Annotated in this window: 53 protein-coding genes (1 of these 53 cut by a window edge); 37 read left to right on the top strand and 16 right to left on the bottom strand. The window is 72.4% G+C overall.

Going from position 1 to position 56467, the window contains the following annotated elements; genetic code table 11:
* On the bottom strand, positions 1–365 hold the 5' end (the start) of the coding sequence (locus DEJ25_RS13010) for a hypothetical protein (protein ID WP_111044931.1). The gene continues 4591 nt to the left of window position 1, outside the view; 365 of the gene's 4956 nt are visible here — the first part of the coding sequence; it begins with the start codon at positions 363–365; the stop codon falls past the left edge of the window.
* Positions 366–946: 581 nt separating this feature from the next.
* Between DEJ25_RS13010 and dnaK the strand changes: the two genes are divergently transcribed.
* The 5 genes from dnaK (at position 947) to DEJ25_RS12985 (ending at position 7044) form a co-directional block, all read left to right on the top strand.
* A complete protein-coding gene (dnaK, locus tag DEJ25_RS13005; protein WP_110903752.1) occupies positions 947–2812 on the top strand; it encodes a molecular chaperone DnaK in 1866 nt (621 codons plus the stop codon).
* A gap of 3 nt (positions 2813–2815) precedes the next feature.
* Entirely contained in the window at positions 2816–3508 is a 693-nt protein-coding gene (locus tag DEJ25_RS17065) for a nucleotide exchange factor GrpE (RefSeq protein WP_258366499.1), read from the top strand.
* A gap of 30 nt (positions 3509–3538) precedes the next feature.
* A complete protein-coding gene (locus DEJ25_RS12995) occupies positions 3539–4546 on the top strand; it encodes a DnaJ C-terminal domain-containing protein (protein WP_110903751.1) in 1008 nt (335 codons plus the stop codon).
* Positions 4547–4656: 110 nt separating this feature from the next.
* On the top strand, positions 4657–5067 hold the full coding sequence (locus DEJ25_RS12990) for a heat shock protein transcriptional repressor HspR (RefSeq protein WP_110903820.1): 411 nt from the start codon (positions 4657–4659) through the stop codon (positions 5065–5067).
* An 84-nt stretch (positions 5068–5151) separates the two neighbouring features.
* The gene (locus DEJ25_RS12985; protein WP_110903750.1) at positions 5152–7044 is read left to right on the top strand and encodes a hypothetical protein; all 1893 of its coding nucleotides are present in this window, start codon (positions 5152–5154) and stop codon (positions 7042–7044) included.
* Positions 7045–7273: 229 nt separating this feature from the next.
* Here DEJ25_RS12985 and DEJ25_RS12980 read toward each other — a convergent pair whose 3' ends face one another.
* Positions 7274–7990, bottom strand: a complete 717-nt coding sequence (locus DEJ25_RS12980; RefSeq protein ID WP_110903749.1) for a GntR family transcriptional regulator — start codon at positions 7988–7990, stop codon at positions 7274–7276.
* Between the two features lie 163 nt (positions 7991–8153).
* Between DEJ25_RS12980 and DEJ25_RS12975 the strand changes: the two genes are divergently transcribed.
* The gene (locus DEJ25_RS12975; RefSeq protein WP_110903748.1) at positions 8154–9305 is read left to right on the top strand and encodes a class I SAM-dependent methyltransferase; all 1152 of its coding nucleotides are present in this window, start codon (positions 8154–8156) and stop codon (positions 9303–9305) included.
* Between the two features lie 120 nt (positions 9306–9425).
* Here the strand turns inward: DEJ25_RS12975 and DEJ25_RS12970 are convergent, their stop codons facing one another.
* The 3 genes from DEJ25_RS12970 to DEJ25_RS12960 all read right to left on the bottom strand — a co-directional run bounded on the left by DEJ25_RS12970 (position 9426) and on the right by DEJ25_RS12960 (position 12864).
* Complete coding sequence (locus DEJ25_RS12970) at positions 9426–11387, bottom strand: Ig-like domain-containing protein (protein ID WP_111044930.1); 1962 nt, start codon at positions 11385–11387, stop codon at positions 9426–9428.
* A gap of 154 nt (positions 11388–11541) precedes the next feature.
* Positions 11542–12372 (bottom strand): aldo/keto reductase, encoded by an 831-nt coding sequence (locus DEJ25_RS12965; RefSeq protein WP_111044929.1) that lies wholly within the window; start codon positions 12370–12372, stop codon positions 11542–11544.
* Positions 12373–12441: 69 nt separating this feature from the next.
* Positions 12442–12864 (bottom strand): pilus assembly protein CpaE, encoded by a 423-nt coding sequence (locus tag DEJ25_RS12960; RefSeq protein ID WP_110903745.1) that lies wholly within the window; start codon positions 12862–12864, stop codon positions 12442–12444.
* Between the two features lie 296 nt (positions 12865–13160).
* Between DEJ25_RS12960 and DEJ25_RS12955 the strand changes: the two genes are divergently transcribed.
* From DEJ25_RS12955 to DEJ25_RS12885, 15 genes are all read left to right on the top strand, one after another.
* Positions 13161–15806 carry a glycoside hydrolase family 2 protein gene (locus tag DEJ25_RS12955; RefSeq protein WP_110903744.1) on the top strand — a complete coding sequence of 882 codons (2646 nt, stop codon included), beginning with the start codon at positions 13161–13163 and terminating at the stop codon, positions 15804–15806.
* Positions 15807–15905: 99 nt separating this feature from the next.
* Positions 15906–17360, top strand: a complete 1455-nt coding sequence (locus DEJ25_RS12950; protein ID WP_110903743.1) for a sugar transferase — start codon at positions 15906–15908, stop codon at positions 17358–17360.
* Positions 17361–17549: 189 nt separating this feature from the next.
* On the top strand, positions 17550–17876 hold the full coding sequence (gene tatA, locus DEJ25_RS12945) for a twin-arginine translocase TatA/TatE family subunit (protein ID WP_111044928.1): 327 nt from the start codon (positions 17550–17552) through the stop codon (positions 17874–17876).
* A gap of 138 nt (positions 17877–18014) precedes the next feature.
* Complete coding sequence (locus DEJ25_RS12940) at positions 18015–19439, top strand: MFS transporter (RefSeq protein WP_111044927.1); 1425 nt, start codon at positions 18015–18017, stop codon at positions 19437–19439.
* Between the two features lie 72 nt (positions 19440–19511).
* Positions 19512–21689, top strand: coding sequence for an ATP-dependent Clp protease ATP-binding subunit (locus DEJ25_RS12935; RefSeq protein WP_110903740.1), 2178 nt, complete (start codon positions 19512–19514; stop codon positions 21687–21689).
* A 72-nt stretch (positions 21690–21761) separates the two neighbouring features.
* Complete coding sequence (locus DEJ25_RS12930; protein ID WP_110903739.1) at positions 21762–22337, top strand: DUF2231 domain-containing protein; 576 nt, start codon at positions 21762–21764, stop codon at positions 22335–22337.
* 55 nt (positions 22338–22392) lie between these two features.
* The gene (locus tag DEJ25_RS12925) at positions 22393–23046 is read left to right on the top strand and encodes a response regulator transcription factor (RefSeq protein ID WP_111044926.1); all 654 of its coding nucleotides are present in this window, start codon (positions 22393–22395) and stop codon (positions 23044–23046) included.
* Positions 23043–24191, top strand: a complete 1149-nt coding sequence (locus tag DEJ25_RS12920; RefSeq protein WP_111044925.1) for a HAMP domain-containing sensor histidine kinase — start codon at positions 23043–23045, stop codon at positions 24189–24191. The genes DEJ25_RS12925 and DEJ25_RS12920 overlap by 4 nt, the downstream gene beginning before the upstream one ends.
* 29 nt (positions 24192–24220) lie before the next feature.
* Positions 24221–24733, top strand: coding sequence for a hypothetical protein (locus DEJ25_RS12915; protein ID WP_111044924.1), 513 nt, complete (start codon positions 24221–24223; stop codon positions 24731–24733).
* A complete protein-coding gene (locus DEJ25_RS12910; RefSeq protein WP_111044923.1) occupies positions 24730–25788 on the top strand; it encodes an efflux RND transporter periplasmic adaptor subunit in 1059 nt (352 codons plus the stop codon). Before DEJ25_RS12915 ends, DEJ25_RS12910 begins: the two co-directional genes overlap by 4 nt.
* Before the next feature lie 56 nt (positions 25789–25844).
* Positions 25845–26663, top strand: coding sequence for an ABC transporter ATP-binding protein (locus tag DEJ25_RS12905; protein ID WP_220033213.1), 819 nt, complete (start codon positions 25845–25847; stop codon positions 26661–26663).
* Positions 26660–27865, top strand: coding sequence for an ABC transporter permease (locus tag DEJ25_RS12900; protein ID WP_111044922.1), 1206 nt, complete (start codon positions 26660–26662; stop codon positions 27863–27865). The genes DEJ25_RS12905 and DEJ25_RS12900 overlap by 4 nt, the downstream gene beginning before the upstream one ends.
* Before the next feature lie 181 nt (positions 27866–28046).
* Positions 28047–28835 (top strand): DeoR/GlpR family DNA-binding transcription regulator, encoded by a 789-nt coding sequence (locus tag DEJ25_RS12895; protein WP_111044921.1) that lies wholly within the window; start codon positions 28047–28049, stop codon positions 28833–28835.
* Complete coding sequence (locus DEJ25_RS12890) at positions 28832–29857, top strand: 1-phosphofructokinase family hexose kinase (protein WP_111044920.1); 1026 nt, start codon at positions 28832–28834, stop codon at positions 29855–29857. The genes DEJ25_RS12895 and DEJ25_RS12890 overlap by 4 nt, the downstream gene beginning before the upstream one ends.
* A gap of 119 nt (positions 29858–29976) precedes the next feature.
* Positions 29977–32163 (top strand): fructose-specific PTS transporter subunit EIIC, encoded by a 2187-nt coding sequence (locus DEJ25_RS12885; protein ID WP_111044919.1) that lies wholly within the window; start codon positions 29977–29979, stop codon positions 32161–32163.
* Positions 32164–32380: 217 nt separating this feature from the next.
* On the opposite strand, the gene DEJ25_RS12880 is transcribed toward DEJ25_RS12885, so the two are convergent.
* Positions 32381–34066 carry a beta-N-acetylhexosaminidase gene (locus DEJ25_RS12880; protein WP_111044918.1) on the bottom strand — a complete coding sequence of 562 codons (1686 nt, stop codon included), beginning with the start codon at positions 34064–34066 and terminating at the stop codon, positions 32381–32383.
* Positions 34067–34128: 62 nt separating this feature from the next.
* On the opposite strand from DEJ25_RS12880, the gene DEJ25_RS12875 reads away from it, so the two are divergent.
* Together DEJ25_RS12875 and DEJ25_RS12870 are read left to right on the top strand one after the other, a co-directional pair.
* A complete protein-coding gene (locus DEJ25_RS12875) occupies positions 34129–35340 on the top strand; it encodes an ROK family protein (RefSeq protein ID WP_181427437.1) in 1212 nt (403 codons plus the stop codon).
* A 184-nt stretch (positions 35341–35524) separates the two neighbouring features.
* Positions 35525–36238 carry a DedA family protein gene (locus DEJ25_RS12870; RefSeq protein ID WP_111044916.1) on the top strand — a complete coding sequence of 238 codons (714 nt, stop codon included), beginning with the start codon at positions 35525–35527 and terminating at the stop codon, positions 36236–36238.
* Positions 36239–36266: 28 nt separating this feature from the next.
* Here the strand turns inward: DEJ25_RS12870 and DEJ25_RS12865 are convergent, their stop codons facing one another.
* Positions 36267–36464, bottom strand: a complete 198-nt coding sequence (locus tag DEJ25_RS12865; protein ID WP_111044915.1) for a DUF2945 domain-containing protein — start codon at positions 36462–36464, stop codon at positions 36267–36269.
* A gap of 219 nt (positions 36465–36683) precedes the next feature.
* On the opposite strand from DEJ25_RS12865, the gene DEJ25_RS12860 reads away from it, so the two are divergent.
* Positions 36684–37739 (top strand): serine/threonine-protein kinase, encoded by a 1056-nt coding sequence (locus tag DEJ25_RS12860; protein WP_110903727.1) that lies wholly within the window; start codon positions 36684–36686, stop codon positions 37737–37739.
* A 61-nt stretch (positions 37740–37800) separates the two neighbouring features.
* Entirely contained in the window at positions 37801–38424 is a 624-nt protein-coding gene (locus DEJ25_RS12855; RefSeq protein WP_110903726.1) for a phosphoribosylanthranilate isomerase, read from the top strand.
* A 42-nt stretch (positions 38425–38466) separates the two neighbouring features.
* On the opposite strand, the gene DEJ25_RS12850 is transcribed toward DEJ25_RS12855, so the two are convergent.
* Together DEJ25_RS12850 and DEJ25_RS12845 are read right to left on the bottom strand one after the other, a co-directional pair.
* Positions 38467–39228: an HAD-IIB family hydrolase gene (locus DEJ25_RS12850; RefSeq protein ID WP_110903818.1), complete on the bottom strand. Its 762-nt coding sequence runs from the start codon at positions 39226–39228 to the stop codon at positions 38467–38469.
* Positions 39229–39249: 21 nt separating this feature from the next.
* Positions 39250–39840 (bottom strand): nitroreductase family protein, encoded by a 591-nt coding sequence (locus DEJ25_RS12845; RefSeq protein WP_110903725.1) that lies wholly within the window; start codon positions 39838–39840, stop codon positions 39250–39252.
* A gap of 61 nt (positions 39841–39901) precedes the next feature.
* Here DEJ25_RS12845 and DEJ25_RS12840 point away from each other — a divergent pair, with 61 nt between their 5' ends.
* Complete coding sequence (locus DEJ25_RS12840) at positions 39902–40825, top strand: AEC family transporter (protein ID WP_111044914.1); 924 nt, start codon at positions 39902–39904, stop codon at positions 40823–40825.
* A gap of 163 nt (positions 40826–40988) precedes the next feature.
* Here the strand turns inward: DEJ25_RS12840 and DEJ25_RS12835 are convergent, their stop codons facing one another.
* Entirely contained in the window at positions 40989–41825 is an 837-nt protein-coding gene (locus DEJ25_RS12835) for an exodeoxyribonuclease III (protein ID WP_110903723.1), read from the bottom strand.
* Between the two features lie 123 nt (positions 41826–41948).
* Here DEJ25_RS12835 and DEJ25_RS12830 point away from each other — a divergent pair, with 123 nt between their 5' ends.
* From DEJ25_RS12830 to DEJ25_RS12805, 6 genes are read left to right on the top strand one after another with little or no spacing between them, the layout of a single operon-like run.
* Positions 41949–42398: an Asp23/Gls24 family envelope stress response protein gene (locus tag DEJ25_RS12830; RefSeq protein WP_111044913.1), complete on the top strand. Its 450-nt coding sequence runs from the start codon at positions 41949–41951 to the stop codon at positions 42396–42398.
* On the top strand, positions 42395–42586 hold the full coding sequence (locus tag DEJ25_RS12825; protein ID WP_110903721.1) for a DUF2273 domain-containing protein: 192 nt from the start codon (positions 42395–42397) through the stop codon (positions 42584–42586). Before DEJ25_RS12830 ends, DEJ25_RS12825 begins: the two co-directional genes overlap by 4 nt.
* Positions 42583–42924, top strand: coding sequence for a hypothetical protein (locus DEJ25_RS12820; protein WP_110903720.1), 342 nt, complete (start codon positions 42583–42585; stop codon positions 42922–42924). Before DEJ25_RS12825 ends, DEJ25_RS12820 begins: the two co-directional genes overlap by 4 nt.
* Positions 42921–43535 (top strand): hypothetical protein, encoded by a 615-nt coding sequence (locus tag DEJ25_RS12815; protein WP_111044912.1) that lies wholly within the window; start codon positions 42921–42923, stop codon positions 43533–43535. The genes DEJ25_RS12820 and DEJ25_RS12815 overlap by 4 nt, the downstream gene beginning before the upstream one ends.
* Positions 43532–44113, top strand: coding sequence for a hypothetical protein (locus DEJ25_RS12810; RefSeq protein WP_111044911.1), 582 nt, complete (start codon positions 43532–43534; stop codon positions 44111–44113). The genes DEJ25_RS12815 and DEJ25_RS12810 overlap by 4 nt, the downstream gene beginning before the upstream one ends.
* A 3-nt stretch (positions 44114–44116) precedes the next feature.
* Positions 44117–44932, top strand: a complete 816-nt coding sequence (locus DEJ25_RS12805) for an aminoglycoside 3'-phosphotransferase (protein WP_258366498.1) — start codon at positions 44117–44119, stop codon at positions 44930–44932.
* A 16-nt stretch (positions 44933–44948) separates the two neighbouring features.
* On the opposite strand, the gene DEJ25_RS12800 is transcribed toward DEJ25_RS12805, so the two are convergent.
* Together DEJ25_RS12800 and DEJ25_RS12795 are read right to left on the bottom strand one after the other, a co-directional pair.
* Entirely contained in the window at positions 44949–46310 is a 1362-nt protein-coding gene (locus DEJ25_RS12800) for a peptidoglycan DD-metalloendopeptidase family protein (protein ID WP_111044910.1), read from the bottom strand.
* 148 nt (positions 46311–46458) lie between these two features.
* Entirely contained in the window at positions 46459–48144 is a 1686-nt protein-coding gene (locus tag DEJ25_RS12795; protein WP_110903716.1) for a hypothetical protein, read from the bottom strand.
* An 89-nt stretch (positions 48145–48233) separates the two neighbouring features.
* Here DEJ25_RS12795 and pyrE point away from each other — a divergent pair, with 89 nt between their 5' ends.
* Together pyrE and DEJ25_RS12785 are read left to right on the top strand one after the other, a co-directional pair.
* Positions 48234–48785, top strand: a complete 552-nt coding sequence (gene pyrE / locus DEJ25_RS12790; RefSeq protein ID WP_110903816.1) for an orotate phosphoribosyltransferase — start codon at positions 48234–48236, stop codon at positions 48783–48785.
* Complete coding sequence (locus tag DEJ25_RS12785; protein ID WP_111044909.1) at positions 48782–50692, top strand: hypothetical protein; 1911 nt, start codon at positions 48782–48784, stop codon at positions 50690–50692. The genes pyrE and DEJ25_RS12785 overlap by 4 nt, the downstream gene beginning before the upstream one ends.
* Before the next feature lie 93 nt (positions 50693–50785).
* On the opposite strand, the gene DEJ25_RS12780 is transcribed toward DEJ25_RS12785, so the two are convergent.
* Positions 50786–51739 carry an aldo/keto reductase gene (locus tag DEJ25_RS12780; RefSeq protein WP_111044908.1) on the bottom strand — a complete coding sequence of 318 codons (954 nt, stop codon included), beginning with the start codon at positions 51737–51739 and terminating at the stop codon, positions 50786–50788.
* A 91-nt stretch (positions 51740–51830) separates the two neighbouring features.
* On the opposite strand from DEJ25_RS12780, the gene DEJ25_RS12775 reads away from it, so the two are divergent.
* Entirely contained in the window at positions 51831–52475 is a 645-nt protein-coding gene (locus DEJ25_RS12775) for a HEAT repeat domain-containing protein (protein WP_111044907.1), read from the top strand.
* 158 nt (positions 52476–52633) lie between these two features.
* On the opposite strand, the gene DEJ25_RS12770 is transcribed toward DEJ25_RS12775, so the two are convergent.
* Positions 52634–53329, bottom strand: a complete 696-nt coding sequence (locus DEJ25_RS12770) for a metal-dependent transcriptional regulator (protein ID WP_111044906.1) — start codon at positions 53327–53329, stop codon at positions 52634–52636.
* On the opposite strand from DEJ25_RS12770, the gene DEJ25_RS12765 reads away from it, so the two are divergent.
* Positions 53328–54215: a CPBP family intramembrane glutamic endopeptidase gene (locus DEJ25_RS12765; protein ID WP_181427436.1), complete on the top strand. Its 888-nt coding sequence runs from the start codon at positions 53328–53330 to the stop codon at positions 54213–54215. The two genes, DEJ25_RS12770 and DEJ25_RS12765, sit on opposite strands and share 2 nt — an antisense overlap.
* On the opposite strand, the gene DEJ25_RS12760 is transcribed toward DEJ25_RS12765, so the two are convergent.
* Positions 54212–55009 carry an HAD-IIA family hydrolase gene (locus DEJ25_RS12760; protein WP_110905264.1) on the bottom strand — a complete coding sequence of 266 codons (798 nt, stop codon included), beginning with the start codon at positions 55007–55009 and terminating at the stop codon, positions 54212–54214. The two genes, DEJ25_RS12765 and DEJ25_RS12760, sit on opposite strands and share 4 nt — an antisense overlap.
* 96 nt (positions 55010–55105) lie before the next feature.
* Between DEJ25_RS12760 and DEJ25_RS12755 the strand changes: the two genes are divergently transcribed.
* A complete protein-coding gene (locus tag DEJ25_RS12755; protein WP_375334562.1) occupies positions 55106–55780 on the top strand; it encodes a TrmH family RNA methyltransferase in 675 nt (224 codons plus the stop codon).
* Positions 55781–56030: 250 nt separating this feature from the next.
* Here DEJ25_RS12755 and DEJ25_RS12750 read toward each other — a convergent pair whose 3' ends face one another.
* On the bottom strand, positions 56031–56441 hold the full coding sequence (locus tag DEJ25_RS12750; protein ID WP_111044904.1) for a hypothetical protein: 411 nt from the start codon (positions 56439–56441) through the stop codon (positions 56031–56033).
* Positions 56442–56467: the final 26 nt, after the last annotated feature.

The following is a 56467-nucleotide window of genomic DNA, read 5'->3' as shown; positions in this document are numbered from 1 at the left end:
TCCGACCGAGGAGCTTTGCGCGAGTACTTGTACTCTGCGGCCGAGGTGAGCCACTTCCACTTGGCGCCGTTGTCCGCGCTGGTCCAGATGTCCCAGTTGCCCTCGGTCGTGCCGGAGATCGTGAACGAGTCCTCGGTCTTGTCGTAGGACGACGACGCGGTGAACGGTGTCGAGATCGGTACCGACGACGAGACGTCGAAAGACGTCCAGTTGGTGGAGTTCGCCGGGGCGGACTGGCCGGAGAAGCGGACGATGACCGAGCGCTTCGGGCCAGGAGTGTCGACCGTCAGGGAGGGCGAGTAGTACCACGTGTGCGAGCCGCCCCAGAATCCCCCCGTGCCGGTGCCGGAGTGCGAGCACAGCATCTTGCGATCCTGGTCGGACAGTGTGCAGTTCTCGAGCCCCGCACGCCCTGACAGCGGTCGATCGAATCCCACGATCGCGTCGTTCGCCGAGAAGTGCGTTCCGCTGGGTGCGGAGAACTCCCAACGAAGATCCTTCGTATGGCTGTCCGAGTGGATACGGAAGGCAGGATGCACTCGTTGGGTCTGACCGACTGTGAACGGAACGACTGACGAATCGAGACTGCTCCACGGGCCGCTCGACTCGGCCGACGCCGCGGGACCGATACTCAAGCTGGCGGCGAGGGTGGCTGCAGCGACGCCGGTCGCGGCCGCAGCTCGAGGGAATGCTTTCATAAGAGTGAGGTGTCTTTCGGATCGGGCTGCACCGGTGGAGCAGCGAATGTCAGATAGAGAATATCACGTTGATGAAGGCCGGTATGTGGGGCTGCCCAGCCGCCTTGCGTCGCTTGGACGCAACTTCCAACTCCGGAACTTGACCGGCCTCTGGATGGGAGTAGAGTTGAGTCCAAGGGACGCAAGTCTGTAGACGTCAGCACCACGCGTCGGACCTCCCGGCACCCAATGAAAGGAAGTACCTCCCCATGGGACGTGCAGTAGGAATCGACCTCGGAACCACCAACTCGGTCGTCAGCGTGCTCGAGGGCGGCGAGCCCACCGTCATCGCGAACGCCGAGGGCCTCCGCACCACGCCGTCGATCGTCGCCTTCACGAAGGACGGCGAGGTGCTGGTCGGCGAGACCGCCAAGCGCCAGGCCGTCACGAACGTCGACCGCACCATCGCGAGCGTGAAGCGCCACATCGGTACCGACTGGAAGGTCGACATCGACGGCAAGAGCTACACACCGCAGGAGATCTCGGCCCGTACCCTCGGCAAGCTCAAGCGCGACGCCGAGCAGTACCTCGGTGAAGACGTCACCGACGCGGTCATCACCGTCCCGGCGTACTTCAACGACGCCGAGCGCCAGGCCACGAAGGACGCCGGTGAGATCGCCGGCCTCAACGTCCTCCGCATCATCAACGAGCCGACTGCGGCCGCACTGGCGTACGGCCTCGACAAGGGCAAGGAAGACGAGCTCATCCTGGTCTTCGACCTCGGTGGCGGCACGTTCGACGTCTCCCTGCTCGAGGTGGGCAAGGACGACGACTTCTCCACGATCCAGGTCCGCTCGACCTCGGGCGACAACCGCCTGGGCGGCGACGACTGGGACCAGCGCATCGTCGACCACCTGGTCAAGAAGTTCAAGGACGAGCACGGCGTCGACCTGTCCACGGACAAGATCGCCAAGCAGCGCCTGAAGGAAGCCGCCGAGCAGGCGAAGAAGGAACTGTCGAGCCAGCTGAGCGCCAACATCCAGCTGCCGTACCTCACCCTCACGGCGAACGGCCCGCTGAACCTCGACGAGACCATCTCGCGCGCCCAGTTCGAGCAGATGACCTCCGACCTGCTCGACCGCACGAAGAAGCCCTTCAACGACGTCATCAAGGAGGCGGGCGTGTCGGTGAACGACATCGCGCACGTCGTCCTCGTCGGCGGCTCGACCCGTATGCCCGCCGTGGCCGAGGTCGTCAAGTCGCTGACCGGTGGCAAGTCGCCGAACCAGGGCGTCAACCCGGACGAGGTCGTCGCCGTCGGCGCCGCGCTGCAGGCCGGTGTCCTCAAGGGTGAGCGCAAGGACGTCCTGCTCATCGACGTCACCCCGCTCTCGCTCGGCATCGAGACCAAGGGCGGCCTGATGACGAAGCTCATCGACCGCAACACCGCGATCCCGACCAAGCGCAGCGAGACCTTCACGACCGCTGACTCGAACCAGCCGTCGGTCGCCATCCAGGTCTTCCAGGGCGAGCGCGACTTCACGCGCGACAACAAGGCGCTCGGCACCTTCGAGTTGACCGGCATCGCTCCGGCGCCCGCGGGCATCCCGCAGATCGAGGTGACGTTCGACATCGACGCCAACGGCATCGTGCACGTGTCCGCGAAGGACAAGGGCACCGGCAAGGAGCAGTCGATGGTCATCTCCGGCGGCTCGTCGCTGCCGAAGGAGGACATCGAGCGCATGGTCCGCGAGGCCGAGGAGCACGCCGCCGAGGACAAGGCCCGCCGCGAAGCCAGCGAGCGTCGCAACCAGGCCGAGCAGCTCGCGTACTCGATCGAGAAGCTCATCAAGGAGAACGACGAGAAGCTCCCCGCGGACGTCAAGTCCGAGGTGCAGGCCGACGTCGACGCGCTGAAGTCCGCCCTCGCGGGAGACGACGACGACGCGGTGAAGACCGCCTTCGACAAGCTGAACGAGTCGCAGGGCAAGATCGGCCAGGCCATCTACGCCCAGGACCAGTCGGCCGCCGCCGCCGGTCCGGAAGCGGGCGCGGAGGGCCAGACCGCCGGTGACGACGAGGACATCGTCGACGCCGAGGTCGTGGACGACGAGGACGACAAGGACAAGAAGTAACCGATGGCTGACTCCAACAACGCTGACGGCAACGTGCACGACGACAACGTCGACGACGCCCGGGAGCCGCAGGTCGAGGGCGACGCCACCAACGCGACGGCACCCGAGGACCTGATCGAGGCCGAGGGCCCCGACGTCGAGGTCCCGACGGATGCTCCCGCTGCGGCGGACGGGGGTCCGACGGACGGGAGCCCGGCGGACGACCTCAGCCCTGAGGACGAGGCCCTGCTCGCCGACGCCGCGTCCGGCATCGCCGAGGACCGTCTGTCCCCGTCCGACCGCGACCTGGTCGCCGAGATGCGCGCGGACATGCTCCGTGCGCAGGCCGAGCTGGTGAACTTCCGGAAGCGCGTCGAGCGCGACCGCGAGGCCAACCGCGAGGTCGCGATCGCCGAGGTGGTGCGTGCACTCCTCCCCGCGCTCGACGACCTGACTCGCGCCGAGGCGCACGGGGACCTGCCCGAGGGCCCCATGCAGGTCATCGGCCAGAAGATCCGCGCCGGGTTCGACAGGTTCAAGCTCGTGCAGATCGGTGAGAAGGGCGAGACCTTCGACCCGAACATCCACGAGGCGATCGTCCAGCTCCCGACCCCGGGTGCCACCGGTCAGACGGTCGCGGACGTCGTCGAACCGGGCTACAGGCTCGGCGAGCGTGTGCTCCGTGCGGCCAAGGTCGCCGTGGCGGTCCCGGCCTGAGGGCCGGCATCGGAAGAGGGGAGGTGAGCCGTGGCCAGTCAGGACTGGTTCGACAAGGACTTCTACGCGGTCCTCGGGGTGTCCAAGGACGCCTCTGAGGCCGACCTGAAGAAGACCTACCGGAAGCTCGCGCGGCAGTACCACCCGGACTCCAACCCGGGTGACGCTGCTGCCGAGTCGAAGTTCAAGGAGATCAGCGAGGCGTACTCCGTGCTCTCCGACAAGGAGCAGCGCAAGGAGTACGACCAGGTCCGCGCGATGGGTTCCGGGGCCCGCTTCACGGCGGGCGGACCGGGCGGCCAGGGCGGCTTCGAGGACGTCTTCGGTGGCATGTTCGGCGGCGGCGGCCAGGGCGGGGGCGGACAGCGCGTCCGCTTCGGTCAGGGCGGCGGCGGTGCCGGCGGCTTCGAGGACATCCTCGGCGGCATGTTCGGCGGTGGCGGCTTCGGCCAGAACACCGGCGGCTTCCGTGGCTTCGGCGGCCCGACGAAGGGGCGCGACGTCACCGCGACGACGACGCTCGACCTCGCCACCGCCGTCGCCGGTGACACCGTCAAGCTCGCGCAGGGCAACGGCCGGCCGGTGAACGTCCGCATCCCCGCGGGCGTCGCCGACGGCCAGAAGATCCGGCTGCGCGGTCGTGGTGAGCAGAGCCCCGACGGCGGTGAGGCCGGTGACCTCGTGGTCACCGTCACGGTGCGGAAGCACCCGGTGTTCGAGCGAGACGGCCTCAACCTGCGGGTCGACGTGCCGGTCACCTTCGTGGAGGCCGCGCTCGGCGCGACGATCGAGGTCCCGACCCTCGGTGGCGCGCCGGTCAAGCTCCGCGTCGCGCCCGGCACGCCGTCCGGACGGGTCCTCCGTGTCAAGGGCCGCGGCGTCACGACCAAGAACGGCACGGGCGACCTGCTCGCCACCGTCCAGGTCGCGGTGCCGTCCCACCTGTCGGACAAGGCGCGCGAGGCGCTCGACGCCCTCGCCGCAGCCCTGCCCGACGAAGACCCGCGCGAGGACCTGCTCGCCAAGGCGCGCGGCTAGCGTCACGCACCACATCACCACCAGACCCGGCCGGGAGGCTCGGTGCGGCTCCGTCAGGAACCGGCACCGAGCCTCCCGTCAGTCCCGCTAGGAGCGCTCAGATGGCCGACATGGACGAGACCTCGCCCGTCTTCGCGATCGCGGTCGCCGCCGAGTTGGCGGAGATGCACCCGCAGACACTGCGGCAGTACGACCGGCTCGGCCTGGTCGTCCCCGGACGGACCCGCGGCGGGTCCCGTCGGTACTCGATGCGGGACGTCGCGCAGCTGCGGGAGATCGCGCGGCTGGGATCCGAGGGGGTGTCGCTGGAGGGGATCCGGCGTGTCCTGGACCTGGAGAACGAGAACCGCGCGCTCCGGACTCGGGTCCGGGAGCTCGAGCGCGCCCTCGCCGACCAGTTGATCAGCCGTCCGGGCGCTCGGGTGTTCGCCGCGACGACGACCGGGGCGGCGGTGCCGCTCCGTGCCGGGATGCGGCCGCAGCGCAACACGGCGGTCGTGCTCTACCGGCCCCAGCGCTGAGTGATATACCGAATTTGTAGCGCATCCTGATCCTCTCTACGGTGTGCCCTGGCTCGGACCGAGTCATGACACGAGGAGGAGTCCATGCGCATCACGACCATCGCGATGGCCGCCACGGCGGTCGTCGTCTCCGCATTGGTGGCCGGAGGGCCGGCGTCGGCGACGACCACATCGGCGCCGCCGGGATCGACCAGGACGGTCGCGAACACGCCGACGGGCGTCAGCCTGACGCCGATCGACGACCGGACCTACCGGGTCACCGGGAAGCCACGCTGCGGGTTGTTCGAGACGACCTGTCAGATCCACGTCGGGAACGTCGGCGGTGACTACCACTGGGACGGTGGCACGTCGACCGCGACCTTCGCCGGGTGGCGGTACGGCGAGACCCGGACCCCCCGGTTCTGGACCTACGCCTGCCTGATCGGGTGCAAGAACTCGGCGACGGTGAGCAGCTCACCGGTCACGCGGCCGTACCCGCAGCGGGCGATCACCGCGCAGGTCGCGTCGAAGGACGACGTGGGACGGACCGCTCGGATCACCGGAACGGCGATGGGGAAGGCGAGCATCCGGTTGAACGGCCGTCAGGTCGCCACCGCGAGCGACGCCGGGACGGGGACGTGGGAGACGACCGTCACAGGGCTGCAGGTCGGGAAGAACACGCTGGTCTTCCAGCAGTACGTCGACGGGCAGTACCGGGACCAGACGTCGGTGACGGTGACGATCACCGACCCGGCGAAGCCGGGGCGGATCACCGGCAACGTCGGCACGGCGGACCTGCCGCGCGGTGCCACGACGACGGTGTACGCGGGCTACACCGCGCAGTCCGCCTTCACGACGCCCACCGGCACCCTGGTCTTCACGGCGCCCGAGGGCACCACGTTCGCGCCGGGCCAGGACCGGCAGACCGGTCAGTACCGGGACGGGACCACCTGGAAGGACTTCGGCGGCGACTCGCTCGTCAGCGGATCCCGCTCGGCCGACGGCAGGACGTACTCGTTCTCCCTCGGCAGCCGGAACTGGGCGATCGCCGCGGGTCAGCAGTTCCGCTTCGCGATGCGGATCGAGACGCCGATCGGCATCACGACGACGACGAGCTCGCTGCGGGGCACGCTCGCCGGTTCCGTCGCCGCGGGCACCTTCGACACGACCGCGACCGTGACGACCACGGTCACCGGCGCGGGCCTGCAGGCGACCGTGGAGGACGTCGACGTGGTGGACGGCACCGCGACCCTCGTCGGCACCGCACCGGCGGGCACGACGTCGGTGGAGGTCACCTGGAAGCGCGACGGCACCGAGGTCACCCGGTCGGTCACGCCCTCGTCGACCGGCTCCTGGAACTTCGGTCTCACCGGTCTGGCAAACGGGACGAACCCCGTCCACCTGGTCGCTCGGAAGGGCAGCGAAGAGGTCGCGAGCGCCGACGTCGACGTCCGGCTGGTCATCGCCGCGCTGACCGCTTCGGCCCAGTTCCCGGCGGACGTCTCGGAGCGTGCGACGGTGGCGGGACGAGGGCAGCCGGGCGCCCGGGTCGAGGTCCGGGACGGCGCCCGTGTCGTCGTCGGCACCACGGTCGGCGAGGACGGCAACTGGACGGTCTCGGTGCCGGCTCCGGGTCGCGGGGGCGTGTTCGCGCTCCAGGTCGTCCAGCGGGTCCGCAGCCAGGACACCGACACCGTGCCGGTGCGCCTGGACTACGGCGCGGCCGTGCGCATCACGTCTCCCGGCGACGGGTTCCTCGTGTCGCCCGTCTGGCCGGAGGTGCGGATCGCCGGGGTGGCCGCGCCGGGAGCTGCGATCGACCTCGGTGAACAGGGCGGGGTCGTCGACGGTCTCGGGCACACCGTGGCCGACGGCGACGGTCGTTGGGTCATCCGGACGCCGGCGCTCGAGGCCCGCGACCACGTGGTCGTGGCGACGGCGACGTCGAAGGGCGCGAACACGACGACCTCGAGCGTGCGGTTGGTCGCCGAGCGCTGACCGTCCTGACGCCCCGGCCGCGGTCGTCGCCCTCGAGCGACGACCGCGGCCGGGCGTTCTGCTGCTCAGGCGTCAGGCGTCGGGCGGAGGGTCGAGCAGGGCGCGGAGTGCGCTGGGGGACGACGAGCACGGCGGGACGCCGGTCGGCGCCTCGTCCGACGGGGCGCACCGCGTTCGCCGTGCCCCCGGACGACGCGCACGGACGGCATCGATCACCGCTCGCATGCACTCACCGCACACGGTCAGCGGTCCGTCCGGTCTGCTCCGGGCGCTGCCCGTCGTCGACCTGCGGGCTGCTGCGGTCCGGGTCCGGCAGCATGTGGACAGCCCAGGTGGCGCGCTCGGCGAGTCGACCGTCCCTGCTGTCCACCGCGATCCGGAGCGCGACGACGCCGTTCCGGATGTGTTCCCACGGCAGCGACTCGTGCAGACGGTCGCTGCGCAGCCGGAAGGTCAGGCCGTCGAGTGACGCGCGGAGCGCCGCCGACAGCATCGGGTTCCGACATTCGCTGATGAACGTCCGGTAGACCGGGGTCGCCGCGTCCGCCGTCGCCCGCCAGCCCGGTGTCTGCATGCAGTCGAGCAGGACCCCGAGTCGTCGGAACAGCGCGGCGCGGTTCTGGTCGCTGAGCGTCGGGACGGAGACGCGCACCAGTCCGCCGAACAGCAGCCCGAGGGCCTGCAGCGCCGGCAGGACGTCCTCGTCCCGCGGGACGGCGACCCGCGTGTACCGGTTCGCGCAGAACTCGACCAGCCCCAGGCGGTCGAGGTCGGCGAGGGCCTCGCGGACCGGCGTCCGGGAGCACCCGAGCCGCTCGGCCAGTTCGTCGTCGTCCAACCGGTCGCCCGGGCGCAGCCGCCCGCTCATGATCTCGCTGCGGAGCCGGTCACGGGCGACGTCGCGGAGCAGCTTCCTCGTCCCGGCCCTGGGTCGCGGTGCGAACATCTACCCCTCCCGCTGCGTCCTGGAGCCGGTGGACCCGACCTCCCCTGAGCGTAGGAGTCCTGCTCACACTTGTCGCGTGTGATATACCGGACGCCGTTGCGACCTGCGCCACGCGACGGCCCGGCCGGGGGAGGGCCGGGGTGGCGTCGGTACGCTCGGGGACATGTCCGCTTCCGACTTCGTCGACCATTTCCGGCGCCACCCCCGGGAACAGGGACCGGACCTCATCGCCATCGAGGGCACCGACCGGTTCCTGCTCGACGAGGCTCCGCACGTGCACGGCGACGCGCTCCGCCATCCTGGCGCCGTCACGGTCGTCGACGACCGGTACGGAGTCCTCACGCTCGGGGTGCTCGCGCTGCACGGCGCGAGCGACGTCCGGGTGGTGCAGGACTCGCTCGTCGGGGAACGCGCGCTGGAAGCGAGCGCCGGGACCTTCGGACGTCGCGGGTTCCACCACCCGGAGGGGTTCGAGGAGTCGTTCCGGGACGCCCGGCTCGTCCTGCTCCGGCTCACCAAGTCGCACGACCGGCTCGACGAGGTCGCCCGCGCGGTCGCCCGGTACGCGGCACCGGACGTGGTGCTGCTGTGCGGTGGCCGGACCAAGTACATGTCGCTGTCGCAGAACGACGTCCTCCGCCGGTCCTTCGGTGAGGTCGTGGCGAGTCGAGGGCGCGGGAAGTCACGCCTGCTCATCGCCTCCGACCCGTTGCGCGCGGCTGCTGCCCGTGCCGACGTCACCGATCCCTGGCCGCGCCGCGTGCACCAGGACGAGCTCGGGATCACGGTCGCCGCTCACGGTGGCGTGTTCGCCGGTGCGACGCTCGACCTGGGGACCCGGGTGCTCCTCGACGCGCTCGACGACGCCGTCCCGGAGGCCCGCCAGGTCGTCGACCTCGGCTGCGGCAACGGGGTGATCGCCACCGTGGTGGCTCGACGACGCCCGCGGGTGCACGTCGTCGCGACGGACGTGTCGGCCGCGGCCGTCGCCTCCACACGGATGACCGCGGACCTGAACGGCGTCGGGGACCGGGTGCGCACCGTCCGGAGCGACGCCGGCGACGAACTCGACGAGGACGGCGCCGACCTGGTGCTCTGCAACCCGCCCTTCCACGCGGACACGACGGTGTCGACCGACGCGGCGGAGGCGATGTTCCGGAACGCGGCGTCGGTGCTGCGCGCCGGTGGCGAACTCTGGACGGTGTGGAACTCGCACCTGCGGTACCGCCCGGTGCTCGAGCGGGTCGTCGGACCGACCCGGCAGGTCGTCCGCACCGCGAAGTTCACCGTGACTGCGTCGGTCGCGCAGCCCTGATCGGGCGGGCCCCGTGGAGCCAGCGCGCCAGACGTGGTGAGTCACCGGCACGGGAGGCCCGGATGACGGACGACGGCCCCGTCCTGCGTCGGCAGGACGGGGCCGTCGCAACGGTCAGCGTCAGATGGTGACGGTGACCTGGGTCGAGAGCCCGCCCGAGACGATCGTGAGGACGTGCTCGCCCGCGGTCAGGCCGGTCACCGTCAGGTGCCCGGCGCCGTCCGCGCCGATGGTGCCGTAGGCGAGGAGGTTGCCGTCGGCGTCCTCCGCCTGCAGCCCGCCGATGCCGGAGGCCGGGCCCCAGGCGTCGATCTCGGCGCTGCCGGTCAGCGCGCTGGAGCTGACGACCGCGGCCGTCACCTGGTCGGACGGGTGCGCTCCGTCGCCGATCACGACGTCCTGCTCCGCCGAACGGTCGCCGTTCGTCGAGGTGACGTGCGCCGTCGTGGTCGTCGCCGCAGGTGACGGCACGACGACGGACGCCAGGCCCTGGTCTCCGATCGTGACGCGCTCGGTCACGCCGTTCGCGACGACGGTGACCTCCGTGCCCTCGGCGCCGGAGAGGCCGAGTACCACGTCGGCGTCATCGAGGCGCGTCGTGCTGACCTGGACCTCGGCCGGGGCCGGGGTCTCGTCGCCGTCGCCGCCGCCGGGCTGTTCGCCCTCGCCGGAGCCCGGCTCCTCGCCGGAGCCCGGCTCCTCGCCGGCGTCCGTGTCGTAGTGCAGCGTGTACGGGGAGGACGCCCATTTGCCGCCCTGCTCCTGGTACTGCACCGAGAGCGTGTTCACGCCCTCACGGAGGTCCTCGTCGAAGGTGAGCCGGAAGTCACCCTCGGCGTCGGAGGACCCGAACGCGTAGGTCGTGCCGTTCTCGTCCTGCACCGAGATGCGGCGGTACGAGCCGACCGTGGCGCCCTCGATCGTCGGCCGCGGGTCGGTGACCGTCGAACCATCGGCCGGCGTCGTGATCCGGAAGGCATCGGTCCGTGCGACGCGGGTGACCTCCTGGGTGACACGCTTCGTCCAGCTGCCGTCGGGGTTCTCGAACGAGACGGCGATGTCGTTGCCGCCGAGCTGGAGCGTGCCCTCGAGGGTGACCTCCCAGCTGCCGTCGGCGTCGGCGGTCGCGACCCCGAGCGTCTCGCCGCTCGCGGTCTGGACGGCGACGCGACCGTCGGGGCGGCCGTGGCCGGTGAAGGTCGGCTGCGCCGTCCGGACCGTCGCACCGGCGGCGGGGCTCGTGACGTCGTAGACCGGCGCCTGGGCCTCGCCGGAGCCGTCGCCGGGTGCGGGGGTCTCTTCGCCGGAGCCGTCGCCGGGTGCGGGGGTCTCTTCGCCCGAGCCGGCTTCGGAGTCAGTGGACGCCAGGGCCCAGTTGCTCGTCGCGAACTCGTCGTGGTCGTGGGTGTCCGCCGGGATCGCGTCGTTCACCGTGCGGACGAAGGCCTGCTCGGCGGTGGCGCCGCCCGGGATCCGGATCCGGAAGCTGCCGTCGGTGTCCGTGTCCGTCTCGGTGAGCACGGAGGTGCGGTCGATCGAGGACTCGACCCGGGCCTCCCGGTTGGTGTGCCCGGCCACGACAAGGTCGTCGCCGTCCCGGGTCACCGACTGGATGGTCGGTGTCGCGGCGTACGCGTCGAGTTCCGCCTGGGTGGGCGTGCTGTAGGTGCCGTTCGCCTTCACGACGGCTGCCGTGATCGTCTGCGGACCGGAGACGAGCGGTTCGAGCTCGCAGCTGTAGAGGTTCGGTCGGTCCGCCGCCGCCGAGCCGATGCAGAGCACGTTCCCGGACGCATCGACGATCTTCAGCGTGCCGTTCGCGACGGTGCTCGTGACCTGGGCCTCCGGGGTGGCCTGGCTGGTGACGAACAGGCGGTTGCCGTTCCGCTCGTCCTGGGCGGCCACCCCCTGGATCTTCGCGATGCTGGTGCGGCTGTCCGTGATCGGGCGCTCGGCGGTCGCACCCGGGATCGCGGGGGCGTCCGACGATGCGGTCGCGGCGGAGGCGACGGCCGGGACGAAGCCGGCGGCGAGCACGAGGCCGAAGGCTGCTCCGGCGGTGGCTCGGTTGATCTTGCGCATGGTTCCCTTCCTGTCCACGCGGAGCGCATGGACAGGCTGTATGTTGCATGCAATATGCTGGTGATATCTCGAATGCAATGCGCATCCGCGCACGTCGCCGGAACGTACGAAAGCCCCGACCATCGGGCCGGGGCTCTCCTCGTTCCGCGATGGATCAGGCCGGGACGAAGTCGAACGTGTCGGGGTTGGGGCCCGTGCGGTGCCCCTTGTCGAGCGTCGAGATGTCGGTCATGTCCTCGTCCGAGAGCTCGAAGTCGAAGATCGCGAAGTTCTCCTCGACGCGCGAACGGGTGACCGACTTCGGGAACACGATGTCGCCGCGCTGGATGTGCCAGCGGAGGACCACCTGTGCCGGGGTCTTGCCCGTGGCACCGGCGATGCGGGTGATGGTCTCGTCGTCGAGCACGAGGCCCTGCGCGATCGGTGACCAGGCCTCGGTCGCGATGCCGAGCTCGGTGTCCACCGCGCGCAGCTCGTCCTGCGTCAGGTACGGGTGCACCTCGATCTGGTTCACGGCGGGCGTCACGGTCGTCTCGGCGATGAGTCGGCGCAGGTGGTGCGCCTGGAAGTTCGAGACGCCGATGGAGCGAGCGGTGCCGGCGGCGTAGAGCTCCTCGAGCGCCTTCCACGTCGGGACGAAGTCCGAGACGGTCGGCAGCGGCCAGTGGATGAGGAACAGGTCGGTGTAGCCACCGAGCAGCTCGGCCGACTTCCTGCCGTTCTCCAGGGCTGCTTCGGGGGCGTGGAAGCCGTTGTTGAGCTTCGAGGTGACGAAGATCTCCGAGCGGTCGATGCCGGATTCGGCGATGGCCTCGCCGACCTCCTTCTCGTTGCCGTACATCTCGGCGGTGTCGATGTGGCGGTAGCCGACCTCGAGCGCGGCGAGGGTCGCTGCCTTCGTCTCGGAGGGGTCGATCTGGAAGACGCCGAAGCCGAGCTGCGGGATCGTGCGTCCGTCGTTGAGCGTGATGTTCGGAACGGTCATGCCTCCAGACAACACCCGTGGCCCCACGAGTCGTCCCCGGGTTCCCAGGCGGGCTGGTCCGTCCCGGTGCTACTCGAGCGCGGCGGTGATGTAGGCGGCCAACGCCTGCGCGTAGGAGATCGCCGGGTCGGCGGCCGCGAAGGAGCGGTCCTCGCCGGTGATCACGGCCGTCACCGTCCACACTGTCCGGTCGTCCGGCCCGGACACACGGGTGAGCCTCACGAACGACGGACCGAGGAGTTCCCGGAGCTGGTCCTCCCGGGGCAGCCACAGCGACTCGGCGGCCGAGACCGAGTCGAGCGCCCACTCCGTCGTCCCGTTGAAGCCCAGGAACGTGCCGGTGGGGTGGTCGTGCCGCTCGACGGTCATCTCCGACACCGTGTAGACGTCGTCGTCGACCCCCGGCTTGTCGATCACGAAGCGGTCGCCGGTCTCCGGGTGCCACCGGAGACCGGCGTCACGCAGGGAGCGGGCGAGTTCGACACTGATCATGCGCTCCAGCCTGGCACTCGACCGTCGGAGTCGACCGGGAGGCGCGGGGCCGGGATCGCGCTCTCCTCGCGCACTCGGGACGACGTGGACCGGTTCCGGACCTGGATGACGGACAGCCGTACTAGCATCACCGAGCATCCCGCGTGCGGTCGCCCGTCGATCCACGTGCGTGACGCGACGACCGCCGGGGGACCGGTGCCGAGCCTCCCGGCCGTGGCCGACGGGGGTGGCGGACCGGGGGACGACGTCCCGGACCGCGGTCGACGCGGACCGACCCCCAGCAGAGAAGGACCCGCATGACCCTCGAACGCGAGGAACTCCGCGACGACTGGACCGTGTCCGCGGCTGAGGAAGGGGGACGCGGGAGCGTCCCCGACGCCGTCCGTGGCCGGGCGCTCACGGCGACCGTCCCGGGCCAGGTGCACACCGACCTCGAGCGCGAGGGGCTGCTGCCGGACCCGACCTCCGACCGCAACGAAGCGACGACGGCATGGGTCGGGCAGACCGACTGGCTGTACCGCCGGACCGTCGACGTGGACCCGCGCGGGTTCGAGCGGGTCGACCTGGTCTGCGACGGCCTGGACACCGTCGCCACCCTGACCCTCGACGGCGTGCAGGTCGGCACGACGCGCAACATGCACCGGCGCTACCGGTTCGATCTGCTCGACATGACCGACGGCACGAACGCCAGCACCGACCGCGAACTCGAGATCCTGTTCGAGTCGCCGTACCGCGAGGCCGAGCGGGTGGCAGCGCGTGCGGGCACGATGCCGGGGCCCTACGACGAGCCGTTCCCGTACGTGCGCAAGATGGCCTCGAACTTCGGCTGGGACTGGGGCCTGACCGCCGTCACGAGCGGGCCGTGGCGCCCGGTCGCCATCGAGCGCTGGTCCACCGCTCGGCTGCGTGACGTCCGGCCCCTCGTGGACGTCGAGGCCGGCGAGGGTGTCCTCGACGCGCACGTCGCGTTCGAGCGCTCCGGCATGAACGACCTGGACCAGGACGGTGAGGACGACGACCTCGTGCTCGTCGTCACGGTGTCGGGCCACGGGACGAAGCAGCGCTCGCGCGTCACCGTGACGCCGAAGGAGGACGAGGCCGTCGTGACGGTCCGGATCCCGGACGCCGAACTGTGGTGGCCCCGCGGGTACGGCCCGCAGCCGCTGTACGACGTCGAGGTGCACCTGCAGACCGTCGACGGCGACGTGCTCGACCGCTCGTCGTTCCGGACGGGCTTCCGCTCGGTGGTCGTCGACACGGCCGAGGACTCCGTCGGACGGCCGTTCGCGATCCGTGTGAACAGCACCGTCATCGACGTTCGCGGGGTGAACTGGATCCCGGACGACGTGATCGTCTCGCGGGTCACGAAGGAGCGGTACGCCGAGCGCCTCGACGCCGCCGTGGCCCTGAACGCGAACCTCGTCCGGGTCTGGGGCGGCGGCGTGTACGAGTCGCACGACTTCTACCAGCGCTGCGACGAGCTGGGTTTGCTCGTGTGGCAGGACTTCCTGTTCGCGTGCGCCTCGTACCCCGAGATCGAGCCGATCCGCAGTGAGGTCGTCGCCGAGGCGCGGGACAACGTCGCTCGTCTGTCGCGGCACCCGTCCCTGGTGGTCTGGAACGGGAACAACGAGAACATCTGGCTGCACGACGCCGACGGCTGGGGCGAGGAACTCGGCGACCGCGGTTGGGGACTCGACTACTACCTGGACCTGCTGCCGACGATCGTGGACGCGGTGGACCCCTCCCGCTTCTACACGGTGGCCTCGCCCTGGTCGGGCTCGGAGTCGCTCGAACCGAACGACGTGGACCACGAGACGCACCACTCGTGGGACGTCTGGAACCGGGTGTCCGACGAGCACTACCGGGACTCGGTCCCGCGCTTCGTTGCGGAGTTCGGCTGGCAGGCGCCCCCCGCCTGGCGGACCCTGCGCGAGGCCGTGACCGACCAACCGATGACCCCGACGTCGCCGGGTGTGGTGCACCACCAGAAGGCCGACGACGGCATGGGCAAGTTGGCCCGTGGCCTCGAGCCGCGCTTCGGCGAGGGCTGGGAGTCGGACTTCGACCGGTGGCACTGGCTGACGCAGCTGCAGCAGTCCCGCGCCGTCGCGACCGGCGTCGAGCACTGGCGGACGCACTGGCCGCGCAACACCGGCGTCATCGTGTGGCAGCTCAACGACCTGTGGTCGGTCTCGTCGTGGTCCGCCATCGACTCCGCGGGCCGCCGCAAGCCGCTTGCGCACGAACTGCGCCGCCTGTACGACGACGTGCTGGTGACGATCCGGCCGGTCTCGACCGTGGTCACCGCAGTGACGCCGCTCGCCCCGGGTGCGGAGCGGGTCGACCGGTCGGGAGGCGCGCACCCGCCGACCGCGCAGCTGCCGGTCCCCGACACGGCCGGCTCCCCGATCGAGGTCGCGGTCCGCTCGTCGCGGAACGGCATCGACTCCGTCGTCCGGGTGCGGCGGATCGACCTCGCCGGGCAGATCCTGGCCGAGGAGTACCTGCCGGTGGTCCTCGACGGCCCCGGGGTCGCCGTGGTGCGCCTGCCGGCCTCCGTCGGCGTGGTCGCGGATGCGCGTGGTGAGCTCGTCGTGGCGGACATGGACTGGCGTCGGGCCGTCTGGACGCCCGCCCCGGACCGGGACATGCGCTGGCAGCCCGCGCACTACCGTGTGACGGTCTCGGACGAGCCGGACCGCTCCGGCGTGCGGATGGTCGTGGAGGCGGACTCGCTCGTACGGGACCTGCTCGTGCAGCCGGACCGGGTGTCGCCGACGGGCACCGTCGACCGTGGGTTCATGACGCTCCTGCCCGGTGAGCGGGTGGAGTACCGCGTCGGCGGGGTGACGGGCGCGGACGCTGCGGCCCTGACCTCGGCGCCGGTGCTCTGGACGCTCGACCGGGTGCTGGCCGACGACGAACCCATCGCCATCTGATATGTCCGGGTGATATGCTGGACTCCTGTGTGGTGACCACGGTGACGACGGTTCCACGCAAGCCGGCCGCAGCACGGCCGTGCTCGAGCTGGAGGCCCGATGTCCAACACCCTCACCCGTCCGGTCGACGAGAGCGTCGTCGCGCACGCTCACCCGCGTCTCCGCGCGGTCCGGATCGGCATGGCCGTGACGGACCTGCTCGTCCTGATCGCTGCCTTCGTCACCGCCCAGGCCGTCCGCTCCCCGTCGGAGACGCCGACGTCGCACGGTGACGTCGGCTGGCTCGTGGGGGCGCTGACCGTCCTGCTGTGGGCGGTGCTGCTCACGACGATGCGGACCCGCGACCCCCGCATCATCGGTCTGGGCGGGGACGAGTACCGACGGCTGCTGACCGCGTGCCTCACCACGGGCGGTGCGCTTGCCGTGACCGCCTTCCTGCTGGACCTGGACATCGCCCGTGGCTACGTCGCCGTCGCGTTCCCGGTCGCCCTCGTCCTGCTCGTCCTCGGCCGCAGGGCGTGGCGCACGGTGCTCGTCCACCGCCGAGCCGCTGGCCACCACCTGGTCGACGTCCTGCTCGTGGGCGACCTGGACGACGTCGAGTACGTCGGGAGCCGCATCCTCGCGACCCCGGCGGCCGGCTACCGCGTGCGGGGCGTCCTCACCGACACGCTGCCGTCCGGGCGGTCGGCAGCGATCGGGCCGACCGAGACGAGCGTGCTCGGCGGTGTCGACGACGTCCTCCAGGTCGCTGGCCAGACGGCCGTCGGCGCTGTCGTCTTCACCGGGGCGATCGCTGGCGGCCACGAACGACTGCGCCGACTCGGCTGGGAACTCGAGCGAGCGGGGGTCGAACTCGTCGTGTCCTCGCCACTCGTCGACGTCGCTGCCGCACGGGTGCACCACCGCGCCGTCGACGGTCTGCCGCTCATGCACGTCGAGACGCCGGACTACACGCGGCGGATGAGCAAGCGCCTCTTCGACGTCGTCGGCGCCGCGTGCGGACTGTTGGTCCTCGCTCCGGTGGCAGCGGTCATCGCCGTCGCGATCCGCCTCGATGACGGTGGTCCGGTCCTGTTCCGTCAGCACCGAGTCGGCCGCGGCGGCGTGGAGTTCCCGATCGTCAAGTTCCGGACGATGTGCGTCGACGCGGAGGCCCGGAAGGCCGAGTTGCTCTCCGCGGACGAGGGTGCCGGCCCGCTCTTCAAGGTGCACGCCGACCCGCGGGTCACCAGGGTCGGGGCGTTCCTCCGTCGTACGTCCCTCGACGAGTTGCCGCAGCTCTGGAACGTCCTGACCGGCTCGATGAGCCTGGTCGGGCCTCGTCCGGCCCTGCCGTGCGAGGTCGCGGTGTACGCGGACTTCGCCGAGCGTCGCCTGCTGGTGACTCCGGGCATCACCGGGCTCTGGCAGGTGAGCGGCCGTTCGGACCTGGACTGGGCCGAGGGGGTCCGGCTCGACCTGCACTACGTCGAGAACTGGTCCTTCCTGCACGACCTCGTCATCCTGGCCCGGACCGTCCCGTCGGTGCTGCGATCGCGCGGCGCCTACTGATCCACGCTGCCGGATGCACGGCGACCCTGGACGATCGGTGTCCGTTGCCGCAGGCGTCTGGGCTTCCCGGGCAGCGGGAGTTAGCATGGACGGACAGCGGGACACCGCCGGGTCGGTCGACGATGACCGGGCAACGCGACCAGGAAGCCTGGTCGGACGGCGACCAGTTCCAGTACCGAAGGAGTCATCATGTTGCAAGGCCTCACCGGAGTCCACCTGGTGATCATCCTGGGCATCGTGCTGCTGCTGTTCGGTGCGACGAAGCTCCCGGCGCTCGCCAAGGGCCTCGGCCAGTCGATCAACGTCTTCAAGAAGGAGATGGACACCGACGACCGCAAGAAGACCGGAGCCGCCGGGCAGGACGCCGCCGCGTATGACGCGAACGCCCCGGTGCACACCACCGCCGCTCCCGTCCAGCAGCCGACGGCGCAGTACCCGAGCAGCAACGGCGTGCAGCAGCCGGTCGTGAACCCCGGCCCCTCGACGCCGCCGAACGGCGACTCCCGCTCCCTCTAGACCGCCGATCCATCGGCATCCCGGCCCCGGGACCGATGACAGCCAACGTGCGACGAGCACGGGGGCTGTCATCGTCATCGGGCGACGCCCGGTTGCGCGGGGGCGCGGACGGACCACCGATGGGCGCATGATGGCCCAATGACGTCCGCCGCCGCCGCAGACCGCCCGGCGACAACAGCGCCCCTGCACGACGACCGCCGCCTGGTGCTCCTGGTCGCGATCCTGGCCTCGTTCGTCGTCGGACTGGACTCGAGCGTCGTGAACGTCGCCCTCCCCGCCATCCGGACGGAGCTCGGCGGCGGGCTGGTCGTCCAGCAGTGGACGGTGGACGCGTACCTCGTGACCCTCGGGTCGCTGATCCTGGTCGCGGGTTCGCTCTCGGACCTGTTCGGCCGAGTGCGCATCATCACGTGGGGCCTCGTCGTCTTCGGCATCGCCTCGGTCGTCTGCGCGATCGCGCCGTCCGGCGAGGTGCTCATCGTCGCCCGGGCGCTCCAGGGCGTCGGTGGTGCGCTGGTGACCCCGAGCGCGTTGGCGTTGATCGTGGCGGCCTTCCGCGGTGGAGCGCAGGCGAAGGCGATCGGCGCGTGGACGGCCTGGTCGAGTGCGGCGATGATCCTGGGCCCGGTCGTCGGCGGCGTCGTGGTGGACGGCATCGGGTGGCGCTGGATCTTCGTGCTGACCGCCGTCCCCGTCGCGGTGACGATCCCGCTCGTCCGGCGCGTCACCACCGAGGTCCGCGTGGGAGCGCACGCCCGGGTCGACCTCGTCGGAGCGGTGCTCGCCGTCGTCGGTGTCGGCGGCGTCGTCCTGGGGCTCATCGAGCAGGAGCGACTGGGGTGGGGTTCGCCGGTGGTCGTCAGTGCGCTCGTGCTCGGCGGGGCCGCCCTGGTGGCGTTCGTGCCGTGGGAGCTCCGGGTGAGCCGTGCCTCGGGGGCGCCGCTCGTGCCGCTCGGGCTCTTCCGCGCGCGGAACTTCACCGTCGGCAACCGCGCGACGCTCTCCATCTACGGGGCGCTCGGGATGGTGTTCTTCGTCGTGACCCTGTTCCTGCAGGAGGTCTGGGGCTTCCCGGCGTGGGTCGCCGGGCTGGCGACCCTGCCCCCGACCCTGATGCTCCTGGCGCTGTCGACCACCGTCGGGTCGCTCTCCGGCCGGTTCGGGCCACGCTGGTTCATGGCGGCAGGGCCGGCGATCGCGGCGGTCGGGGCGCTGCTCATGCTCCTCGCCGATGACGACCCAGCCGGGTACTGGTGGTCGGTCCTGCCGGGGCTCGTCCTGGTCGGGGCGGGCATCGCGACGATGGTCACGCCGCTGACGAGTGCCGTCCTCGGGTCCGTCCCGCAGGACGAGGCCGGGGCGGGCTCGGCGGTCAACAACGCGATCGCGCGGATCGCGGGCCTGGTGACGGTCGCGCTCGCCGGAGTGTTCCTCGGCGGCGAGGTCAGTGTCGACGGACTGCACCGGGCGATGGTCGTGATGGCGCTGCTGCTCGCGGCGGGCGCCGTCGTCAGCGCAGTCGGCATCCGGAACGAGCCCGCGGAATCCACACCCGTGGAGTAAACTTGAGTCATCAGGACTCAACTGAGTCCGAGGACCTGACCACACGACCACCGCAACGGAAGGACGGAACGCATGGCGAACCTCCAGGGCGCGCCGGATTCGCAGGAGAAGCAGAAGACGGCGCTCGAACAGTACGGCGTCGACCTCACGGCGATCGCGCGGAGCGGCAAGCTCGACCCGGTGATCGGCCGCGACGCCGAGATCCGCCGGGTCTCGCAGGTGCTGACCCGTCGGACCAAGAACAACCCCGTGCTCATCGGAGAACCCGGCGTCGGCAAGACCGCCGTCGTCGAGGGGCTCGCGCAGCGGATCGTCGCCGGTGACGTCGCCGACTCGCTCAAGGACAAGCGGCTCGTCTCGCTCGACATCTCGGCGCTCATCGCCGGCGCGAAGTACCGCGGTGAGTTCGAGGAGCGGCTGAAGGCCGTCCTCAAGGAGATCAACGACGCCGACGGCCAGGTCATCACCTTCATCGACGAGCTGCACACCCTGATGGGCGCCGGCGGTGGCGAGGGCTCGGTCGCCGCGTCGAACATGCTCAAGCCGATGCTCGCCCGCGGCGAACTCCGACTCATCGGCGCGACGACGCTCGACGAGTACCGCGAGTACATCGAGAAGGACGCTGCCCTCGAACGGCGGTTCCAGCAGGTGTACGTGGGGGAGCCGAGCGTCGAGGACACCATCGCCATCCTCCGCGGGCTCAAGGAGCGCTACGAGGCGCACCACAAGGTGACGATCAACGACCAGGCGCTCGTCGCGGCCGCGGCGCTGTCCAACCGGTACATCGCGGGGCGACAGCTGCCGGACAAGGCGATCGACCTGATCGACGAGGCAGCGTCACGACTCCGGATGGAGATCGACTCGAGCCCCGTCGAGATCGACGAGCTCAAGCGGAGCGTCGACCGGCTGCGGGTGGAGGAGTTCGCCCTGAAGCAGGAGAAGGACGACGCCTCGAAGGCCCGGCTCGCCACCCTCCGCGACGAACTGGCCTCGCGAGGCGAGCGGCTCGCCGCGCTCGAGGCCCGGTGGCAGGCCGAGCGCGCGAACCTCAACCGCATCGGCGAACTCAAGCAAGAGCTCGACGACCTCAACATGCGGTCCCAGCGGGCGCAGCGGGAGGCTGACTACGAGCTGGTTTCGCGGCTCGAGTACGCCGAGAAGCCCCGGATCGAAGCCGAACTCGCGGCCGCCGAACAGGCCGAGCAGGGTGAGCGGATGGTGAACGACAGCGTCACCGACGAGGACATCGCCGCCGTGATCGCCCAGTGGACGGGCATCCCGATGGGACGTCTGCTGCAGGGCGAGACCGAGAAGCTCCTGCACCTGGAGACCGAGCTCGGCCGCCGGATCATCGGGCAGCGCACCGCGGTCGGCACCGTGTCGGAAGCGGTCCGCCGCACCCGTGCCGGCATCTCCGACCCGGACCGGCCGACCGGCTCGTTCCTGTTCCTCGGGCCCACCGGTGTCGGCAAGACCGAGCTGGCCAAGGCGCTCGCCGAGTTCCTGTTCGACGACGAGAAAGCACTCGTCCGCATCGACATGAGCGAGTACGGCGAGAAGCACTCGATCGCACGGCTGATCGGTGCCCCGCCCGGGTACGTCGGGTACGAGGCCGGCGGGCAGCTCACCGAAGCCGTCCGGCGCCGTCCGTACTCGGTGATCCTGCTCGACGAGGTCGAGAAGGCCCACCCCGAGGTCTTCGACGTGCTGCTGCAGGTGCTCGACGACGGACGGCTCACCGACGGTCAGGGCCGGACGGTCGACTTCCGGAACACGATCCTGATCCTCACCTCGAACCTCGGGTCGCAGTTCCTCACCGACAGCACGCTGACGCCCGAGCAGCGCGAGGACTCCGTCCGCGACCTGGTCCGGCAGGCATTCCGGCCGGAGTTCGTCAACCGCCTCGACGACATCGTGGTGTTCCAGGCGCTCACGCAGGACGACCTGGGGCAGATCGTCTCGATCTCGGTCGACCGGCTCGCCCGACGCCTGTCCGACCGACGGTTGGAGCTCGCGGTCACGCCGGCCGCGCGGACCTGGCTCGCCGAACGCGGGCACGACCCGGCGTACGGTGCCCGGCCGCTCCGCCGCCTCATGCAGCGGCAGATCGACGACCAGCTGGCGCGGGCGATCCTGGCCGGCGACGTCCGGGACGGCGACACCGTCCGCGTGGACGTCGCGGACGACGGCGAGGGCCTGCTGGTCGAGCCGTTCGCGGTCGGCGAGGTGGACGAGGTCGTCGCGGAGTAGCGATCGGCCGTCGACCCGGGCCCGCGCCGGTCCCTGAGACCGGTGCGGGCCCGCAGGCCTAGGTTCGGCAGCATGCCGGAGATCCGCGCCCTGCGCCGCCTGACCGAATCCATCGAACACGCCAGCGTCCTCGACAAAGCCGTCGACCTCGACCGGAAGGTGGTGCGCGCACTGGCGCGGCCCCGCGCCCTGCGGCAACTGCTGCACGGCGTCCCGTTCGGGCACCCGATCCACCCGCTCATGGTGCAGGTGCCGCTCGGCGCCTGGATCTCCGCAGCGGTCCTCGACCTGGTCGGCGGTCGTGGCAACGCCAAGGCCGCGAAGACCCTGGTCGGCGTCGGTGTCGTCTCCGCGGGCAGCGCGAGCGTCGCCGGCTACGTGGACTGGTCGGCGCTGGACCGCGAGCAGCTCCGCACGGGGTGGGTGCACCAGGCGGTCAACTGGGTCGGGCTGACGCTCTACGGGTTCTCCTGGCTGCAGCGGAAGCGCGGCAACACCGGGGCCGGGAAGCTCCTCGGGTTCGCGGGACTGACGGTCGTCAGCGTCGGTGGGTACCTGGGCGGACACCTGTCCTACCGGCAGCGCGCCGGGGTCAGTCGCGACGGCGAGGTCCCCTACGAGTCGGACGGTGCGCCTGAGTCTGCGTGACCGGTCCCGCTGATCCACCCAGCGAACATGTAGCATTCCACCGTACGGTACCGCGATGCGCGTACTGGTGGTGGACGACGAGATCCCGCTGGCCGACCTGATCGTCCGGGGCCTGCAGCGGCAGGACATGGCCGTCGACGTGGCGTACCGCGGCGACGACGCCGACGAGCTCCTGTCGGTGAACGACTACGACGTCGTCGTGCTCGACCGGGACGTCCCGGGGATGCACGGCGACGAGGTCGCTCGCCGGACCACCGCCCGTGCTTCCCTCACCCGGGTGCTCATGCTCACCGCGGCGTCCACGCTCACCGACCGGGTGAACGGTCTCGAACTCGGTGCGGACGACTACCTGACGAAATCGTTCGAGTACCCGGAGCTCGTCGCACGCGTCCGGGCACTCGGTCGGCGGAGCGGCGCGCCGGTGGCTCCCGTGCTCGAGCGGGACGGCATCGTGCTTGACTCGAACCGGCGGATGGTCACCCGCGACGGGCGTCCGCTCGTCCTGACGAGCAAGGAGCTCGGCGTGCTCGAGGTCCTGCTGCGAGCAGACGGGCGGATCGTCGCCGCCGAGGAGCTGCTCGAGAAGGTCTGGGACGCGAACGTCGACCCGTTCACCGCGGCCGTGCGGGTGACGATGTCGAAGCTCCGGAGGAAGCTCGGTGCACCGGACCCGATCCGCACCGTGCCCGGCTCCGGCTACGCGCTGTGAGGCGTGTCGGGAGCATCCGGACCCGCACCGCGCTCGCGTTCGCCGTCACGTCCATGGCGCTCGCTGCGGCCGCGATCACCGTCGTGAACCTCGGGTCGCAGGCATCGCTCGGACAGGTGGTGCTGGAGCGTCAGGCCGACCGGAGCGGGGGTGAGCAGGCCGGCACCGTGGCGGCGGTGACCGTGTCGGCGGTCGCCGACCTGCAGTGGCGCTGGACCGTGCTCGGCGTCGCCGGCGCCGGCGTCCTGGCCGGCGCCACGGGATGGGTCCTCGCGCGGCGGATGCTCGCACCCGTGGACCGGATCACCGCCACAGCCAGGCGGCTGTCCGCGTCGACGCTGCACGAGCGCCTCGGCCTCGACGGGCCGGACGACGAACTCCGACGTCTCTCGCGGACGATCGACGAACTCCTCGACCGGCTCGAGGCGTCGTTCGCGAGCCAACGGCGGTTCGTGGCGCAGGCCGCACACGAGCTCCGGACGCCGCTCGCCGTCCAGCGCGCCGCGATCCAGATCGGCCTGCCGGACGACGCCGGCCCGGACGAGGTCTCGGCGGCGCGGACCGAACTGCTCGAGCAGAACCGGCGGACCGAGCACCTCGTCGAGTCGCTCCTCGTGCTGGCCGAGGCGGAACGTGATCTGGGCGGGCAGACGGTGTCGGTCGACCTGGCCGCGACGACGGCGGAGGTCGTGGCGGAGCACCTCCGCGCCGCGACCGATGCCGGGGTGACGCTCACCTGGCGGACGGTGGGCGAGCCTCCCGGCCGGACCGTGCTCGCCGAACCGGTCCTGTTCCGTCAGCTGCTGCGGAACCTCGTCGACAACGCCCTCGAGTACAACGTCCCCGGCGGGTTCGTCCACGTCGACGTCACAGCCGGCACCCTGACGGTGGAGAACTCCGGGCCGCTGCTCACCGCCGGCGCCGTGGCGACGCTCACCGGACCGTTCCGACGAGCCCCCGGAACGGTCGCACACAGCGGGAGGCGGCACAGCGGCCTCGGCCTGTCGATCGTGGCGACCGTCGTGCAGGCGCACGGGTGGTCGCTCGCGGTCGATCCACGGGTTGCCGGCGGGCTGACGGTCCGGGTGCACGCGGGGTCGGCGGCCGACGGTGTTTCGTCGGTGTCTCCTCCCGGGGACCGCTGACGAAACAGCCCGTCCGCTGTCCTGGTGGCATGCGAACAACGAACCGACCTCCGACACGGATCCTCGTCACCGCCGTCCTCGCGCTGGGCCTGGCCTCCGGCCTGACCGGGTGTGCCGGCGGCGGAGCACCCGATCCCGACAGCACGACCGCAGCGGCGGGGCTCGGTGCACAGTGGGGCAGTTGCATGCGATCCGCGGGTTTCGACGTCCAGGACCCGAGCGATGACCAGGTCCGCTCCGGCTCCGTGGTCGCCCCGCAGAGCGTCGACCAGGAGGAGTTCGGCACCGCGGCTGACTCCTGCGCCACCGAACTCGGTGTGCAGCGCGCCGACTCTGCCGCGAAGGAACAGTGGCGACGGGAGTACGACCAGGTCGCCTCCTGCGTCCGGGACGCCTACCCGGACTTCCCGGAACAGCGGCCTGGCACCCTGTCGTTCGACGAGTCGACCTACCCGCCGGCGGCCGAGCCGGGGTTCCAGCAGCTGGTCGACGAGTGCCTGCAGCGGTACTCGCCCGACACGAAGACGCAGGACGCCGGATGAGCCGCCGGACGCGGGTGATCGGCATCGCCAGCGCCTGCCTGGTCGGCGCACTCGCCGTCGGCACCGCCACCTGGTCGCTCGCCACCGCAGCGGACGGTGCCGCGACGCGGGCGAGTGCTCCGCAGTCGGATGGGGACCGCCACGGCACGACGACGGTGCCGGTGGAGCAGGGCGACCTCGTCGAGACCCGGACCATCGCGGGCGCGCTCGGCTACGGCACGCCCACCTCGGTACCCGGGGCAGCGAGCGGCACGCTCACCTGGTTGCCGCAGCCCGGCCAGGTCGTCCACCGCGACGAACCGCTCTACGCCGTGGACGAGCGACCCGTCCGCGCCCTGTACGGCACGACACCGCTCTGGCGGTCACTTCGCGCCGGTGCCCGGGGCGCCGACGTCCGGCAACTCACCGAGAACCTGGCCGCCCTCGGGTACGACGTCCCCGCCGACGACGTGTTCGGCGCCCGGACCGGGGCCGCCGTCCGCCAGTGGCAGCGGGACCGCGGGCTGCCCGTCACCGGGGTCGTGGACGGCGATCAGATCGCCTTCGTCGACGGTGCGGTGCGTGTCGCCTCGGTCGTGGGGCAGCTCGGGCAGCCGGTCGGCGGCGACGTCCTGCAGGTGACGAGCACGCACCGTGTCGTCTCGGTGCGGGTCCCCGCGCGGGACGCCGGACAGCTCGGCGTGGGGAGACGCGTCCGGGTGCTCGTCAACGGCGCCGGCGGCGCGATGCCGGGGTCGGTCACCGACGCGACCCCGGCCGAGACCGAGGACGGCCGGGACGAGGCCGACGTCACCGTGGCGTTCGACGCCGGCGACCGACGGCTGCCCGCAGCGGCCTCGGCGCAGGTGGTCGCCGAGGGGCGGACCGAGCGGGACGTGCTCTCCGTGCCCGTCTCGGCACTGGTCGCCCGTGGGAGTTCGGGGTACGCGGTCGAGGTCGTCGATCGGGACGGGTCGGCCGAGCGGGTCCCGGTCGAGGTCGGTCTCGTGGCGGACGGGCGCGCGGCGGTCACGGGAGACCTGGACGAGGGTGCGCGCGTGGTGGTGCCCTCGTGAACGGCGCCGTGCCCGTCCTGCCCGTACCCGTACCCGTACCCGTACCCGCACCGCCGGTGCCGGCCCGGTCCGGGTCGGACGCCGTGCTGGTGCTCACGGACGTCACCCGCACCCACGGCGAGGTCCGGGCGCTCCGCGGCGTCTCGCTCCGGATCGACCGCGGCGAACTCGTCGCCGTGGTCGGACCCTCCGGTTCGGGGAAGTCCACGATGCTCAACGTCATGGGCACGCTCGACCGTCCGACCTCCGGCAGGGTGGAAGTCGCCGGCCGGGACGTCGGCGCGATGACGGACGACGCGCTCTCCGCCCTGCGCGCCGAGCACATCGGTTTCGTCTTCCAGCACTTCCACCTGCAGGCCGGAGCCAGCGCCGCCGAGAACGTCGCAGACGGGCTGCTCTACACGGGCACACACCGGCGGGAGCGGATGCGGCGGGCCGTGACGGCGCTGGAGCGCGTCGGCCTGGGACACCGGACCGACCACCTGCCGAACCAGCTCTCCGGTGGCGAGCGCCAGCGCGTCGCGATCGCGCGGGCGATCGTCGGGGAACCGACCGTGCTGCTGGCGGACGAGCCGACCGGTGCGCTCGACACGGCCTCCGGCACCGCGGTCCTCGGCGTGCTGCGGGAGCTCAACGCCGCCGGCACCACGGTGGTCGTCATCACCCACGACCGGGAACTCGCCGCGGCCCTCCCACGCCAGGTCCGGATGCGTGACGGTGCGGTGGAGGACGACTCCGGTGCGCACGACACCGGCCCACGTGACACCGGCCCACGTGACGCCGGCCCACGTGTCGCCGGCCCACGTGACGCCGGCCCACGCGACACACCGGCGGGTCCCGTCGAGCTCGCCCCCGCGATCGAGGCCGACCGATGACCGCCGGCCCCGCGACGGCCACGCGACGCACCCTGGGCTCCGGCGACCTGCTCCGACTCGGGGTGTTCGGGCTCCGGACCCGTCCGACCCGGGTGGTCCTGTCCGCCCTGGGCATCGCCATCGGCATCGCGGCGATGATCGCGGTCGTCGGCATCTCCTCGTCGAGCAAGGCCGCGCTCGACCGGGTCCTCGACGCGCTCGGCACGAACGTGCTCACCGTGACGAAGGCCGAGTCGTTCGGCGAGACGCCCCCGCTCCCGGTCACCGCGGTCGACTCGGTCCGTCGGCAGGAGGACGTGCTCGCCGCAGCGGGGGTCGGCCGGGCCGACGACGGCCGGGTGTACCGGAACCCGTTCATCCCGCCCGCCGAGACGAAGGGCATCGGCGTGCTGGGGACCTGGGGAGACGTGCCCGAGGTCCTCGGCGGGTCGCTGGCGTCCGGGCGCTGGCTCGACACGGCTCCGGACGCACCACCGCAGGTCGTGCTCGGAGCGGCCGCGGCACACGCGCTCGGGATCGACCAGGTGACGACGGACAGTCGCGTCTGGACCGGTGGCCGATGGCTGCAGGTCGTCGGGGTCCTCCGGCCGCTGGAACTCGCGCCCGACCTCGACAACCAGGCTTTCGTGCCGCGGGACCTCGCGGCCGCGCTGGGCTTCGACGGGCACCCCACCGCCGTGTACACCCGCGTCGACCCGGATCGGGTGGCCCCGGCGCGCGACCTGCTCGCCCGGGTGGTCAGTCCGGCAGCCCCCCAGGACGTCGGGGTCACACGGCCCTCGGACGCGCTCGCCGCGAAGAACGCCACCGACGACTCCTTCACGGGCCTGCTGGTCGGGATCGGTGGGGTCGCGCTCCTGGTCGGCGGGATCGGTGTCGCGAACACGATGGTGATCACCGTGCTGGAGCGTCGGGCCGAGGTCGGCGTCCGCCGCGCGCTCGGAGCGAGACGGCGGGACATCCGGAACCAGTTCCTCGTCGAGTCGCTGCTGCTGTCGTTCCTCGGCGGCGTCGCCGGGGTGGTGATCGGGCTCGGCGCCACCGTCGTCTTCGCTCTGGCGCAGGGCTGGCCGATCGCGGTGCCGCTCTGGGCGGTCGCCGGCGGACTCGGTGCGACGGTGCTGATCGGCGGGGTCTCCGGGCTCTACCCCGCCGCGCAGGCCGCGCGGATCCCACCGACGAGCGCGCTCGCAGCAGCCTGACCGGACCACCCCGACCCGATTGCCGGACGCGACGGTCTGGAGGCCCGGTGCCGGTTCGGCGGACCGGCACCGGGCCTCCTTCCCGTGTTGGGATCATGTTGGTTTCAGTTCACAACAGTTGCGTTCGAGTGGGTTTGCTGCGTACAGTGCTCGAAACCCACGGGAACGAAGGAGTTCGGGCATGTACGCAACCGAGCGGCACGACGCCATCGCCGCCGCACTGCAGACCGCCGGCCGCGTGTCCGTCACCGACCTCGCCGCGCACTTCGACGTCACCACCGAGACCGTCCGCCGTGACCTGGACGCCCTCGAGCAGGCCGGGGTCCTGCGCCGCGTGCACGGCGGCGCGGTCTCGGTCGAACGGTCCAGCCTCGTCGAGCTGAGCGTCGCCGAACGCGAGGGGCAGCACGGCCGGGAGAAGACCGCGATCGCCCGTGCCGCGATGCGCCTGGTGCCGCCCACCTTCACCGGGTCGATCGCGCTCGACGCCGGCACCACCAGCGGTGCCGTCGCCGCGGAACTCGCCCGGTGGGAGCCCGAGCGGGCCGGAGCGACGATCACCGTGATCACGAACTCGGTCCCGATCGCCAACACCCTGCAGCACAGCGACCACGTCGAGCTGCACCTGCTCGGCGGTCGGGTCCGTGGCGTCACGAGTGCCGCCGTCGGGACCGCCACCGTCGACCAGATCGGGGCACTCCGACCCGACGTCGCGTTCATCGGGACCAACGGGTTGTCCGCGGGCTTCGGCCTGAGTACACCCGACGAGTACGAGGCCGCGGTGAAGGCCGCGTACGTCCTCGCCGCCCGACGCAGCGTGGTGCTCGCCGACGCCGCCAAGCACGGGGTGGAAGCCCTGATGCGCTTCGCCCGCCTCGACGAGATCGACACCGTCGTCACCGACCAAGCCCCGCCCGCCGACCTCGCCGGAGCACTCGCCGACGCCGATGTCGAGGTCGTCGTCGCATGACCGGTCGCATCGTCACCGTGACGCCGAACCCCTCGCTCGACCGGACGATCGAACTGGCCGGGGAACTCCAGCGCGGTGCCGTGCAGCGGGCCACCCGTTCCACGGCGGAGCCCGGCGGCAAGGGCGTCAACGTCTCCCGGGTCGTCGTCGCCAGCGGCGGGGACACCGTCGCGGTCCTGCCGGGCGACGAGCTCGACCCGGTGCTCGTCGGCCTGGCCGCCCGGGGCATCCCGACCGCCGCGCTGCCGATCGGTGCCGCGCTCCGCTCGAACGTCACCGTGACCGAACCGACCGGGACCACCACGAAGCTCAACGAGCCGGGTCCCTCGCTCGCCGGGCGCCTGGACGACCTGGCGGAACTCGTCGCCACCACCGCGGGGCCGACGCCGACCGGTCCGGCCGCCCGGTGGGTCGTGTTCGCCGGGTCCCTGCCGCCCGGGCTGCCCGACGACGCCCTCGCGGTGCTCGTCCGCGCCGTCCGCGCCCGGCACGGCGACGACGTCCGGATCGCGGTCGACTCCTCCGGCGTGCCGTTCACCGCGCTGCTGCAGTCCGGGGAACGGGTCGACCTGGTCAAGCCGAACGCCGAGGAGCTCGCCGAGGTCGTCGGCGGCGACCCGGAGCAGTACGAGCAGGACCCGGAGCGCGCCGCAGCCGCAGCCGCACGCCTCCGGGAGCGCGGAGTCGACACGGTCCTGCTCACGCTCGGCAGCGCGGGCGCCGTCCTCGTCGACGGCACCGGTTCCTGGAGCGCCGCCGCCCCGCGCATCACGGCACGCTCCACGGTCGGTGCGGGGGACTCGGCGCTCGCCGGGTACCTGCTCGCCGAGGTCGCCGGTGCCCCGCCCGAGCGTCGACTCGCCCAGGCCGTCGCCACCGGTGCCGCCGCCGCCGGACTGCCCGGCAGCGACGTCCCGGCACTCGATGCCACCGACCCGGACGCGATCGTCGTCCACCGCCTCGGCACACCGCCGACACCGGCCGGGCACCGCCCGTCCGTCCCCGTCCCGCACGGCGCCTGACCACACGGTCCGTCGTCCCGTCGGTCCGGCCACGACCTCGGCCTCCGGTCCGATCCGGTCTGATCACTCGTCCCACCAGCACAGCCCGGCGCACCGCGCCACCTGCGAAGGAGCAACCCATGTCCGCTGCGCACACCACCGGCGCCGGCGACGGCGCCGACCTGATCGGTGTCGACCTCGTCGGCCTCGACGAGGACCTCGGCGCCACCTCGTCCGAAGTCATCCGCGTCCTCGCCGACCGCATCGCCGCGTCCGGTCGAGCCGCCTCCGGTGACACCCTCGCCGCCGACGCGATCACCCGCGAGGCGAGCGTCGGCACCGGCGTCCCAGGCGGCATCGCCATCCCGCACGCCCGGTCGACCTCGGTCAGCGCTCCCACGCTGGCGTTCACCCGCCTGGCGCGGACGGTGCCGTTCGGTGCACCGGACGGCGACGCCGACGTCGTCTTCATGATCGCGGTGCCGGACGGGGCCGACAAGGACCACCTCACCGTCCTCTCCACCCTCGCCCGGGCGCTGATCCGCGACGACTTCACGGCCGCCCTCCGCGCCGCGACGACACCGCAGGACATCGTCGACCTGGTCGACCGCGAGGTGAGCGGCGAGGTCGCCGCAGCCGGCGTCGGCACCGCGGGACGAGCCTCCGGTGCGTCCACCGGAACCGCGACGACCACCGCCGGCCAGGAGGCCCGTCCCACCACCGGTGCGGACACGCACGTCGTCGACAGCGACACCTCCGAGACCGGCGGGCGCCGCAAGGTCATCGTCGGGGTCACCGCGTGCCCGACCGGCATCGCGCACACCTACATGGCCGCCGACGCCCTGGTCGCCGCCGCCCAGCGTGCGGGCGCCGAGATGCACGTCGAGACGCAGGGGTCGTCCCAGGTGGAGCCGCTCGACCCGGCCCTCATCGCCCGCGCCGACGCCGTCGTCTTCGCGGTCGACGTGGACGTCCGCGACCGCAGCCGCTTCGCCGGCAAGCCGCTCGTGTCCGGCCCCGTCAAGCGCGGCGTGGACGAGCCGGACGCGATGATCGCCGAGGCCCTCCGCGCCGCCGACGACCCCAAGGCCGCACGGGTCTCCGGCTCCGCCGCCGAGGCCGGTACCAGCACCGCGAAGGACGAGCACTTCGGGCAGTCGCTGAAGCGCTGGCTGCTCACCGGCGTCTCGTACATGATCCCGTTCGTCGCGGGCGGCGGGCTCCTCATCGCGCTCGGCTTCCTGCTGTCCGGCTACGGCATCGCACTGACGCACGGCGACGACGGTGTCAACAACGCCGTGTGGACGCTGCAGCACTCCACGCTCCTCGACCTGCCGGCGCAGGGCCTCGGGTACTACCTCGGCGCTGCGGCGTTCCAGATCGGCTCGGTGTCGCTCGGGTTCCTCGTGGCCGCCCTCGCCGGGTACATCGCGTACGCGATCGCCGACCGGCCGGGCATCGCGCCGGGCTTCGTCGCCGGGTCCATCGCCGTCTTCATGAACGCCGGGTTCCTCGGCGGCCTGGTCGGTGGCCTCATCGCCGGTGCAGCCGCCTACTGGATCGGACGGATCCCGACGTGGCGCTGGCTGCGCGGGCTGATGCCGGTCGTGATCATCCCGCTGTTCGCGTCGATCATCGCCTCCGGCCTCATGCTCCTGGTGCTCGGCGGGCCGATCGCCTGGCTGATGACCCAGCTGACCGAGTTCCTCAACTCGCTCTCCGGAGCCTCGGCGGTGCTGCTCGGGATCATCCTCGGCCTGATGATGGCCTTCGACCTCGGTGGCCCGGTCAACAAGGTCGCCTACGCGTTCGCCGTCGCCGGGCTCGGTGCCGGGTCCGCCAGCAACGTCGTGCCGTTCGAGATCATGGCCGCTGTGATGGCCGCCGGCATGGTCCCGCCGCTCGCCCTGGCGCTCGCCTCGACCGTGCTGTACCGCAACGGCTTCACCAAGCCCGAGCGGGAGAACGGCAAGGCCGCGTGGCTGCTCGGCGCCTCGTTCATCTCCGAGGGTGCGATCCCGTTCGCCGCCGCCGACCCGCTGCGGGTCATCCCGGCGTCGATGGTCGGCGCTGCCGTCACGGGAGCGATCTCGATGGCCGCCGGCGTGACGTCTCGGGCGCCGCACGGTGGGATCTTCGTGTTCTTCGCGATCGGTGGCATCGGGATGTTCATCGTGGCGGTCCTGGCGGGGACGGTCGTCTCCGCGCTGGTCCTCGTGGCGCTGAAGAAGTGGGTGCGCCGGGCGCCGGCGGCGACGGATGCTGCCGCCGCCCAGGCGGCCTCGGCCGGCGAGACGGTCGGCCAGCGCGCGCCGGTCGCGGTGTAGCTGCACCACCTGACGGACGGGAGGCCCGGTGCCAGCTGGCACCGGGCCTCCCGTCCGTCACGTGCCGGTGGTGACACGGGTGGCGGGACACTCCCGGACGCTGACGCCGAGTGGTCACGAAGCGTCGTTCTGGAGGCTCGAGAACGACAGTTCATGACCACTCGGCGGAGGTGAGCGGGGTGTCGCCACCGGTGGGCGCGCCCCGCAGGCAGCCGGACTACACCGCGATGTTCGCCGTGACCGCGTCGATGTATGCGGCGCGCTCCTCGCGGGAGTGCGGGCGGCCCGGGACGCCCGGGCGCTCCTCCCACGGCAGCGGCCCGGACTCGTGGCGGTACTCCACCCCGAGGGCGTCGAGGCGGGTCAGGTGCTCGGTCAGGCGCTGCCGGAAGTCCGCGACGTCCCGCGGCCCGGCGACGTCCGCCGACCAGAGTGCCTCGGACAGCGCGACCACGCGGGGGAACAGCTGGTAGTCGAGCCGTCGGACGGTGTCCACGTGCTCGGTCCACATGTTCGCCTGGCCGCCGATCACGTGCGCCCGCTCGGCCTCGGTCAACGACGACGGCACCGGGTCGAACGCGTAGACGTCGTCGACGGTGAGCACGATCGACACCGGGATCGGCTCGTTCGGCAGGTCGCTCTGCCGGTAGTCCAGGTACACCTGGTCGTCCGGCGTCGAGATGACGTCGTGTCCCCGACGGGCCGCCGTGACCGCGCCGCGCATGCCCCGCCAGGACACCACGGTCGCGGACGGGGAGAGCGTGCCGCCCTCCAGGATCTCGTCCCACCCGAACGCCCGGCGGCCGTGCGACTCGATGTGCGCCGCGAGCTGCCCGATGATCCAGGCCTGCAGCTGCTCCTCGTCCTCGAGCCTGAGCTGCCGGATGCGCTCCTGGGTGCGCGGGTCGTCCTCCCACTGGTCCTTGGGGCACTCGTCGCCGCCGAGCCCGATGTACGCGGACGGGAACAGCGCGACGACCTCGTCGAACACGTCCTTGAAGAACTGCACCGTGCTGTCGTCGGCGTTGAGGACGTCGTGCGCCACGCCCCACTCCGTCCAGACCTCGACCCGACGTTCGGGGTGGACGCCGAGCTCCGGGTACGCGGCGAGGGCGGCGCGGACGTGCCCGGGCGTCTCGATCTCGGGCACGACGGTCACGAAGCGGTCCTCGGCGTAGGCGACGATCTCGCGGATGTCGTCCTGCGTGTAGAAGCCGCCGTGCGGACGGCCGTCGTACCCGGCGACCTGCAGCACCCCGTCGGCGTCGGGGACGTGCGCGCCGACCTGGGACTCCCGGCGCCAGGAGCCGACCTCGGTGAGCCGCGGGTACTTCTTGATCTCGATGCGCCAGCCCTGGTCCTCGGTGAGGTGGAAGTGCATGCGGTTGATCCGGTGGGCGGCGAGCTGATCGATGACGCGCAGCACCTCGGCCTTGGTGCGGAAGTGCCGGGCAACGTCGAGCATGACGCCGCGCCAGGCGAACGCGGGAGCGTCCTCGACGACGGTCGCCGGCAGCGTCCACGCCGCGGTGCGCACCTGCCCTCGGCGGTACACGTCGGCGGGCAGCAGTTGCAGCAGCGCCTGGACGCCGTAGAACACCCCGGCAGCGCCGCCGCCCTCGACGGTGACGGCGTCCGGCGTGACGGTCAGGCGGAACGACTCCTCGCGGTCCTCGCCCGGTCCGGCGGGCAGGTCCTCCGGCGTCGCGGCGATCCGCAGGGCGATCACCGGCGCGTCGGGGTCGTCGGCGCCGGACAGCGGCAGCCGCGTGGAGGCTCGGAGCACCTGCTGCAGGTACTGTGCGGTCGACTCGGTGGCGGGCTCGGCGCTGATGCGCGTGCGCTCGTCGATGGTGAAGGTGCCGGACGAGTCGTTCCGGTATCGCGGTCGGGGGATCAGCATGTCGGTTCCACCATTCCTCAACGGTCTTTCGTAATGTGGAGATTATGGCGACGCACTCGAGCATGTCAACGATCGGCAGCTCCCCGGCCCTGCTCCGCAGGATGAACTCCCGCGCGGTCCTGGCCGAGTTGTTCCGGGCCGGACCCGACGTCGGGGACCCGGGGCGGGCCTCCCGGACGGTCACCGAACTCGTCGCCGCCGTCGGTCTCACGCGGCCCACCGTCGAGGCGGCCCTGACCGACCTGGTCGCCGAGGGGTGGGTCGAGGAGCTCAAGGCCGTCGCCACCCCCAACCGCGCCGGACGACGAGCCCGACGCTTCCGCATCGATGCGCGATCCGGACTGGTGCTCGGCATCGACCTCGGCCTGCACGCCGTCGTCGGCGTCCTCGCCGACCTGCACGGCGACCCCGTCGCCCGCACCGAGCAGTTCGCCCCCACCCTGGCGCCGATCGAACAGGCCGTGGCCGCCGTCCGCGAGGTCGTCGACCGCCTGGTCGGCACCCTGCCGCCCGGACGGCTGCTCGCGGTCACCGTCTGCGTGCCCGCGATCATCGACCGCACCGGCAGGATCGTGCACACGGTCGCCGCGCCCGAGTGGCAGAGCGAGGGCATCACCGAGCGCATCGCCGCCCTGGTCCCCGACGCGGTAACCGTGTTCGAGAACGACGCCAAGGCAGCGGCCCGCGCCGAGGCCGCCTGGGGCCGGCTGCACGGCGTCCGCGACGGCCTGCTCCTGGTGATGGGACGACAGATCGGCGCGGCACTGGTCGTCGGGGGTTCGGTCGCGCAGGGAGCCCACGGCGCAGCGGGCGAGGTCGGCGGACTCGCCGCGACCGGGTGGCCGGGTGCGGCGCGCGCCCTGGAGGCACGGAGCGGTCCCGGCGCTGGCCCGACGTCCACGGGTGGTCCCGGTGGCAACGCCCTGCCGGGCGGGTCCGGCGCCGGACTGGGCGTGGAGGACGGGCGGGCCGCCGTCCGCGCGCTCGCCGCGGACGTGGCACCCGGGGTCGCGCAGCTCGTGGCGGCCGTGGACCCCGAGGTCGTGGTCGTCGGCGGCGAGGTGCTGCCCGACGGCGAGGAGTTCTGCACCGCCCTGGCCGCCGAGCTCGAGAAACTGCCGGGCCTCGGCGTCCCGGGTGCCCCGGCGGTCGCGGTGGTGCCGTCCGGTCTCGGGCGCGACGCGGTGTCGCGGGGAGCCGTGGCGCGGTCCCTGGCGACCGCGCGGGCAGAGCGGCTGGGTCTCGGAGTGGGGCTGCACGCCGGCGTCGCCTGACCGGGCAGCCCGGGCGGTTGGGGGTGGTCGGGGCGGTCACGGCGGAACGGGCGGTTGGGGGTGGTCGGGGCGGTCGCGGCCGACTGGGCGGTCGCCGCGGTCGCGGCGGTCGCGGGCGGCGCGTTCGGTCGCGCGGGCGGGCCGCACACCGGAGTCTGTCAGCCCGCTCAGGCAGGGTGACGGGATGACGACTGCCGTGCCCTCGACCGTCGCCCACGTCGGTGTCCCGACCGCGTCCTCCGGATCAGGCGGTGAACCGGACCCCGACATCGGCGGGCTGACCGGCCTGGTCCTGCAGGTCATCGACTCGATGGGGGAGTGGGGCGTCGCCCTCATGCTCTTCGTCGAGACGGTGTTCCCGCCGATCCCGTCCGAGGTGATCCTGCCCCTCGCCGGGTTCCTGGCTGGCGCGGGCCGGATGGACCTGACGCTCGTGCTGGTCCTGGCGACCGCCGGCTCGTACGTCGGGGCGCTCGTGCTCTACTGGCTCGGCGCGGTGATCGGCTTCGACCGGACCGTCCGCTGGTTCGGCAAGCTGCCGCTCGTCGACGAGGACGACTTCCGGAAGGCCGCGTCCTGGTTCCACCGGCACGGCAAGAGCGCGGTGTTCTTCGGGCGTCTGGTGCCGGTCGTCCGGAGCCTGATCTCACTGCCTGCGGGCGCCGACCGGATGCACCTGGGCACCTTCAGCTTGTTCACCGTGCTCGGCAGCGGGCTCTGGAACTCGATCCTGGTCCTCGGTGGCGCGGCCCTCGGCACCCAGTACGAGCGCGTCGAGGCGTACACCGAGTGGATCGACCGGGCCGTGTACCTGGCGGTCGTCGTGATCATCGTGGCGTTCGTCGTCCGCCGGGTCCGACGCGGCCGGTCCGCAGCGCGGTCGGCCGCGTCGGAGTAGCCGGCTGGCCGCCTCTGAGTGGTGGCCCTTACGCCTTCGTGAGCGCCGACTCCTTGTGGGCCGCCTTCTTGCCGGACTTCTCCGACTCGATGATCCAGTACGGGTCGTCGTCGGTCGGCGTGAAGGTCTGCCCGTCGAACTCGAAGTCCGCGGTCTTCTTCTCGACGAGCTTGCCCGTCGTCGTGCCCTGGGACGTGTTCCAGTGCACTTCGTCGCCCTTGCGCATGTCGGCCTCCCGCCTGGTCCGGACGGCTCTCCGGGACCCGGACGGTACCCGGGCCGCTCCACAGGACGCTGGCACCATCCCTGTTGCGCAGTTGCGCCCCGAGGACGGGTCACATTCGGGTGACCGGGCCTCGGATCGAAGGGGCCGCGCGTACCGTTGCCGAGGAGTCACACCGCGAGGACCGACGCGGATCCGGACTCCCGAAGGATCGACGAACGCATGAGCTTGGCCACCGACACCGCGCGAGCGGACACCGTCCTGGCAGGACGGTACCGCCTCGTGAAACTGATCGGCACGGGCGGCATGGGCTCGGTGTACGAGGCACGTGACGAGCACACCTACCGTGCCGTCGCCGTGAAGATGTTCGCGACGCCGGAGCGCATGACCACGGCCGACCGGGTCCGCCAGGAGCGCGAGATCCGCCTGCTCAGCATGCTCTCGCACCCGGGCCTCATCCCGCTCTACGACGCCGGCACCCACGACTTCGAGGACGGCCCGCACCGGTTCATCGTGATGGAGCTCATCGCGGACGCCACCCTGCTGCGCCGCCTGGCCGAGGGCCCGCTGCACAACTACGAGGTCGCGGACCTCGGGGCGCAGCTCGCCGATGCCCTGGCCTACGTGCACTCCCGCGGGATCGTGCACCGCGACGTCAAGCCCGCGAACATCCTGCTGAGCGACGAGGGTGCGTCCGGGTTCGTCCGGACCGTCAAGCTCACCGACTTCGGCGTCGCGCACTTCGTCGACGGCTCCCGGCTGACCAACGACGGTACGATCATCGGCACCGCCGCCTACCTGTCGCCGGAGCAGGTCGCCGGCGAGCCGATCAGCTACGCCACCGACGTCTACTCGCTCGGCCTGGTGTTGCTCGAGTCGCTGACGGGCGTGCAGGAGTACTCCGGCACCGTCATCGAGGCAGCCCTCGCTCGGCTCCGCCGCGACCCGCAGGTCCCCGACACCGTCGCCTCCGAGTGGCGGGAACTGCTGACCCTGATGACCGCGCGGGACCCGGCACGCCGACCCACGGCTGTCGCGGTCGCCCGTGCCCTGCGCGGCGGGTCGACGCAGGTCACCGGTCCGGTGCCGCTGGGACCCGATCGGGAGGTCCGCCGCAAGGAGCACCGCATGCACCGGGCCGCCCACCGGCACGCCCGGCGCGGCACGTTCGACGTGGTCCGGCGCTGGCGTCGGCGGAACGTCCTGGCCGCATCGGCCACGGCCGTCGCGGTCGCGGTCGCGTGCGTCGGCAGCTACGTCGTCGGCGCGCTGCACTGAGCGGGAGCACGAGCCGCCCCCCACTGGCTGCTCGCCGCGGCCGATCAGGCAGGATGGGTGCATGAGCGACCAGCGATGGATCAAGATCTGCGGCCTCTCCACCCCGGAGACGGTCGACGCCGCCGTCGAGGCCGGGGCGGACGCCGTCGGGTTCGTCTTCGCCGCCGGCAGCCCCCGCACCGTCACCGCCGACACCGCGAAGGAGCTCGCCGAGCGCCTGCCGGACGGCATCGACGCCGTCGGGGTGTTCCGTGACCAGCCGATCGACGAGGTGGTCGGCATCGCCTCGGCCGTCGGGCTCACCACCCTGCAGCTGCACGGCCGCGAGTCCGCGTCGGACTTCGCCCGCGCCCGCGACGCCGGCTTCTTCACGATCCGCGCCCTGGCCGCCGCCGACTACCTGGCCGAGACCGCGGAACAGCGCACCGCGTTCGACCACGACCTGCTGCTGCTCGACGCGGCCGTCCCCGGCAGCGGGCACCTGGTCGACCCGGCGACGCTGACCGGCACCGTCGACGAGGCGTGGATCCTGGCCGGCGGCCTCACACCGGAGAACGTCGCGGGCCTCGTGCAGCGCCTCGACCCCGACGGCGTCGACGTGTCGAGCGGTGTCGAGTCCGAACGCGGCGTCAAGGACGTGCGCGCGATCCGGGCGTTCGTCGAGGCCGTCCGCAGCATCCGCTGACGATCCGACGACCTCGGACGGGCCTCCCGGCCGGGAGGCGCGTCAGGCGGTCCGGAGCGTCGGGATGAGCTCGCGGAGGAACGCGTCGGTGTCCTCCCATCCCTCGACCGCGTGCGTGGGCACGCCGAGAGCCTTGACCGGGTAGTCGTTGCCCTCCGGGTCGAGCCGGTCGCCGACGAAGAGCATGTCGTCGAGCGCGATGCCGGTCAGCTCGGCCAGGCGCTGCATGCCGTAGGCTTTGTCGATGCCCTTGCGGGTGATGTCGATGCTGGTGGAGCCGCCGGAGCGGACCTCGAGGTCGGGGAGCTCGGCCTGCACGCGGCGGCGGAGGTCGTCCTTCTTCGTTCCGGTCGGGTCCCAGCGCTTCTTGACGTCCACCGGAGCCGCCTGGCCGAGTGCGGAGAACGTGACCTGGGACCCGCGGTCCTCGAGGATCGCGCCCCACGTCTCGGACTCCCAGTAGCCGGCGTCCTTCGCCTGCGCCTCGACGGCGGCGAGGGCGCGGGCCTTCTCGTCGTCGGTGAGGTCCTCGGCGTACTGCAGCACCCAGTCCCGTTCCCACGCGTAGTACCGGGTGCCGCACGTCGGCAGGAGGTGCAGGTCGTCGAGACGCAGACCGGAACGCTTCCGCAGCGGTGTGACGAGCTGCTGCTCGAACTGCTGGAAGTTCCCGCCGCTGATGACGGCGACGGGGACGACCTCGAGCAGTGCGGCGAAGGTCTCGAGCATCTGCGGATCGAGCGGGGACTTCGACGGGGCGAGCGTGTCGTCGAGGTCGAAGGCGACGAGGCGAGGTGCGGGCATGCCCTCGATCATGCCAGGCGACTACTCCTTGACCAGCACGACCTCGTCGAGGGGGATGCGGGTGCGCGGGGCGACCTCGCGCGCGGCGGCCTTCTCGTCGAGCTGCGCGGCGTCGGCGACGTGGCCGATCGCGGTGACCGTCACCGGGACGAGGCGCTCCGGCAGGTCGAAGGCGGCGCGGACGGCGTCGACCTCGAAGCCGCCCATCTGGTGCAGGTGCAGACCCTCGGCGTGTGCCTGGACGGCGAGTGCGGCGATGGACTGGCCGAGGTCGTACTCCGCCCAGCGTCGCTCGTCGCCGTCGGCCGTCACGGGCTCGGCGATGGCGACCAGGAGTGCGCCGGCGCGGTGGGCCCAGACGCCGTTGAAGCCCATCAGCGTCGCGTGGATCGCATCGAAGGTGCGGGTGCCGCGACGACCGACGATGAACCGGCGGGGCTGCGTGTTCCCCGCGGACGGCGCCCACCGAGCGGCCTCGAGGAGCGCGTCGAGCTGCGCGTCCGAGATCGTCGCGGTCTCGTCGTAGGAACGCGGGCTCCACCGTTCCTCGAGCAGGGGCACGAGGGGCTGGCTGGAGTCCGTGGAGCGGGAGAGCGTCGTCTGCGTGGTCATGGTTGCCGGAACAACCGTGGGCGCACCGGTATTTCCCGACGGGCCTGCGAAGATGGGCAGGATGAGTGGCGTCCTGATCGGCTTCGCGATCATCGCCGCCGTCATCGTGACCGGTTACGGCGTCGGTCGCGCCGGACTGCTCGGACCGCATGCGCAGTTCGTGCTGAGCCGGCTGGCGTTCTTCGTCCTCATGCCGTGCCTGCTGTTCCACACGATCGCCACGGCCGACGTCCGGACGCTGTTCTCGCCGATGCTCGCCGTGTCGGCGATCACCGCGCTGTCCGTCGCCGCCGGCACCGCCCTGGTCTTCGCACTCGTGCTCCGGCGGCCGCTCACCACCACGACCGTCGGGGCACTCGCCGCCTCGTACTCGAACGCCAACAACATCGGGTTGCCGGTCGCCGTCTACGTCCTCGGTCAGGCGACCGCCGTGGTGCCGGTGATCATGCTCCAGCTCGTCGTGATGGCCCCGATCGCGCTGACCGTGCTCGACGCGGCCACGGCCTCCGGTGGCGGGTGGCGACGTCGGGTGCTCGGGCCGGTGTCGAACCCGCTCATCATCGCGTCGCTGCTCGGCCTGCTCTGCTCCGTCACCGGCATCACGCTGCCGGACCCGGTGCTCGAGCCGTTCGCCCTGGTCGGCGGCGCAGCGGTCCCGGTCGTGCTGCTCTCGTTCGGGATGAACCTGCACGGCGCGGCACCGCTCCGGGACGCGGCCACCCGGGCCGACGTGCTGCTGGCGAGCGGCGTGAAGCTCCTGGTGATGCCGGCGGTCGCGTTCCTGCTCGCCCGGTACGGCTTCGGGCTCGACGACCAGCGCGTGTTCGTGCTCACCGTCCTCGGCGGGTTGCCGGCGGCGCAGAACGTCTTCAACTACGCCCAGCGGTACGGAGCCGCGGTGCCGGTCGCACGGGACGTGGTGCTGCTCACGACCGTCGGGTCGGTGCCGGTCCTGGTCGGGATCGCGGCGCTGCTGCACCCGTAGGGGCGGCGGGGCCGTCGGACCGTGCCGCGCCGGTGTGCCTCCGCCGAGGGGTCATGAAGTGTCGGTCGGGGGCGGCCTGAGCAACAGGGTGTGACCGTTCGGCGGAGGTGAGCGGGGTGCCGCGGGGGCAGCCGGCAGGGGCCGGGACGCGCCTCCCGGCCGGTCAGAAGATCATCGGGCGGTCGTCGTCCAGGACGGTGTCGAGGTCCAGGTCGACCGACACCGGAACGTGGTCACTCGGAGCGTCGCCCTTGCGCTCGTCGCGGTGGATGGTGGCGCCCACCGTCACGTCAGCGAACGCCTGCGAGCCCATCACGAAGTCGATGCGCATGCCCTCGTTGCGGGGGAAGCGGAGCTGCTTGTAGTCCCAGTACGTGTACCCGGTGGGCACGAGCGGCCGGACGACGTCCTGCAGGCCGCGCTCCTCGAACGTGCGGAACGCCGCACGCTCCGGCTCGCTGACGTGCGTGGAGCCCTCGAAGACACGCATGTCCCAGACGTCCTCGTCGAGCGGTGCCACGTTCCAGTCACCCATCAGCGCGAGGGGCAGGTCGGGCTCGGCCTGCAGCCACTCGGCGGTGCGGTCGGCCAGCTGCGCCAGCCAGTCGAGCTTGTACGTGTAGTGCGGGTCGCCGAGCTCACGGCCGTTCGGGACGTACAGGCTCCACAGTCGGACGCCCTCGACCGTGACGCCGATGGCACGGGCCTCCACGGGCAGGTCCGGGCCCTCCTGCCCCTTGAGGAAGCCCGGCTGCCCGGGGAAGTCGCGGGTGACGTCCTCCATCGGCAGACGGCTGGCGAACGCGACGCCGTTCCACTGGTTCAGGCCGTGCGCCTCGACCGTGTAGCCGGCGGCCTCGAACGCCTCGACCGGGAACTGCTCCGGCTTGCACTTGATCTCCTGCATGCCGAGGACGTCGACGTCCTCCCGCACCAGCCAGTCGACGACCCGGCCGACTCGGGTGCGGACGGAGTTGACGTTCCAGGTCGCGACGCGCATGGGATCGAACCTACCGGGAGCGACCGACCGGCCGCCCGGGGCGTCCCGGCCCCGTCGGCGGACACGCCCCGGTGGCAGGGTGTTGCCTGGACCCACATCCGACCAGCACCGCAGGAGGCACTCATGGCAACGACGACGGACTCCGACCGCGTGGACGGCACGACCACCGGCAGCACCACCACCCAGGTCACCGCGAAGGGCCGCACGATCATCGACGACGCGGTCGTCGCGAAGGTCGCCGGCATCGCCGCCCGTGACGTCGCCGGCGTGGTCGCCCTGGGGGGCAACACCGCGCGGGCGTTCGGCGCGATCCGTGACGCCATCGGCTCGAGCGACCTCGGCCAGGGCGTCCGCGTCGAGGTCGGCGAGACCCAGGCCGCCGTCGACCTGACCCTCGTCGTCGCCTACCCGATGCCGATGCAGCAGGTCGCCTCCGCGGTCCGCCAGGCCGTGACCGACGCCGTCACCGACCTGGTCGGACTGCAGGTCACCGAGGTCAACATCGCGATCGTCGACGTCGACATCCCCGCGCTCGACGCCCCCACCACTGCGCCCGAGACGCGCGTCCGGTGAACACCACTGTCGTCGGCATGGCCGTCGGGGCGGTCCTGGCGATCGTCGCCCTCACGCTCGGGTTCTGGGCGTTCGTCGTGGTGGCCGTCGCCATCGCGCTCGGCGGCCTGATCGGCCGCATCGTCAGCGGCGACGTCGACGTCCGCCGCCTGCTCGACGTGCTCCGCGGTCGCCGGAGTTCCTCGTGAGCGCAGCCGCGCTGCCCGGCACCGACCGGATCGCGTCCCCGGCACTCGTGCACACCGCCCAGGCCGTCGCCGCCGAGGCGCTCCGTGCACCCCTCCGGGAGGTCCGTGCCCGGGTGGTCGACGACGGTCGCGGCGCGCTGGCGGTCGAGGTCACCAGCCCGCTCGTGCTGCCGGCGCTCGGCTCGCACACCGTCCCCGACGAGCCGGTCCTCGTCACGGCGCACCGCGCCCGCGCCACCATCGCCGAGCGTCTGCGGACAATCACGGGGCGGAAGGTCGAGCGCGTCTCGGTGACCTTCTCGTCCGCCGTCCTGGACGTGCCTCGGAGGGTCCGGTGAGCCCGGAGCCGGTCAAGGACACCCCGCCCGCGGACGACGACCGCTTCGTGCGTCGCATGATCCGGCGCGAGACGTCGGCGTCGAGGACACCCTCCGTCGTCGCCGCGTTGGTCCTGCTCCTGGTGCTCGCCGCGGCCGTGGGGACCGCCGCGGTCGTCGTCCTGCTCGACGAGCGCATCGCCGGCATCGACCCGCGCACCGTCGTGGACACCGCCGTCCGGGCCCCGGCCGGCCTGGTCGACGCCGTGGTCATCGCCGTCGGTGCCGTCATCGCCCTGGTCGGCCTCTGGTTCCTGCTGCACGGGCTCCTGCCGTCCCGACGACCCCGGCACGCCGTCCGCTCGGCCCGACTCGGCGTGGTCGTCGACGACGAGGTCCTGGCCTCCGCCGCAGCCCGCGCAGCCCGCGCTGCGACCCGTCTCGCGCCGGACGCCGCCGTCGGCTCCGTCGGTCGCCGGACGCTCGACGTCGTGCTGCTGCCGGCCTCCGGGGTGGACGTCGCCGCGCTCGCCGCCTCCGAGGCCGTGGAACGCGAACTCGCCGCCGTCGACGCCGTCCCCCCGCTCACCGCACACGTCCGCGTGCGCTCCACCGGTCGGATCGACGGATGAACGGCACGAACCGCGCACTGAACCGGGTCGTCCTGGTCCTGGTCGGCCTGGCGTTCCTGGCGCTCGGGGTCGCCGTCGTCCTGGTGCAGACGCTGCCCGCGGCGGCGGACCTCTGGCACACGGCCGCGGACCGGACGCTCGGCGGCGTCCGGTCCGGCGCTGCCGACTCGTCCGCGTGGTGGTGGGCGCTCGGCGGGGCCGTCGTCCTCGGCGTCCTGGCGCTGCTCGTGCTCAGCGCGATCGGGGGTGGTCGCACCGGCACGGTCCTGCAGGACGACGGGCCCGACGGCTCACTGCCCGGTCAGGTCAGGATCGAGGCTGCGGCGGTCGAACACGCGCTCTCCGCCGCCATCAGCCCGCTGCCGCAGGTCGCGTCCCTGGCGGTCGACGTCCGACGCGTCGGCCGCCGCACCGCGATCCGGATCGTCGTCCGCACCCGGCGCGGAGCACCACCACGGGAGGTCGTCGACGGCGTCGAGGACGTCGTCCGTGACCTGGACGCACTGCTCGGACAGCGGTTGCCGGTGCTGCTCCGGATCGTCCGCGGCGGGTCCTCGCGCCCGGACCGGGTGCGCTGACACGTGGAGCGCCCGGACGACCTGGCCGGCCGCGGTGGGCAGCCGGACGAACCGGTCACGGTCCCGGACGCCGTCGCCGAGGTCGCCGACGGCCGGACCCTCGTGCCGGTGTGGGTGAACTCCGCGGGCGGCAAGACCTTCCGGATCGGCCCGTCCCCCGACCGTGCCGACGCGTACGTGAAGTGGGTGCCACCGCACCACGCGCCCTGGATCGCCGCCGAGGTCGCTCGACTCCGGTGGGCCGGCCGGTGGCTCACCGTGCCCGAGGTCGTCCACCACGGAGCGGACGAGTCCGGCGCCTGGATGACCACCCGGCCGGTCGTCGGGTGGAGCGCCGTCGACCAGCGGTGGCACGACGACCCGCGCACGGCGGTGATCGCGGTGGGGGAGGGACTCCGGGCGATGCACGAGACGCTGCCCGTCGCGTCGTGCCCGTTCGTCTGGTCGACCTGGGAACGACTCGACCGTGCCCGGGCAGCCGGACGGGACGTCGACGCCATGGGGCCGCAGCCCGAGACCGACCAGCTGGTCGTCTGCCACGGTGACGCCTGCACCCCGAACACCCTGGTCGGCGACGACGGGCGATGGATCGGGCACGTGGACCTCGGCGCCCTCGGGGTCGCGGACCGGTGGGCCGACCTGGCGGTGGCGTCGATGAGCCTCGGGTGGAACCACGGCCCCGGATGGGACGACCTGTTCCACGAGGCGTACGGGCTGCCGCAGGACCGGGACCGGACGGCCTGGTACCGCACGATGTGGGAGCTGGACGTCGACGACGTCGATGACCCGCGCGGTGCGGGAGGGGCCTCTCGGCCCTGATCGCAGGTGAGGCGGACTAGAAGCCGACCCCGCGAGCCGCCATGAACCCGACCGGGTTCACGGTGCCGCCGCCGACGTGCGTCTCGAAGTGCAGGTGGCAGCCGGTCGAGTTGCCGGTCGACCCGACGAGCGCGATCAGGGCACCAGCACCCACCCGCTGCCCGGGGGAGACCCGGAACCCGCCGTCGACGATGTGGCCGTAGGCCGTCTTGACGCCGCCGCCGTGGTCGATGCGGACGTAGTTGCCGTAGCCGCCGTACCGGCCGACGTACTCGACGGTGCCGGCGGAGGCGGCGACGATCGCGGTGGAGCAGCCGCTGCCCAGGTCGAGGCCGTCGTGCATGGCGACCGCGCCGGTGTACGGGTTCACGCGGACGCCGTAGCCGCTGGTGATCCAGCCACCGGCCGGGCGGACCCAGCCGGAGCCGGAGCCCGGCGCCGCCGCGCCGCCACCAGCGGACGGAGCGCCGCCACCACTGCTGCCACCGCCGCCCTGGTTCGCCGCGGCCGCGGCAGCCGCCGCCTGCTGGGCACGCAGCTGGCGGGCCAGCTCGGCCTCGAGCGCCTTGCGCTTGCGCTCTTCCTCGGCCTTGCGGATCCGTTCGCCCTTCTCGTACTGGGCCTCGGTCGTGGCGCGGCCGGACGTCAGTGAGGTGAGCTGCGCCTCGAGCCGGGACTTGTTGTCCTCTTGCTCGTCGTAGGCGGCCTGGGCACGGTCGGAGGCGGCCTGCGCTTCGCCCATCCGGTCCTGCGCGGCCTGGGCGAGGTCCTTCAGCGCGACGGCTGCCCGGTCGGCCTGGTCGGTGAGGGAGCGGGCGACCGATGCGTCGGTGGTGGCTGCGGTCTCGACGCGTTCGGCCTGCTCGGACAGCTTGCTCAACGCTCCGAGGTCGTAGAGCAGGTCACGGGCACCTTCGCCCCCGGTGATCACGCTGGTCGTGACGTCGCCACCGCCCGAGCGGGCCATCTGCGCGGCGAACCGGCCGGCCTGCGCCGCGCTCGCCTCGGCGATCTCGGCGTGCTCCTCGGCGTCGTCGCGGAGCGCCTGCTCCTTCTCGGCGGCGCGGAGGGCCTTGCGCTGTGCGGCCTCGAATGCGGCACCGAGTCGATCGGCCTCGGCCTTCGCGGCGTCCGCCTCTTCCGACAGGCTGGCGATGATGCCGCGGATCTCGATGATCTGTGACTGCTTGGCGGACTCCTTGCCCCGGGCCGCGACGACGTCGTCCCACGACGGGTACGAGGCCGCCTGCGCGACCGGTGCGTCGAGGACCAGCGAGCCGACCAGGCCGGCGATCGCGAGGGCGGTGGCGAGCAGGCGTCGGCGGCCCGCGGCGGAGGCGGAGCGGGGACGGGAGGCGGGGACCACGGTGCGAGACATCGGAACGGAGCCTATACATCCACACAGGTCGAACCCTGCGGCGACGCTCCGCTGTGGACGACACGGGTGAGAGATCCGTGCTGTGGAGGGTGCGTACCCCGGTGCCGGACCGAGGCGCGAGGGCTCCCGCCGCGCAGGACCCGCCCGTTCAGAACCCGCGGTCGCGCAGGATCTGCTCGGCCGACCCGACGACCCGCTGCCGCAGCACGTCGGCGCCCCCGGTGCCCGCGTAGTCGTACACGTCGTACCCGGTGCAGTGCGTGATCGTGGCCGGGCGTCCGAGCGAGTCCTCGACGGGGGTCGTCCAGACGTCCCCGGAGCCGATCACGACGTAGTCCGGGCGGGCGTCCCGGTAGGCGCCGAGGTCGACGAGCCAGGGGTAGGTGTCGAACGAGTCGCGGACCTGCAGCAGTCGGACGTCTTGCTGCGCGTAGGCCGCGAGCGGACGCACCGTCCAGAACTGACCGACGCCGACCGGGTCGCGACCCGCGTTCCGCTGCGCGTCGACCCAACGGTCCAGGCAGGTCACCGGCGTGTACCGCGCCGCTACCACGGCCCCGACCGTGCCGGGTGTCACAGCGACCCCGAGGACGAGCACCGCGGCGGCCGCGACCGCCAGCGCGGTCCGGAGACCGCGCACCGGTCGGTGCAGCCGGGTCCGACGGACGGTGGTCCGGGTGAGTTCGCACACCGCGACGACGGCCAGGAGCGGCATCGCGACGACCGGCTCGAGGTAGCGCGGTGTCTCCGAGCCGGCGACGACCACCCCGACCGACACGGCCACGATCGTCACCAGGGGCAGCGCGGTCGCCACGAGCACCGCCCGGGCGGTCCGTGCGCGCCACGCCCAGACCGTCCCGCCCGCGCTCAGCAGCACCCCGAGCAGCATGAGCAGCAGTCCGGTGTCCCCGGCCGCCGACGCCGCCCGGTCGTCGGTGAGCGACGCGAAGAACGCGGCGGTCGCCCCGGCCCGCTCCGGGTGCACGTAGGTCGAGGGGTCGAGGGAGACGAACGGCCGCAGCGGGATCCGCAGGAGGTACCCGACGACGGCACCGAGCGTCAGCGTCACCGAGACCCAGGTCGCCGGTCGCCAGGGCACGCGGCGGGCGAGCGCGAGCAGTGCCAGCGTCACGACGACCGGTCCGGCCGACCACGGCACGTACAGCGGGTTGGAGGCCGTGCTCAGCACCGCCACCAGCCCGAGCGTCACGAGGACGGGGACCGAAGCCCGCCCGGTCCGCACCGTCCGGAGGACCAGGACGGCGGTCCCGAGCATCGCGAGCACCGCGCCGTAGTAGTAGGTCGTCGTGAGGAGCAGCGAGGCCAGTTCGAGCGAGGTCGCGGTCGCCGAGGACTCCGTCAACACGAGCATGGTCAGCAGGACGACGGCGACCACGGACACGGCGACCCGAGCCGGGCGACCGGCCGACGGCATGAGTTCGTTCGCCGCTGCCCGGACCAGGGCGTACACGGCCAGCAGGACGAGGACACCGTTCAGCGCCAAGGCCTGCTGCGGTGTCGCGGTCACGGCCGCGGTCGCCAGGTAGACCGGCAGTTCGGGGAAGAAGAACAGCGCCGGGGACATCGCCCACTCGAACGGCTGTCCGAGCGCGATCGACCGCGCCACCAGCGGCAGGAGCACCGAGTCCCCGTCGTACCAGAGGAGCGCCACCCGGGCCGTGGCGAGCACGTGACGCAGGGCGAGGACCGCGAGCACCAGCGCGAGGACCGCACCGAGGGCCTCCTGCGCGACCGCCCGGACGACGGTGGATCGGGGGCGGCGGCCGCCGGCCTCGATCGGTCGGACGCCGTCCCGCGGACGGGCGAGGGGCATGACCGGAGCGTACCGGCGTCGGCATCGGAGCAGCCGGACAGTGCGCTCGGGTGAGCGCGGAACGGCCGTCGCCGCTACCCTTGACCACCGTGACCCACGCGCGCGAGCAGTTGATCGAGCACATCAAGGCCGATGCGGTCTTCCACGGCGACTTCACGCTGACCAGCGGGAAGCAGGCCTCCTACTACATCGACCTCCGCAAGGTGAGCCTCGACCACCGCGTCGCGCCCCTGATCGGCCAGGTCATGACCGACCTCATCGCGAGCGTCCCGGACGTCGACGCCGTCGGCGGTCTGACGATGGGCGCCGACCCGATCGCGAGCGCCGTGCTGCACCAGTCCGCGGCACGTGGCGGCTCGTACGATGCCTTCGTCGTCCGCAAGGAGCCCAAGGACCACGGCCGCGGCCGTCAGGTCGAGGGCCCCGACGTCCGCGGCAAGCGCGTCATCGTGCTCGAGGACACCTCGACCACCGGTGGGTCCCCGCTCAAGGCCGCCGAGGCGCTCGAGCGCGAGGGCGCCGTCATCGCCGCCGTCGCCGTCGTCGTCGACCGGGACACCGGCGCCAAGGAGAAGATCGAGGCGGCCGGCTACCCGTACCTGGCGGCGATCGGGCTGGCCGACCTGGGGCTGTCCGCGTGACCGAGGAGCGTCCGGAGGGGCGCGACGAGTCCGACCGGTCGGTCGCGCCCGAAGACGGGGGCGGCGGACAGGAGGCTCGGCGCGGTCCCGACCCGGACGCTCCGTTCCACGGTCTCCGCAGTGCGGCGGACATCTTCGGCGCGCCGATCACCGAGGAGGAGTGGCCGTCGCGCCGTGAGCGTCGGGAGGCCGAACGTGCCGCTCGACAAGCGGGGCAGCCGGAGCCGGAGCCGTTCACGGCCCCCGCGTCGGTGCCGGCCTCCGCGCCGCGGGCCGACCACGAGCACGACGACATCGCTCACGGGCAGGCCGACGACGTCCACGGGCAGGCCGATGCCGCGGCGGAGCCGGACCCCGCGGCGACCCAGGCCATCTCGATGCCCGAGGAGCTGGCGCTACCGGGCGGTGTCGCAGGCCGGGTGCCGCCGCCCGCCGCCGTCCCGCCCGTGTCGAACGCGCCGGACCCCCGCGCGATCTCGCTGCCCACCGCCCGGACCGATCGGGACCTCCGCGCTGCCGAGGCCCGGGCGATCGAGGACGAACGCCGCCGCACCGACCCGGACGGCGTCGGTCGTGACGACGTCGACTGGCTCGGCCGTGCCCGTCCCACCGCGGGTGCTCCCGCCGGGACCCCGGTTCCGCCCGCGTTCCGCGGTGGTCCGGACGCGCAGCCGCTCGGGGTGCAGGACTCGCTGCCGCCCACGTCCGAGCCGCCCACCTTCACCGAACTCCTGCGTCTGGGCGACGACGTCGATGCCGCTCCGCAGGCCGACCGTCCGTTCGACTGGTCCCTGCTGGACGACCAGACCGGCGAGGTCCCGACGACGCTGACCCGTGATGCGTTCGACACGAACCTCGTCGCGGCGGGCTCCTGGGCGACGGGCACCCCGGTCGGTGCCGAGCCGGTCGCGGAGCCGGCCGCCGAGCCGGCCGCGGTCACCCCGACGGACCCGGCCCGCCAGCGCGGTCACGGCACCGTCCCCGAGCACGACCGTACCGACGAGCGGACCACCCCCTCCGGCTCGAGCTGGTCCCTGAGCGACGACGCGGCCCGTACCGGCGAGGTCTTCCCCGGTGACGTCGAGGTCGTCGTGCACGACACGGCCCCCGCCGACGACGACGACCTCGACGACGACGACGACCGCGGCGCGTCCGCCACCGCCGCCTTCTCGCCGCGCTCGGCCGCCGCCGTCCCACCGCCCTCGGTGCTGCCGACGCCCGCGGTCCCGTGGCGGGGAGCCGAGGACGACGACACCGACCGACGCTCGGCCGTCCCGCCGCTCGTCGAACCCGAACGCCAGGCCGAGACCCGGTCGCAGCCGCCCGGCCCAGTGTCGTCCGCCCCTCGTCAGGACCCGACCCCCGCGTGGCCGATCCCGGACTGGCAGACGCCGACGCACGCTCCGACGGACCCGTCGTTGCGGCTCGACGACGGCGTCGACCGCGCGCGCGGACCGGCTCCCGAGGACATCGACCAGTCCGAGTGGCAGGGCCGTGAGACGAGCGACACCGGCGTCATCAAGGACCTCTTCGGCACGGAGGCGATCCAGCAGCTCCGTGACGCCGACGCCTCCCGCCCGGAGGACACCAGCACCCGGATGCTGCCCGCCGTCGCCGCGGCCCAGCAGCCCGGCGCCGCCGCGGGTGGCCCGGGAGCGACCGGCGCCGACCGCGACAACTTCATCAACGAGGGCTTCGCCCGCCTGCAGCACGAGGGGCGCCGCGGCAAGCAGCTCCTGGTCTACGGCTCGATCGCGATCATCGTGGTGCTCCTGCTCCTCGTGTTGCTCTTCACCTCGTGGATCCGCGGCAACACGATCGACGAGCACCCGGCCTCGCCGTCGAGCAGCCCGGCCGCGGCGCTCTCGGTGCAGCCACCGGGCGCACCACTCGGCACCGGACACTGACCGCACGCACCACGTGACGGACGGGAGGCTCCCCACCTGCTGGTGGGGAGCCTCCCGTCCGTCGGTCGGTCGCGATGCGTGACCGTGGTCCGGTCAGGACGCCGCGGGGACGGCCGCCGAGACGTCGGTGAGCGTCTGCAGCTCCTCGGTGCTGAGGTCGAGTTCTGCCGAGGCGAGGAGCGCCGGCAGCTGCTCGGTGTTGCGCGCCGAGGCGATCGGGGCGACGACGTCCGGCTGCGCCTGCAGCCAGGCGAGCGCGACCGAGGCGATCTCGGCGGAGTGCGCCGACGCGATCTCGGACAGGGCGTCCACGACGGCGAGACCCTGGTCGGAGAAGTAGCCCGAGACCTGGCCCTCGCGGTCCTTGCCGGCGAAGTCCTGCTTCGTCCGGTACTTGCCGGTCAGGAAGCCGGCGGCGAGGGCGAAGTAGGGCACGACGCCCAGGTGCTCCCGGGCGGCGAGCGGTGCGATGTCGGACTCGTAGGGCTGGCGGGTGACGAGGTTGTAGTGCGGCTGGATCGCGATCGGAACAGCCAGGTCGTGCTCCTTCGCGATGCGGATCCACTCCGAGGCACGCTCGTTCGAGTAGTTCGAGATCGCGGTGTAGCGGACCAGGCCCTCGCGGACGAGCTGGTCGAACGCCCGGACGGTCTCCTCGAGCGGCGTGTCCTGGTCGTCGAAGTGCGCGTAGTAGAGGTCGATGCGGTCGGTGCCGAGGCGCTGCAGGCTCGCCCGTGCGGCCTTCGCGACGTTGTCCGCCGACAGGCCGGGGAACGCCGGGTGCTGCGACACCTTGGTGGCGATCGTCACGTCGTCGCGCTTGCCGGACGCGGCGAACCACGAGCCGATCACGGTCTCGGACTCGCCGCCGGAGTTGCCCTCGCCCCACGCCGAGTAGACGTCAGCGGTGTCGATGAAGTCGCCGCCGGCACCCGTGTAGGCGTCGAGGACCCGGTGTGAGGCCTCCTGGTCCGCGGTCCAGCCGAAGACGTTGCCGCCGAGGGCGAGGGGGAAGACGGTGAGGTCACTGGAGCCGATACGGGGCATGGTAGGAGTCCTTCCAGGTCGGTACGAACCCGTCCACGCTATGCCCCTCGCCGGGCTGCCACTCAGGTGCGCGGGGTGAGGTGGAGGAGCCATGCCGACGCTCGCCTCGTACCTCTCCGACCCCCGTCCCGCCGTCCGACTCCGGGCGGTGATGGCCGCCGGGACCACGCCGTCCCTGGACGAGCTCGACGTCCTCGTGGCGCAGTGCGCGGTGGAGCCGGACCTGCAGGTGCGGGAGATGCTCACGTGGGCGTTGGTGCGCCTCCCGGCTGACCTGGTGGTCCCGCGGCTGCTCGACGAACTCGACCGTCCGGAGGCGCAGGCGCGGAGCCAGGCGCTGCACACCCTCTCCAAGATCCGCGACGGGTCGGTGTACCCGGAGGTGGCGCAGCTGCTCGGCGACGTCGACCCGGGTGTCGCCCGGACCGCGTGGCGTGCCGCGGTGTTGCTGGCCCCCGGGGACGCCCGGCCCGCACTCGCCCGCACGCTCGCGGTGCAACTCGGGCACGGGGACGCGGAGACCCGGTTGGCGCTGAGCCGTGCGCTCGCCGGGCTCGGGGCGGACGTCGCTTCTCCTGTCCTGGCCGCGGCGGCGGAGCACCGGAACCCGGACGTGCGGGAGCACGCGGCGGAGACGGCGCGGCTGCTCGAGGACCCGGACGCGGGGTCGGCGTTGGCGCTCGCGCGTGCCCGGCGCGAGGTCGCCCTCGGGCGGACGCGGTCCGCCAAGGGCTGACCGGGCGGGACGGGCGCGGGTCGGGCGCGACGGGCCGGAGCACGTGCCTCCCGAGATTCCGCAACACGCCGCAGGGAGCCCGCCGTGGATGCAGAATTCGCGCATCTCGGGTTCCGAGATGCGCGAATCGCGGCATCTCGAGGGCCGCCGCCCGCGCGTCAGTGGGGAGCGTCGGGCGTCAACCAGATGGCGGTCGCGGCGGCGGCCGGGAGGTCCACCATCGCCTCCGCCCCGCCGGCGTCACGCCGCGAGACCGCCACCACCCCCGCGTAGTCCCGCACCTGCTCGACCCGCAGGTGTGTCCCCAGCCCGACACCGAGCTCGTCGAAGTACCGCAGCAGCGCCGGGTCGTCGTCCGAGACCCGCTCGACGGTTCCGCAGACGCCCGGGTCGACCGTGCCGAGGAGCGCCCCGGGGGAGTCCGGCACGACGCCGTCCGCGCTGGGGATCGGGTCGCCGTGCGGGTCGTGCGTGGGGTGCCCGAGGTCGGCATCGACGCGGTCGAGGAACGTCTCCGACACGGCGTGCTCGAGTGCCTCGGCCTCGGTGTGCACCTCGTCCCACGAGTAGCCGAGTCGTTCGACCAGGAACGTCTCGATGAGCCGGTGCCGACGGACCATGGCGACGGCAGCCTGCTGCCCCAGTGGGGTGAGGACCACGCCGCGGTACAGCGTGTGCTCGATGAGCCCATCGCGGTCGAGCTTCCGGAGGTTGCCCGACACGGTCGAGGCGGACACGTGCAGGGCGGCCGCGATGTCCCGCGTGGCGAGACCCCCTTCGCCGCCGCGTTCGCCGGCCTTCCAGACCAGCTTGACGTAGTCCTCCGCCATGGTGCTGAGGGAGGGCAGGCGCATGCGCCAATGGTACGGCCGACCCTGGTACAACCGTGAGGTGACCCCCGTGCAACCTCCCGCCGTCCGTCGCCGTCGACGGTGGTGGCCGGTCCCGCCGTCGCTGCTCGTCGGCATCGCCCCGCTGGTCCTCTTCGCCACCTACAGCATCGTCCGCTCGCGCCCGAGTGACGACTACGACTCGCTCGGCCTGACGACCGACAGCGTCCTGCACGACCTGGTGGTCCCGGAGTCGATCGTCGCCGCGGTCCTCGTGGTGGTCGTCACCGCGCTCGGCTGGTGGCGGATCGCGACGGTCGACCCGACGCGTGGTCGACCGCGCTGGACGATGCTCGCACCGATCCTCGTCCTCGCGGTGTGCATCGGACGGCTGCCGCTGGTGGACTGGGCGGGGAAGTCCGTGGACTACTTCCTGCTCCTCACCGTCGGCGTGCTGCTCGTCGGGGTGTTCGAGGAGCTGCTGACCCGCGGCGTCCTGATCGTCGGACTGCGGCGCCGACTGCCCGAGGTCGGAGTGTGGCTCGCGTCGTGCGCCCTGTTCGGGCTGCTGCACTTCGTCAACGTCCTGGCCGGGGCCCCGGTCAGCCAGACGGTGGTGCAGGTGGTGTTCGCCGCTTCGTTCGGGTCGACGCTGTACCTGGCGCGACGCCTGACCGGCAACCTGCTCGCCCCGGTGCTGCTGCACGCGTTCTGGGACTTCGGGGCGATCGCGGTCAGTGCCTCGCGGGGCGCTGGGCTCGACTTCTTCCTCGTCGGGCTGCTCGGTCTGGCGGCGTTCGCGGTGCTGCTGCTCGGCGTCGTCGCCGGAGCACTCGTCGCCTGGCGGGACGACCGCGCCTGGCGGTTGCGCCGACGGTGGCGGACCGTGCCGGCGATGGACCGGCTCTAGATCTCGACCTCGTACGGCTCCGTGTGCAGGAGCTCGTGCACGCCCGCGATGACCTCGCTCGGCCGGAACGGGTACTTGTCGATCTCGGCCTGGTCGCTGATCCCGGTCATGACCAGGACGGTGTGCAGCCCCGCCTCGATGCCCGCCTGCACGTCGGTGTCCATCCGGTCGCCGATCATGCCGGTGTTCTCGGAGTGGGCACCGATCCGGTTCATCGCCGAACGGAACATCATCGGGTTCGGCTTGCCGACCACGTAGGGCTGCTTGCCGGTGGCCTTCTCGATCATGGCGGCGATCGCCCCCGTCGCGGGCAGGACGCCCTCGGCGCTCGGGCCGGTCGCGTCCGGGTTCGTCACGATGAAGCGCGCGCCGTCGCGGATCAGGCGGACGGCCTTCGTGATCGCCTCGAACGAGTAGTTCCGGGTCTCGCCGACGACGACGTAGTCGGGGGCGGTCTCGGTCATGATGAAGCCCGCCTCGTGCAGGGCGGTCGTCATACCGGCCTCGCCGATCACGAACGCGGAGCCGTTCGGCATCTGCGATGCGCAGAAGTCGGCGGTCGCCAGGGCCGAGGTCCAGATGCGCTCCTCGGGCACGTGCAGTCCCGACTGGCGCAGTCGGGCGCTGAGGTCACGCGGGGTGAAGATCGAGTTGTTCGTCAGGACGAGGAACTCGGTGCCCTGGTCCTGCCACTGCCGGATCAGCTCCGGGGCGCCGGGGAGCGCCTGGTTCTCGTGGACGAGCACGCCGTCCATGTCCGTCAGCCAGCACTCGACCTCGTCGCGGGATGCCATGGGGTCAGCGTAGTGCGGTGAGCCGGCTCGATCGGGCGTGTGCGGCCGTGCGGGGTCCGGACGGGAGGCGCGGCGGACGCACCGTACGCTGGTCACGTGACCCAGGGCCTCCCGTCCGGCGACCTGCCGGAGCCGACGCCGGCGCTCCCACCCAGCCACGAGGCGACGACGCATGGCGTCGGACCACACCCGCGGCCGTGGCCCGAGGGCCCGCAGTACGACCCGGAACTGCTCGAGCACGGCGACACGCGCAACGTGGTCGATCGCTTCCGGTACTGGAGCATGGCGGCGATCGTCGCCGACCTGGACACCCGCCGACACAGCTTCGACGTGGCCATCGAGAACTGGCAGCACGACCTGAACATCGGGTCCATCGTCCGGACCGCCAACGCGTTCCTGGCCGGGACCGTGCACATCATCGGGCGTCGCCGCTGGAACCGCCGCGGGGCGATGGTGACCGACCGGTACCAGCACGTGCGGCACCACGAGGACGTCGCCGCGTTCCTCGCGGTCATGCGCGCCGAGGGGCGTCCGGTCGTCGCGGTCGACAACACGCCCGGGGCCTCGCGCATCGAGACGGCGGAGATCCCGGCGCGGTGCGTGTTCCTGTTCGGGCAGGAGGGGCCGGGTCTGACCGACGAGGCCGTCTCGGGCGCGGACGGGCACCTGGAGATCACGCAGTTCGGGTCGACGCGGAGCATCAACGCCTCGGCGGCGGCGGCCATCGTCATGCACAGCTGGGTCATCCGGCACGCGGTCCTGCCGGGCTGAGGGGTGGCGGGTGTCTCGCCGATCGCGAGGTCGCACGACTCGCCGCCGACGTCCGCCGAGGTCGCACGATGTGCGCATCTCGGGCCGCGAGAGCGGGGGATTGCGCGACCTGGGCGGGAGGCGCGCGGCATGTCGTGCGACCACGGCGCGGGCCGACCGGGCCGGGCGGCGCGAGCCTGACACGGTGCGCAGACCGACCGCGGGCGGGGTGACGGCACCGAGCGGGAGCCCGGCCCCGTCACCCCGGGGATCAGGCCCGGCGGCGGCGGACTGCGGTGAAGGCGGCGAGGGCGCCACCGAGGAGCATCGCGACCAGCGCGCCGACGCCCACTCCGAGGCCGACGGGCGAGCCGGTGAACGCGAGCTCGCCGGTGCCGTTCGAGCCCGGACCGGTGCCCGGTGTTCCGGCGGCCGTGGTGCTCGCACTGGTCGGGGTCGTGCCGGGGGTCGCGGTGCCGTTCGGCGTCACGTCAGCGGTCGGGGTCGCGGGTGCACTCGGCGCGGGGGTGCTCGTCACCACGGCCGGGGTGGCCGGGGCGTTCGGCGTCGGGGTGTCCGTCGGCGTCGGCGTCGCTGGGGTGGTCGGGACCGCGGTCCCGACAACGCCCGCGGTCCCGACCACCCCAGCGACGCCGATGGTGCGGGTGAGGATGCGTGCCATGTTCTGTTCTCCAGGGATTCGGGTAC

Source organism: Curtobacterium sp. MCPF17_011 (assembly GCF_003234145.1).
Lineage (GTDB): Bacteria > Actinomycetota > Actinomycetes > Actinomycetales > Microbacteriaceae > Curtobacterium.
Note: the sequence above shows the minus strand (reverse complement) of the source record. Positions and strands in the feature narration are given on the sequence as shown.

Coding starts and splice junctions, on each gene's coding strand:
- dnaK (WP_110903752.1), top strand. CDS start 947: ATGGGACGTGCAGTAGGAATCGACCTCGGAACCACCAACTCGGTCGTC.
- DEJ25_RS17065 (WP_258366499.1), top strand. CDS start 2,816: ATGGCTGACTCCAACAACGCTGACGGCAACGTGCACGACGACAACGTC.
- DEJ25_RS12990 (WP_110903820.1), top strand. CDS start 4,657: ATGGACGAGACCTCGCCCGTCTTCGCGATCGCGGTCGCCGCCGAGTTG.
- DEJ25_RS12985 (WP_110903750.1), top strand. CDS start 5,152: ATGCGCATCACGACCATCGCGATGGCCGCCACGGCGGTCGTCGTCTCC.
- DEJ25_RS12980 (WP_110903749.1), bottom strand. CDS start 7,990: ATGTTCGCACCGCGACCCAGGGCCGGGACGAGGAAGCTGCTCCGCGAC.
- DEJ25_RS12975 (WP_110903748.1), top strand. CDS start 8,154: ATGTCCGCTTCCGACTTCGTCGACCATTTCCGGCGCCACCCCCGGGAA.
- DEJ25_RS12970 (WP_111044930.1), bottom strand. CDS start 11,387: ATGCGCAAGATCAACCGAGCCACCGCCGGAGCAGCCTTCGGCCTCGTG.
- DEJ25_RS12965 (WP_111044929.1), bottom strand. CDS start 12,372: ATGACCGTTCCGAACATCACGCTCAACGACGGACGCACGATCCCGCAG.
- DEJ25_RS12960 (WP_110903745.1), bottom strand. CDS start 12,864: ATGATCAGTGTCGAACTCGCCCGCTCCCTGCGTGACGCCGGTCTCCGG.
- DEJ25_RS12955 (WP_110903744.1), top strand. CDS start 13,161: ATGACCCTCGAACGCGAGGAACTCCGCGACGACTGGACCGTGTCCGCG.
- DEJ25_RS12950 (WP_110903743.1), top strand. CDS start 15,906: ATGTCCAACACCCTCACCCGTCCGGTCGACGAGAGCGTCGTCGCGCAC.
- tatA (WP_111044928.1), top strand. CDS start 17,550: ATGTTGCAAGGCCTCACCGGAGTCCACCTGGTGATCATCCTGGGCATC.
- DEJ25_RS12940 (WP_111044927.1), top strand. CDS start 18,015: ATGACGTCCGCCGCCGCCGCAGACCGCCCGGCGACAACAGCGCCCCTG.
- DEJ25_RS12935 (WP_110903740.1), top strand. CDS start 19,512: ATGGCGAACCTCCAGGGCGCGCCGGATTCGCAGGAGAAGCAGAAGACG.
- DEJ25_RS12930 (WP_110903739.1), top strand. CDS start 21,762: ATGCCGGAGATCCGCGCCCTGCGCCGCCTGACCGAATCCATCGAACAC.
- DEJ25_RS12925 (WP_111044926.1), top strand. CDS start 22,393: ATGCGCGTACTGGTGGTGGACGACGAGATCCCGCTGGCCGACCTGATC.
- DEJ25_RS12915 (WP_111044924.1), top strand. CDS start 24,221: ATGCGAACAACGAACCGACCTCCGACACGGATCCTCGTCACCGCCGTC.
- DEJ25_RS12910 (WP_111044923.1), top strand. CDS start 24,730: ATGAGCCGCCGGACGCGGGTGATCGGCATCGCCAGCGCCTGCCTGGTC.
- DEJ25_RS12900 (WP_111044922.1), top strand. CDS start 26,660: ATGACCGCCGGCCCCGCGACGGCCACGCGACGCACCCTGGGCTCCGGC.
- DEJ25_RS12895 (WP_111044921.1), top strand. CDS start 28,047: ATGTACGCAACCGAGCGGCACGACGCCATCGCCGCCGCACTGCAGACC.
- DEJ25_RS12890 (WP_111044920.1), top strand. CDS start 28,832: ATGACCGGTCGCATCGTCACCGTGACGCCGAACCCCTCGCTCGACCGG.
- DEJ25_RS12885 (WP_111044919.1), top strand. CDS start 29,977: ATGTCCGCTGCGCACACCACCGGCGCCGGCGACGGCGCCGACCTGATC.
- DEJ25_RS12880 (WP_111044918.1), bottom strand. CDS start 34,066: ATGCTGATCCCCCGACCGCGATACCGGAACGACTCGTCCGGCACCTTC.
- DEJ25_RS12875 (WP_181427437.1), top strand. CDS start 34,129: ATGTCAACGATCGGCAGCTCCCCGGCCCTGCTCCGCAGGATGAACTCC.
- DEJ25_RS12870 (WP_111044916.1), top strand. CDS start 35,525: ATGACGACTGCCGTGCCCTCGACCGTCGCCCACGTCGGTGTCCCGACC.
- DEJ25_RS12865 (WP_111044915.1), bottom strand. CDS start 36,464: ATGCGCAAGGGCGACGAAGTGCACTGGAACACGTCCCAGGGCACGACG.
- DEJ25_RS12860 (WP_110903727.1), top strand. CDS start 36,684: ATGAGCTTGGCCACCGACACCGCGCGAGCGGACACCGTCCTGGCAGGA.
- DEJ25_RS12855 (WP_110903726.1), top strand. CDS start 37,801: ATGAGCGACCAGCGATGGATCAAGATCTGCGGCCTCTCCACCCCGGAG.
- DEJ25_RS12850 (WP_110903818.1), bottom strand. CDS start 39,228: ATGCCCGCACCTCGCCTCGTCGCCTTCGACCTCGACGACACGCTCGCC.
- DEJ25_RS12845 (WP_110903725.1), bottom strand. CDS start 39,840: ATGACCACGCAGACGACGCTCTCCCGCTCCACGGACTCCAGCCAGCCC.
- DEJ25_RS12840 (WP_111044914.1), top strand. CDS start 39,902: ATGAGTGGCGTCCTGATCGGCTTCGCGATCATCGCCGCCGTCATCGTG.
- DEJ25_RS12835 (WP_110903723.1), bottom strand. CDS start 41,825: ATGCGCGTCGCGACCTGGAACGTCAACTCCGTCCGCACCCGAGTCGGC.
- DEJ25_RS12830 (WP_111044913.1), top strand. CDS start 41,949: ATGGCAACGACGACGGACTCCGACCGCGTGGACGGCACGACCACCGGC.
- DEJ25_RS12810 (WP_111044911.1), top strand. CDS start 43,532: ATGAACGGCACGAACCGCGCACTGAACCGGGTCGTCCTGGTCCTGGTC.
- DEJ25_RS12800 (WP_111044910.1), bottom strand. CDS start 46,310: ATGTCTCGCACCGTGGTCCCCGCCTCCCGTCCCCGCTCCGCCTCCGCC.
- DEJ25_RS12795 (WP_110903716.1), bottom strand. CDS start 48,144: ATGCCCCTCGCCCGTCCGCGGGACGGCGTCCGACCGATCGAGGCCGGC.
- DEJ25_RS12780 (WP_111044908.1), bottom strand. CDS start 51,739: ATGCCCCGTATCGGCTCCAGTGACCTCACCGTCTTCCCCCTCGCCCTC.
- DEJ25_RS12775 (WP_111044907.1), top strand. CDS start 51,831: ATGCCGACGCTCGCCTCGTACCTCTCCGACCCCCGTCCCGCCGTCCGA.
- DEJ25_RS12765 (WP_181427436.1), top strand. CDS start 53,328: ATGCGCCAATGGTACGGCCGACCCTGGTACAACCGTGAGGTGACCCCC.
- DEJ25_RS12770 (WP_111044906.1), bottom strand. CDS start 53,329: ATGCGCCTGCCCTCCCTCAGCACCATGGCGGAGGACTACGTCAAGCTG.
- DEJ25_RS12760 (WP_110905264.1), bottom strand. CDS start 55,009: ATGGCATCCCGCGACGAGGTCGAGTGCTGGCTGACGGACATGGACGGC.
- DEJ25_RS12750 (WP_111044904.1), bottom strand. CDS start 56,441: ATGGCACGCATCCTCACCCGCACCATCGGCGTCGCTGGGGTGGTCGGG.